Below are 53,978 nucleotides of genomic sequence, written 5' to 3'. Positions count from 1 at the left end.
CGCTGAGCCTCGCCGACCACCGGCTCACCGGGCGGCCGGAGCACGACTGAGTCAGGTCGTCGCGTCCATGCCGAGGTACTGCTCCGCGAAGGCGGTCGCGGCGGAGGGAGAGGTGAACAGGCGGCGCAGCCGGGCCAGGGCGGTGCCCGCGCGGTACGGGTCGCCCGAAGCGGTCCCGTGGTACACCTCGGACAGCCACTGCGAGAACTCCTGGTAGTCCCACACCCGGCCCAGGCTGTCCGCCGAGTAGCCGTGCAGCCCGCTCGCATCGCCCTCGGTGAGGTACGCGACGAGCGCGTCGCCGAGCAGGAAGGCGTCGTGGAGGGCGAGATTCATGCCCTTGGCGGCGATGGGCGCGGTGAGGTGGGCCGCGTCGCCGGCCAGGAACAGCCGGCCGTACGCCATCGGCTCGACGACGTAGTTGTGCATGTCGAGCACGCGCTTCTCGAGCAGCCGGCCTTCGGTGAGCGGTGGTGTGTCCGTCGCGCCGAGCCGCTCCTGGAGTTCGGCCCAGACGCGGTCCTCCGGCCAGTTCTCCGGGTCGTCGCCCGGCGGGCACTGCAGGTAGTAGCGGGTCACCTGAGGGCTGCGGGCCATGTGTCCGGCGAACCCGCGCGGGTGGATGCCGAACACCACACAGTCGGACGACGGCGGCGCCTCGGCGAGCAGTGCCAGCCAGCCGATGCCGTAGTCGTGCCGCGCCATGCGGACCCGCTCCGGCGGCAGCGCCGTCCGCGCCACGCCGCGCGCCCCGTCACAGCCGGCCACGACGTCGCAGTGGAGCACCTGACGTCGACCGGTCTCGGGGCAGGTGTACGACACCGAGGGCCGGTCGGTGTCCAGGTCGTGCAGTTGGACGTCCCGCACTCCGAACCGGATGTCCCCGGCGCGTATGTCGGCGTACTCGCGCACCAGGTCCGTCACCAGCAGCGGCTGCGGGTAGACGAAGTGGTGTTGCCCCGTCAGTTCGGCGTACGACAACCGGTGACGCTGCCCGCCGAAGCGGAACTCGCACTGGGTGTGCACCTGGGCGCGTTCCAGCAGGTTCCGGGCCAGGCCCCGCCGCTCGAGCCCGCGCACGGCCCACTCCTCGAGGACCCCGGCCCGCGGCCGTTGCTCGATGAACTCCCTGCTTTCCACCTCCAGCACCACACAGTCGACGGACGCGGCCCGCAGGATGTTGCCGAGCGTCAGCCCGGCCGGCCCGGCGCCGACGATGACGACCGGAAACCGTTGCGGGGCAAGGGAGTTGATGTGGGGGGAGGGGTTGGTCACCCGAGCATTATGGCCACGGCCGGCCCGGCCCGTCGGCCCTAGCCGAGAAGCGGTATCTCGATGGCCGGGCAGCGGTTCATCACCATGTCCAGGCCCGCGGCGCGGGTGCGGTCGTAGGCCGGCTCGTCGATGACGCCGAGCTGGAACCAGACCGCCTTGGCGCCCTTGGCGACCGCCTCGTCGGCGACCGCGCCGGCGAGGCCACTGTTGACGAAGACGTCGACGACGTCCACGTCGAAGGGGATCTCGGCGAGGGAGGCGTAGCCCTGCTCGCCGAGCACCGTCTCCGCCTTGGGGTGGACCGGCACGATCCGCTTGCCGAAGCGCTGGAGGACCCGGGCGACGCCGTACGCCGCGCGGTCCTGGTTCGACGACAGGCCCACCACCGCCCAGGTGTCTCCCAGCTCGGTGAGGATCTTGCGGACCGTCGCTTCGTCGCCGTACACCGTGGGCCTCCTTGGGCCTCGTCACCATGCTGGACACGCGGTACAACCGCTCTGTACTGCAACGGGCGGCCGCGTGCGGGGATTCCCTCGATCGGTCCCCGGGTGCATGCTGGAACCCCGCCACCTTGTCCGGAACCACACCAGATGCCTGCGTACGACCGCCCGCGCGCCTACGCTCGCCCCGTGCTGCGCATCATCGACGCCCGAACCGGCGAAACCGTCGACGCGTCCGCCACCCGCCGGGGACTGACCCGCGTCGAGGCCCACGCGCCCGGACTCGACGCCACGGCCCTGCGTGTGCTGCTGGTCGCGGACGTCCTGGTCCGCGCCCTGGAACTCGGGGGTACGCCGGTCCTGGGTCTGCTGTCCGGCGAGCGGGAGCGGGCGGAACTGCGCACGGCCGCGGCGGCCCTCGGCATCCGGCCCTTCGAGGACCGCAGCGACGTCGGCGCCGGGCCGGTCGAGCGGCAGGTCCTCCATGTGGTGAGGGAGGGCGGGGCGGCACCCGACGGAGTGCGCGTCGCGGTCGCGCCCGTGGACCGCGGGCCGGTCGACCTCGGACAGGCTCTCGCGGGCAGCGCCGATCCCGCCGTGTTGCGTCTGGCGCTGCTCGCCCCGCACAGAAGTCGTCCGGTGCGTCTCGACGCCGCCGCCCTGGACGAGGCCCGCGACACCCTCGCCCGCTGGCGCCGGGCCGTCGCCACCTGGGCGCGCCGCCCTTCGCGGCCCGTTCCCGAGGAGGTCCGCGAACAGCTGCGTACCGCATGGGAGGACGATCTGGACGTCCCGTCGGTCCTGCACGTCCTGCGCCGCGTGGAGACCGACCCGGACCTGCCGGAGGGCGCGCGGTTCGAGACGTACGCCTACACGGACCGGCTGCTCGGGCTCGACCTGGCCCGCGATCTGGGATCCCCGGCATGATCACGCGGGCGGGATCCGGCCCGCTGCGTCGTCTGGTCGTGCTCCGGCATGCCAAGTCCGCCTGGCCGCTCGACGTCGCCGATCACGAGCGCCCGCTCGCGCCCCGCGGCCGACGGGACGCGCCGGCCGCGGGGCGCGCGCTCGCCGAGGCCGACTGCCTGCCCGACCTCGCCCTGTGCTCCACCGCCGCCCGTGCCCGCCAGACCTGGGAACTCACCTCCGCCCAGTGGGGCACCCCGCCGCCCGTACGGCACGATTCGCGGCTGTACGGAGCCGACGTGCCGGACCTGCTGGCCGTCGTGCACGAGGTGCCGCCGGAGGTCGAGACGCTGCTCCTGATCGGGCACAACCCCGGTCTGGAGGAGCTGGTCCTGGCGCTCGCCGGGGACGGCCTCGACGACGCACTGGACCGGGTCCGGGTGAAGTTCCCCACCTCGGCGATCGCCGTCCTGGCCTGGTACGGCAGCGGCTGGCACACCCTCGCGCCGGGCAGGGCGCTGCTGACGGCGGTGATCGTGCCGCGAGGAAAGAAGAAGCCGAAGAAGCCGGGCAAGAAGTAGGGCGCCTCTCCCGGCCCGGCGCACGCGCGCGTACCGCATAGGCTGGCCCGATGCAGGACGAGTACCGCACGGTCGCCCGCGCGGGCGTGCACGAAACCGAGGTCAACCGCTCGCGCTTCCTGTGCGCCCTCGCCCCGGCCGCCACCGAGCAGGAGGCCCAGGACTTCATCGCCGCCGTGCGCAAGGAGCACGCCGACGCCACGCACAACTGCTGGGCGTACGTCATCGGCGCCGGCGCCTCGGTCCAGAAGGCGAGCGACGACGGCGAACCGGGCGGCACCGCCGGCGTCCCGATGCTCCAGATGCTGCTGCGCCGCGACATGCGGTACGTCGTCGCCGTCGTCACCCGCTACTACGGCGGGGTCAAGCTCGGTGCGGGCGGCCTCATCAGGGCGTACGGCTCAGCGGTCGGCGAGGCCCTGGACGCCCTCGGCACGCTCACCCGCCGCCGCTTCCGGCTGGCCACGGTGACCGTCGACCACCAGCGGGCCGGCAAGGTCCAGAACGACCTGCGCGCCACCGGCCGAGAGGTACGGGACGTGCGCTACGCGGAGGCGGTCACGATCGAGATCGGGCTCCCGGACGCCGACGTGGACGCCTTCCGGGCCTGGCTCGCGGATGTCACCGCCGGGACGGCCGGGTTCGAGCTGGGCGGGGAGGCGTACGGGGACGCGTAGCGAAGGGTGCTGTGCCCCACAAGGATGGGCGGGCAATCGGTGTCAAGTGGTCACAACAGATGTGCGCCGGGCTGGTCATGACGGGGCGATACAGGAGTAACCGCCCGGGGTGTCGGACCCGGCCGTTAGTCTCGGGGATCATGAGACTGCTGCACACTTCCGACTGGCATCTCGGCCGGGCGTTCCACCGGGTGAGCATGCTCGGCGCCCAGGCCGAGTTCATCGGCCACCTCGTCACGACCGTGCGGGAGCACGAGGTGGACGCGGTCGTCGTGTCGGGAGACGTGTACGACCGGGCCGTACCGCCGCTGGCCGCGGTGGAGCTGTTCGACGACGCCCTGCACCGGCTTGCCGACCTCGGCGTGCCGACGGTGATGATCTCCGGGAACCACGACTCCGCCCGCCGCCTCGGGGTCGGTGCCGGGCTGATCGGCCGGGCGGGGATTCATCTGCGCACCGAGCCGTCGGCGTGCGGCACGCCGGTGGTGCTTCGGGACGACTTCGGCGACGTTGCCTTCTATGGTCTGCCGTACCTCGAACCCGCCCTGGTGAAGGACGAGTTCGGGGTGGAGAAGCCGGGGCACGAGGCCGTGCTCGCCGCTGCCATGGACCGGGTCCGTGCCGACCTCGCCACGCGCGCCCCCGGCACGCGGTCCGTCGTCCTCGCGCACGCCTTCGTCACCGGCGGCGAGGCCAGCGACAGCGAGCGGGACATCACCGTCGGCGGTGTGGCGTCGGTGCCGGCGGCCGTCTTCGACGGCGTGGACTACGTGGCGCTCGGGCATCTGCACGGCTGCCAGACCCTCACCGAGCGCGTGCGCTACTCCGGCTCTCCGCTGGCGTACTCCTTCTCGGAGACCGCGCACCGCAAGAGCATGTGGCTCGTCGACCTCGACGCCGACGGCTCGGTCGCCGCCGAGCGCATCGACTGCCCGGTGGCGCGCCCGCTGGCCCGGATCCGGGGCCGGCTGGAAGAGCTGCTCGCCGATCCGGCGCTCGCGCCGCACCAGGAGGCCTGGGTCGAGGCGACGCTCACCGACCCGGTCCGCCCGGCCGACCCCATGGCCCGCCTCACCGAGCGGTTCCCCCACGCCCTCAGCCTCGTCTTCGACCCCGAGCGGGCCGCCGGCGAACCCGAGGTGTCCTACGCCCGCCGCCTCGCGGACCGCAGCGACCAGCAGATCGCCGAGGACTTCGTGGCCCATGTGCGCGGCGCGGGGCCCGACGCGGACGAACAGGTCGTTCTGCGCGACGCGTTCGACGCGGTGCGCGCGGACCAGGCCGTGCGGGAGGTGGCGCGGTGATGCCGTACACCGTGGTGGAGGGTTCCCGATGAGGCTGCACCGGCTGGACATCACCGCCTTCGGCCCCTTCGGCGGCACCCAGACCGTCGACTTCGGCGAACTGTCGGCCGCGGGACTCTTCCTGCTGCACGGACCGACCGGCGCCGGCAAGACGTCCGTCCTGGACGCCGTGTGCTACGCGCTCTACGGCTCCGTACCCGGCGCCCGGCAGAGCGGCCAGGGCACGACCCTGCGCAGCGACCACGCCGCCCCCGCCACGCGCACGTCGGTCACCCTCGAACTGACCGTCGCCGGGCGCCGGTTGGAGATCACCCGGCAGCCGCCGTGGGAGCGCCCCAAGAAGCGCGGCACGGGCACCACACTGGACAAGGCGCAGACCTGGCTGCGCGAGTACGACGCCACGGCCGGCAGCTGGAAGGACCTCAGCCGCTCCCACCAGGAGATCGGCGAGGAGATCATCCAGCTGCTCGGCATGAGCCGCGAGCAGTTCTGCCAGGTGGTCCTGCTGCCCCAGGGCGACTTCGCACGCTTTCTGCGCGCCGACGCCGAGGCCCGCGGGAGGCTGCTGGGCCGCCTCTTCGACACCCGCCGTTTCGCGGAGGTCGAGAAGCGGCTCGCCGAACGCCGGCGTGCCACCGAGGCCGGGGTGCGCGACGGGGACGCGGCGCTGCTGGCCGAGGCGCACCGCATGCAGCAGGCCGCGGCCGACTCCATGGAACTGCCCGAACTGGCGCCCGGCGATCCCGGCCTGGCCGAGGCCGTCCTGACCGCCGCCGCCGTCGCCCGCAGCACCGCCCGCGAACAGCTGACCGTCGCCCGGTGCGGCCTGGCCGCCGCCGAGGCCGCCCAGGCCGCCGCCGACCGCGCGCTCGACGGCGTACGCGAAGTGGACCGGTTGCAGAAGCGGTTCGCGCAGGCGCAGGAGCGGGCCCGGCTGCTGGAGGAGCGGAGCGAGGCCCACCGGGCGGACCGGCAGCGCATGGAGCGGGGCCGCAAGGCCGAGGCGGTGGCGCCCGCCCTGGAGCTGCGGGAGTCGGCCGGCGCCGAACACCGGCAGGCGGCGACGGCCGAGGCGCAGGCGCGTGCCGCGCTGCCGGACGGCTTCGCCGAAGCGGGTGCGGCCGGGCTCGCGGCCGCCGCGCGCCGGACCGCCGAGGAGCTGGGCGGCCTCGAATCCGCCCGCCGCGCCGAGCAGCGCCTGGCCGCACTCGGTGGGGAACGCGTCGACCTGGACCGCCAGGAGCGCGCCGACGAGGACGCCCTCCGGGAGGCGGAGGCCTGGCTGGCCGAGTGGGAGACGACCCGGGCCGGGCTGCAGGCGCGCATCGACTCCGCGCAGGAGGCCGTCTCCAGGGCAGAGCAGCTCGCCGTGCAGCGCGAGCCCGTGCAGCAGCGGCTCGGCGCCGCGCGGCTGCGCGACCAGCTGGCCGGGGACACGGAGCGGGCCCAGCAGCAGGCCCTTGCCTCGGGAGAGCGTGCGCTGCAGGCCCGGGCGCACTGGCTCGACCTGAAGGAACAGCGTCTCGACGGCATCGCCGCCGAACTCGCCGCGAACCTCGAGGACGGCGAGCCCTGCGCCGTCTGCGGTGCCACCGAACACCCCGCCCCCGCCCGGAAGATCGCCGGGCACGTGGACCGCGAGGCGGAGGAGCGGGCGCTGACCGCCTACCAGCGTGCGGAGGAAGCGCACACCGAGGACGAGCGGCGCCTCGCCCTCGTACGAGAGGCCCTCGCCGCCGCCACCGCCGAAGCGGGCGACGCCCCGACGGACCAACTCGCCGACGAAGCCGAGGAACTGGAGCGGCTCCTTGCACAGGCCCGCCGGGACGCGTCCGGGCTGCACGCCGCGCGCGAGGAACTGCGCCACGCCGAGCACGAACACGAGCGGCGGACCACCGCCCGGCGACAGGCCGAGCTGCGGGCTGCCTCCCGGCTGGCCCGCCGGGAGGCCCTGGACCGCGAAAGGACTTCCCTGAAAGGGGAGTTGGCGCAGGCGCGGGGCTCCTCGGGCAGTGTGGCCGCGCGCGCCGCGCAACTGGAGCTGCAGGTCGCCCGGCTCACCGAGGCGGCCGACGCGGCCCGCGCCGCCGAGGACACGGCCCAGCGGCTCAAGGACGCCGACGCCCGGCTCGCCGACGCCGCCTTCCGCGCCGGCTTCGACACCCCGCAGGCCGCGGCCGCCGCCCTGCTGGACGACACCGCACACCGTGAGCTGCAACGACGGCTGGAGGCGTGGCAGTCCGAGGAGGCCGCCGTACGCGCGGTCCTGGCCGAGGACGACACCGCGGCCGCCGCCCGGCAGCCGCGCGCCGACCTCGCCACGGCCGAGCGCACGTCAGCGGTGGCGGCCCAGCGGATGCGTGACGCGGCCTCCGCATGCGATGCCGCCGCCCGCCGCTGCAGCGAACTCGACCGGCTCTCCGCGCGGGCCGTCGCCGGGGTACGACGGCTGGGGCCGCTGCGCGAGGAGTACGACCGGGTGGCCCGGCTGGCCGGGCTCGCGGCCGGCACCTCCGCCGAGAACGAGCGCAGGATGCGCCTGGAGTCGTACGTCCTCGCGGCCCGCCTGGAACAGGTGGCCGCCGCCGCGACCGTACGACTGCACCGCATGTCCTCCGGCCGCTACACCCTGGTCCACTCCGACGACCGCACCGGCCGCGGCCGCAGCGGCCTCGGGCTGCACGTCGTCGACGCCTGGACCGGGCGGGAGCGGGACACGGCGACCCTGTCGGGCGGCGAGACGTTCTTCGCGTCGCTCGCGCTCGCCCTCGGTCTCGCGGACGTCGTCACCGACGAGGCGGGCGGGGTGCGGCTCGACACCCTGTTCATCGACGAGGGCTTCGGCAGCCTCGACGACCAGACGCTGGACGAGGTCCTGGACGTCCTCGACTCGCTGCGCGAGCGGGACCGCAGCGTCGGCATCGTCAGCCACGTCGCCGATCTGCGGCGGCGGATCCATGCGCAGCTGGAGGTGGTGAAGGGCCGCTCGGGGTCGGTGCTGCGGCAGCGGGGCGTCGGCTAGGGCCTGTCGTTTGGATCAGGCCGGCTGTGAGGCGCGGAGCCTTTCGGGCGACCCGAGCGGGGTCTGGTGCGTGCAGCTGCAAGGCGGAGGAGGGAGTCGACGCGGAGCGTCGGCGACCGACGACAACGCCGCAGATGTGCGTGCCAGACCCCGCGACGCCGGCATGATCCAAACGACAGGCCCTGGCTCACTGGCCCAACGGGCGGCGCGGCAGTGGGGACGAGTAGACCACGCTCGTGGTCACCGAGCCCAGTGCGCCGATCTTGCCGGACACCTCTTCCAGATGGCGCATCGAGCGCGCGGCGACCTTGATGACGAAGCAGTCGTCGCCCGTCACATGATGCGCCTCCAGGATCTCGGGGGTCGCGGCGACGAGATCGTGGAACGGCTTGTAGTTGCCGTTCGGATAGCGCAGTCGCACGAACGCCAGGACCGGCAGCCCCAGCCGCTCGGGGTCCACGACGGCCGCGTACCCCTGGATGACCCCCGCCTCCTCCAGACGCCGCACCCGCTCCGTGACCGCGCTCGCGGACATCGAGACGGCACGTGCCAGCTCGGCGAAACTGGCCCGGCCCTCCCGCTGCAGGACATCGAGGATGCGCCAGTCGGTGGCGTCCGGGGAAAACGCGGTCATCCCCGATGGATAGCAGGGAAAACCCCGGCTGATCAAGGGGAATGCCGTGGATCGCTCCTTAAGGAAGGGGATCACCCGGCGTAGATTTCCGGTCGACGAAGCCCGCAACGGAAGGCCAGAGATGAGCAGCAGCACGACCGCCGTCAACCCCGTCCTGCGGGTCGCCCCCGCCGCCCCGGCCGAGGCTGCCGCCTACTTCCGCGCAAGCCTCACCTTCCACGCCGATGTCTCCGACGTGGCCGCCGCGCTCGCGGCCGGCGGCGCCGGCTTCGTCGTCGTGGACTCCCGCTCCACCGCGTCCTGGGAGCAGGGCCATGTCCCGGGCGCCGTCCACCTGCCGACCGCCCTCATCCCGGAGCAGGCCGAGCAGCTCCTCGACCGGTCGGTGCCGGTCGTGACGTACTGCTGGGGCCCCGCCTGCAACGGCGCCACCCGTGCCGCCCTCGCCCTTGCCGAACTCGGCTACCAGGTCAAGGAGATGCTCGGCGGCTTCGAGTACTGGGTACGCGAGGGCTTCGAGTACGAGACCTGGCAGGGCCGCGAGCGACGCCCCGCCGACCCGCTGACGGCGCCGGCCGACGCGGAGGACTGCGGCTGCTGACGCCACACGCCCCGTGCGGACGTCCGGTGCGGAAATTCATGTGCGCCCCGCCCGCAGCTTCCCGATCATGTTCGGCATGCCGAAACTTCCGCACCCCGCCCCCGAAGAGCTGCGCCGCGACCCCCTGCCCCTGCGCGGCCGGACCGCGCTTGTCACCGGGGCGAGCCGGCGAGGCGGCATCGGGCATGCTGTGGCCCGGCGGCTGGCCGCGTACGGGGCAGGCGTCTATCTGCACCACCATGTGCCGCACGACGCCGCCATGCCCTGGGGTGCCGACCGGCCGGAGGACGTGCTCGCCTCCGTGCGCGGGGCGCTCGGCGACCCGGACGCCCGGGTCGTCGCCGGGCCGTGCGACCTCTCCGACCCCGACGCGCCCGCCGAGCTGATCGCCACCGCCGCCGCGGCACTCGGCGGACGGCTCGACATCCTCATCGCCAATCACGCCCTCAGCGGCTCCGACGGCACTCTCGACACGATCGACGCCACGATGCTCGACGCCCACTGGGCGGTCGACACCCGCTCGGTCCTGCTGCTGGTGCAGGAGTATGCGCGGCTGCGGGCCGGGCTGCCGCCGCGTACGCCGGGCGGGCGCGTGGTGATGATGACCTCGGGACAGGACATCGCGGGCGGGATGCCCGGTGAGATCGCCTACGCCCTCCAGAAGGGTGCCCTCGCCTCGATCACCCGCTCCCTGTCGACGACGCTCGCCGAGCACGCGGTCACGGTGAACACCGTCAACCCCGGTCCCGTGGACACGGACTACCTGACCGGCGAGGCCTACGCGGCCGTGGCCGAGCGGTTCCCCGCCGGACGGTGGGGCATGCCCGACGACCCGGCCCGCCTCATCGCCTGGCTGGCGACGGACGAGGCGGCGTGGATCACCGGTCAGGTCATCGACTCCGAGGGCGGATTCCGGCGCTGATCAGAGGGCGGACAGCTCGTCCACCAGGTCGTCCAGGCCCAGGGAGCCCTGGGAGAGGGCCGCCATGTGCCAGGCCTTGAGGTCGAAGGTGTCACCGTGCCGCTTGCGGGCGTTCTCGCGGCCCAGCAGCCAGGCGCGTTCACCGAGCTTGTAGCCGATCGCCTGGCCCGGAATCGTGAGATAGCGGGTCAGCTCGCTCTCCACGAAGTCCGCCGGCCGGCTGCTGTGCGCGCCGAAGAACTCCTGGGCCAGCTCGGGGGTCCAGCGCTCACCGGGGTGGAAGGGCGAGTCCGCCGGAATCTCCAGTTCCAGGTGCATACCGATGTCCACGATGACCCGCGCGGCCCGCATCATCTGCGCGTCGAGATAGCCGAGCCGCTGCTCCGCGTCGGTGAGGAAGCCCAGCTCGTCCATCAGGCGCTCCGCGTACAGCGCCCAGCCCTCGGCGTTGGCGCTGACCCCGCCGACCGTGGCCTGGTAGCGGGACAGGTTCCCGGCGACATGCGTCCACTGGGCCAGCTGGAGGTGATGGCCGGGGACGCCCTCGTGGTACCAGGTCGAGACCAGGTCGTACACCGGGAACCGGGTCTGGCCCATGGTCGGCAGCCAGGTGCGGCCCGGACGGGAGAAGTCCTCCGACGGGGGCGTGTAGTAGGGGGCCGCCGCACTGCCGGGCGGGGCGATGCACGACTCCACCTTCCGGACCTGCTCGGCGAGTTCGAAGTGCGTGCCGTCCAGCGCCTCGATCGCCTGGTCCATCAGGTCCTGCAGCCACTGCCGGACCTCGTCGACGCCCTCGATGTGCCGGCCGTGCTCGTCGAGGTGCGCGAGCGCCACCCACGGCGTCTTCGCGCCGGGCAGGATCTTCTCGGCCTCCTGCTTCATCTCCGCGAGGATGCGGTGGAACTCGGCCCAGCCGTACGCGTACGCCTCGTCCAGGTCGAGGTCGGTGCCGTTGAAGTAGCGCGACCAGCGGGCGTAGCGCTCCCGGCCCACGGTGTTCGGCGCGCCCTCGACTGTCGGTGCGTACACGTCACGCATCCAGTCCCGCAGTTCCACGACGGCCGCCGTCGCGGCGCGGGCGGCGTCGTCCAGCTCCGTGCGCAGCGACTCGGGGCCGGCCGAGGCGAAGTCCTCGAACCAGCCGCGGCCGGTGCCGTCGGTGTCCGACCACTCGGTGAGCTGCTCGACCAGGGTCGCCGTCGGCCGCGGACCCGCGTACAGCTTGCGTTCCAGACCGAGCGCGAGGGACTCGCGGTAGCCGGCCAGCGCGGTCGGCACCGCCCGCAGCCGCTCGGCGACGGCCGTCCAGTCCTCCTCCGTCTGCGTCGGTGTCACGGTGAACACCTCGCGCACCGAATGCACAGGCGTGCCCAGGTTGCCGACCCAGCGCAGCCCCTCGTCGGCCTCGTGCACGGCGAGCTCGGCGGTGAGCCGCTCGCGCAGCAGGCGTGCGCACCGGCGCTCGATGCCACTGTCCGCGCCGGGCCGGCCTTCGGCCTCGTCGAGCCGCGCGAGCGTCCTGCGCGCCAGCTCCGCGAGCGCCTCCTGGCCCGCGGGCGAGGTGTCGGGCAGGCGGCTCGAACTCTCCTGCACGCCGAGATAGGTACCGGTGATCGGATCGAGGGCGATGAGCTCGTCGACGTAGGCGTCGGCTACCTCACGGGGCAGCGGGCTGTTGGTCTGTGACATGCGGACCATCCTCATACGAGGTGCCGCCGCGCGTCACCCGGATTGAGCCGACGGCGAAGGCGGCAACAGCGGGCCGCAGTCCCACTGTTGGAAAATCAGCCGGGTCTCCACGCGGGCGACCTCGCGCTGCGACGTGAACTCGTCCAGGACCAGCCGCTGCAGATCCGCCATGTCCGCGACCGCGACATGGACGAGATAGTCGTCGGGACCGGTGAGGTGGAAGACGGTCAGCGACTCCGGCAGCGCCCGGATCCGCTCCACGAACGGTCCCACCAACTCCCGCCGATGCGGCCTGACCTGCACCGACAGCAGTGCCTGCAGCCCACGCCCCAGCTTGGCCGGATCCAGCCGCAGCTGATGGCCGAGGATCACGCCCGCCCGGCGCAGCCTGGTCACCCGGTCCAGGCAGGTCGACGGGGCGACCCCGACCTGGGCGGCGAGATCGCGGTAGGTCGTCCGGGCGTCGTTCTGCAACAGCCGCAGCAGATCGAGATCCACCGGATCAAGTACGACAGATTCGGCCATCTGTCGAACGTATCACGGCTTCTGCAGCCAGTGACCCGGTCAGTGTTCACCCTTCCCTCCATGGACACGCCTATCGCATCGAGAGCACTGGCCACCGAGGCCGTGCACGCCGGCCGCGACGACCTCGCCCGTCAGGGACTGCACGCCCCGCCGATCGACCTGTCCACCACCTATCCCTCGTACGACAGCCGCGGCGAGGCCGCCCGCATCGACGCCTTCGCCGCCACCGGCGCGGAACCGGACGGCGCCCCCGTCTACGCCCGGCTCGGCAACCCCACCGTCGCCCGCTTCGAGACCGCCCTGGCCCGCCTCGAAGGCACCGAGTCGGCCGTGGCGTTCGCCAGCGGCATGGCCGCGCTGAGCGCGGTCCTTCTCGTACGGGGGTCCATGGGGTTGCGCCACGTCGTGGCCGTACGTCCGCTGTACGGCTGCAGCGACCACCTGCTCACCGCCGGCCTCCTCGGCAGCGAGGTCACCTGGACCGACCCGGCCGGCATCGCGGACGCGCTGCGCCCCGACACGGGGCTGGTCATGGTGGAGTCCCCGGCGAACCCCACCCTCGCCGAACTCGACCTGCGGGCTGTCGCCCACGCCTGCGGTTCCGTCCCGCTGCTGGCCGACAACACCTTCGCCACGCCGGTGCTGCAGCGTCCCGCCGAGCAGGGTGCACGGCTGGTGCTGCACAGTGCCACCAAGTACCTCGGCGGGCACGGGGACGTCATGGCCGGTGTGGTCGCCTGCGACGAGGAGTTCGCCCGGCGGCTGCGGCAGGTGCGGTTCGCCACCGGCGGCGTGCTGCATCCGCTGGCCGGCTATCTGCTGCTGCGCGGCCTCTCGACCCTTCCGGTCCGGGTGCGGGCCGCGTCGGCGAACGCCGCCGAGCTCGCCCGGCGCCTTGCCGCCGACCCGCGTGTCGCCCGCGTCCACTATCCCCGCATCGGCGGCGCAATGATCGCCTTCGAGGTGCTCGGCGACCCGCACGCGGTCATCGGCGGTGTTCGGCTGATCACTCCCGCCGTGAGCCTCGGCAGCGTCGACACCCTCATCCAGCACCCGGCGTCCATCAGCCATCGCATCGTCGACGCGGAGGACCGTCGGGGCGCCGGAGTCAGCGACCGGCTGCTGCGGATGTCGGTGGGCCTGGAGGACGTGGACGACCTGTGGGCCGACCTGGACCGCGCCTTGGGGGAGCGTGTGTCGCCGCCGCAGCAGCAGCGAGCCGGGGCGGCGCGCGGCTGATCCGGGGCACGCGCAAACGGCCCGGCGTTCACCACCGGGCCGTTCCCTGCGGACGTCGAAGGGTCAGTCCCGCACGCTGGGCTGTCCCGCCTCTTCGTGGTCGTACGGCAGCCGCGAGCTGACCGGCGTCGCTTCCAGCCGGGCCGTGATCACCAGCGTGCCCTCCTCGATCTGGTAGTCGAGCGGCAGGCCCAGTCCGCGCATCGCGGCGACCATGCCGGTGTTGGACGACCGCGTCACGGCGTACACGCTCTCGCAGCCCGCCTCCACCGCCATCGTCACCAGGCGGCCGAGCAGCTCGCCGCCGATGCCGCGCCGCTGCCACTCGTCCTCGACGAGCAGCGCGACCTCCGTCTCGTCCCCGTCCCACAGCAGATGACCGAGCCCGACGATGTGGCCCGACGCGGTCTGCACGGCGAGCGTCCGGCCGAAGCGCGGGCTGAGCAGATGGTTGAGGTAGCGGTCCGCGTCACCGACCGGACCGTGGTACCGCATCGTGAGCGTCCTCTGCGAGCACCGCTCGTGCATCTCCTTCGCGGCCTCCAGGTCGCTCGGGTCGGCCCGGCGCACCGTGATGGCACTGCCCTGCGGCAGCGTCAGCACGTCCTGGCTGCGCGGGATGCGCGGGCCGAGCCGGGCGTCCAGCTCCACCAGCGCCCGCGCCCGGGCGAACTCGGTCGGTGTGAACGGCAGATACGGCCGTTCCACGGTGATCACTCCGCCTTCCGGTGCGCGCAGCCGCATCACGGTGTCCTCCAGGGCTCCCTCCACCGCAATGCCGTCCGTCCCACGGTCGCCGCCCCCTGCCGGGGCGGGCAGCGAACGGATGGTGCACCGGCCGAGCAACTGCCGTAGGGCGAGCGGCAGTTCGGCGTCGTCCAGCGCGGTGCGGGTGGCGAGGCCGAGGATCCGGGTCGGCGCGTCCACCAGGTCGTGGGCGTCGGCCCGCTCGATCCAGGTGTCCGTACCGCCCGCCCGCGAGACCGCCCGGGTGATCTCGGACGCCGCGAGCTCTGCGGGAGCCCGCAGCAGGAACTCGTCGACCGTGCCGTCACCCAGCGGATGCGTCTGCAGGCTCAGAATGTCGACCCGGTGCCCGGCGAGGGCCGTGCACAGTGCGGCCAGCGAGCCCGGTTCGTCCTTCACCGTCGTCCGCATCCGCCACAGCGTGCCCTCCCCGCCCTCGGACTCAGGGCTCGCGGACGGCCCGGCCTGCTGCTCCGGGGAGCGCGGCCGGGCGCCGGTATCGCTCTTCGGAGGAGCGTGACCGTGGCGCCGTGCCCACCAGGTGTGGAAGGCGGCCGTGGCGAGCAGGACGACCGCCGAGATCACCAGCAGCGCCGGACCGTCGGGTCCGTGCCCGATCAGGTTCGCCACGGCATCGGCCACCGCGACGGCGGTGAAGAGGGCGGCGAGTTCGACGACGTCCCGTCGCCAGTGGTGCACAGGACGCCCGTTTTTCGTACGCGTCACATCAGACATGTCTCGACTCATGCAGCCACTGTGAAGGAAAGGTGTTGCGTGATCACGAACGCTTTGTGACTGCTCGGTAAAGCATGGTTCTGTCTGTTTTGCGGTTATTTTTACGAGTGTGTTGCGTCAGAGGTGTCAACGAGGTGACACCGGCCCTGCCGACGGGCCCCTGCCTGCCGAGGGGCACGCACCGGGGGATGACACCGGTGCGCGCCCCTCGGCCGCGCGTACCGAATCTACTGGCCGACGCGGCCCGGCTGCAGCACCTGCGTGAACAGCACGGTGCCGTCCTGCTCGCGCAACCGCACCGTCATCTCCCCGCTGTGGCCGTCGATGTCCACCTCGCCGAAGAACTGATAGCCCCCGGCCGGTGAGACGTTGGCCGTGGCCGGCGCCTTCACGAACACCCGCTCCGGGCCGAAGGTGTTGTCGAGCGCGTTGGCGGGGAAGGCGCCCGCGTTGAGCGGGCCCGAGACGAACTCCCAGAACGGCTCGAAGTCGGTGAAGGCTGCCCGCGACGGCTGGTAGTGCTGCGCCGACGTGTAGTGCACATCGGCGGTCAGCCACACCGTGCCCGTGATCCGCCGGTGCTTGACGAACCGCAGCAGCTCGGCGATCTGCAGCTCACGGCCGAGCGGCGCCCCGGGGTCGCCCTGCGCGACCGCCTCGATGTTCGGTCTGCCGTCCCCGGTGTCCGGTACGACCAGGCCGAGCGGCATGTCGGAGGCGATCACCTTCCACACCGCTCGGGAACGGGACAGCTCCCGCTTGAGCCACTCCAGCTGCTCGCGGCCGAGGATGCCCTGCTGGTCGGTGGGCTGGTCGTCCGTGGAGTTCGCGTTGCGGTAGGTGCGCATGTCCAGGACGAAGACGTCGAGCAGCGGGCCGTGGTGCTGGACCCGGTGGACCCGGCCGTCGGGGCGGCGCAGCGTCGAGATCGGGAAGTACTCCGAGAACGCCTGCCGGGCGCGCGCGGCGAGCACGTCGACGTTCTTCTCGGTGTACCGGGTGTCGGTGAGGATCTCACCCGGGTACCAGTTGTTGGTGACTTCATGGTCGTCCCACTGGATGATGGACGGCACCTGGGCGTTGAAGGCGCGCAGGTTCTCGTCCAGCAGGTTGTAGCGGAAGTTGCCGCGGAACTCCGCCAGCGTCTCGGCGACCTTGGACTTCTCCTCGGTGGTGACGTTCCGCCAGGTCCGCCCGTCGGGCAGGGCCACGGTCTCGGTGATCGGACCGTCGGCGTAGACGTTGTCACCGCTGCAGATGAAGAAGTCCGGGTCGAGGGCGGCCATCGCGTCGTAGATCCGGTAACCGCCGAGCTCCGGGTTGATGCCCCAGCCCTGTCCGGCCAGATCGCCGGACCAGACGAACCGCACCCCGTCGCGCCGCCGGTCGGACGCCGTGCGGAAGGTGCCGGTGACCGGCTCGCCGGTGCGACGCGGGTCGTCCGGGTCGGCGAGCAGCACGCGGTAGTGGATCTGCTCGCCGGACGGCAGTCCGCGCAGCCGGGTCGTGCCGGTGAAGTCCGTGCCGGCGCCGAGCAGCGGGCCGTGCCATCTGCGCGGGTTGCGGAACGACTCGGTCGCGGACGTCTCGACGATCATCCGGGCCGGCCGGTCGGACCGTACCCACACCAGCCCGGAGTGCGCGGTCACGTCGCCCGTCTGTACGCCCCAGCTCGCCGAGGGGCGCCCCGACCGGGCGAGGGCCGGCGCCGCGCCGAGGCCGACGGGCAGGGTCAGGGCCGCCGACGCGGCGAGGGAGCCGCGCAGGACGCTGCGGCGGCCGGGGAAGGGACGGTGTGACATGGGCGCCTCCAGGACGGGACGGTTCCGGCCAGTTGCGATGCCACAACTACTGGTGCGTCGCAGCGCACACGGAAACCACAAGTGAACAACTGACCGTGGGCGCACGGGAAAGCGGCGGCTACCGGGCAAGAACAGAAGAGCCTCCTGACGGACCGTCTTCGCTCAGCGGCTGCCGTCGAGCAGGACCCGCGCGACCAGCGCCGGGTCGTCGTTCATCGGGACGTGACCGCAGCCGGGCAGCCGGACCAGCCGGGCCCGGGGAATGACGTACTTGGCGCGGACGCCCTGCCGGGGCACGAGCAGCCGGTCCCGGCTGCCCCAGGCCACGGTGACCGGAATTCCCGGGACGTCATCGGTGAACTGCACGTCCCTGCCGGTCCGCAGGGTCTCCGAGAAGCCTTCCGCACGCGCCAGCGCGAGCGTCTCCGCGACCACGGCCTCGGGGGCACGGCGGGCCGGGCGGGCGTAGATGGCGCTCGTCAGGAGCGTACGGCCGAGCGCCGGGCGGGCGAGCCGCTCGACCACGGGCACCGGCATCCGCTGCGCGATCTGCCGCATCGTCATCAGGACACCGAAGGCGTAGCGCCGCTCGACCGCCGACCAGAACCCGGCCGGGGACAGCGCCGTGACCGACCGGACGAGCCGGTCGCGACCGAGCTGCAACGCCAGCAGACCGCCCAGCGAATTGCCCGCCACATGCGGCCGTTCGACATCCAGCGCCTCGCACAGAGCGGTGAGTACGGCGGTCATCGACGGCAGGTCGTGCGCCAGCCCGGCCGGGAGTGCCGGGGACTGACCGCAGCCCGGCAGATCCACGGCGATCACATCGCGCTCGGGCGCCAGGGCGGGGATCACAGGGTCCCACACCTGCCGGTGGTGACCTATGCCGTGCAGCAGGAGCAGCGGTGCACCGGTGCCCGCGCGCGCGTAGGAGACGGTGACGCTCCGCGGGCCGTGCGGGGTGGGGACCTTGAAGGAGACGGTGGCGGACATACAGCTCCTTGGCGAGGACTCGTGCGCCGGACGTGGTGTAGACACCTTGTCAGCAATAGCTACCGCCGGGTAGCCCCCGGTTGTCGTCAACCACTCAGCCGTACGGACCGCGAAGTCCCGCCCACGGAATCGCCTGGACACGACCGGACGCGTCGGATGGGATGAGGGCGTGACCACCGACACCGCCACCGAGGTCTTCGAAGAGCACCGCGCCGTCCTCCTGGGCGTCGCCTACCGCATGCTCGGCCGCGTGGCCGACGCGGAGGACGTGGTCCAGGAGGCCTGGCTGCGCTGGTCCGGCGCCGACCGGTCCGAAGTGCGCGCACCGCGCGCGTTCCTGGTGCGTGTCACCACCCGCCTCGCCGTCGACCGGCTGCGCCAGATCAAGGCGCGCAACGAGGCGTACGTCGGTCCCTGGCTGCCCGAGCCGTATGTCACCGAGTTCGGCGGCGCCGTCCCGGACGCGGCGGAGCGGGCGATGCTGGCCGACTCCGTGTCCCTCGCGGTACTCGTCGTCCTGGAGTCGCTGTCGCCGCTGGAGCGGGCCGTGTTCGTCCTGCGGGAGGCCTTCGGATACCCGTACGCGGACATCGCCGCCATGCTCGACCGGGCCGAGCCGGCCGTACGGCAGCTGGCGGGCCGCGCCCGCAAGCACGTCGACGAGCGCCGGCCGCGCTACGACGTCGACCCCGTCCAGCGCCGTGATCTCACCGAGCGGTTCCTCGCCGCCGCGGCGGACGGGGACCTCGAGGGCCTCATGTCGCTGCTCGCCCCCGACGTCCGGCTCGTCGGCGACAGCGGCGGCAAGGCGAAGGCGCCCCTGCGGGTCCTTCGGAGCGCCGACAACGTGGGCCGCTTCCTCGTCGGCACCGCCCGCAAGGGCGTTGCGGCGGCGTCCTTCCGGTTCCTGGAACTCAACGGCGGCCCCGCGGTGCTGGTCCTGTCCGGGGACGAGCCCGACTCCGTGTTCCAGCTGGACGTCCTCGACGGGCGCATCCGTTCGGTCTACGTCATCCGCAACCCGGACAAGCTGCGGAGGCTGGCCGGCGAGTAGCCGCCGTTGCCGCTATGTCACCTATGCGGTGTTTTGTGAACGCCCCGTGAACGCTTCACGTCGGTCCGCCCGTACGGCGCCCAAGGGATCGAGGATTGGTCTTGACCAAGGGTGAGGGCCGTCCTATGGTCGCAGACAAGTGCAACAACCTTTAATAAACAAGGGCGCTAAAACGCCGCCGGATCACGGCGATTGCGGAGGACAGGGTGGGGACCACGCAGCTGGAATCGGTGCCGGAACCGAAGTACTGGCACCTCAAGACCGTGCTCACGGAGGCACTGGACTCCGAGTTCTCCGTGGGCGAGATCCTGCCCAACGAGCGCGACCTCGCCGCCCGCTTCGGCGTCGCCCGCGCCACGCTGCGTCAGGCCCTGGAACAGCTCGAACTGGAAGGCCGGCTGCAACGCCGCCGCGGCGTCGGTACGACCGTCGCGCCGCCGCGCGTGGGAGTGGCCGTCGGCACCGAACAGCACGCCTGGCCGGGCACGCCCGGCGATGCCTGGCAGGCCGTCGACTGCACGACGACGGCGCCGTCGGCGGCGGTCGCCGACGCCCTGGAGGCCGGCCGCGACGAACCCGTGCACACCGTGCGCCGCACCCGGATGACACACGGCCAGCCGGTCGCCGCCGAGCTGCTGTACATCCCCGAGTCGTCCGTGCCCGAGCTGTCCGCCATCGACGCCCCGGCAGGACCGGCACGCGCGCGTGCGTTGCTGCGGGAGCTGCAGCGCATGGAGCTGGAGGGCCAGGACAGCGCCGTGGAGCTGGGCTCGGCCCGGGCCGACGACGCGAAGGAACTCGACCGGCTGCCGGGCGCGCCCGTGCTCGTCGTCACCACCCGCTACTTCGCCGAGGGCCGCACCGCCGCGCTCTCCGTCGCCACCTACCGCGCGGACACCTGCAGGCTGACCTTCGGGGACTCGGGCGGCGTGGAGATCCACCAGGACGCACAGCGCCGGGCATCCTGACCGGCGGTCCCGACGTCTCGCGCTCGGACGGTGCCCGGGGGTACGCGAGGTTTTCCGGGCCCGTCGGCGGGCGCTTCAGTGGCGTGCCGTCACTGTGCTCTCGACCGCGAAGAGCTGCTCCTCCACATGGTCCAGGGCCAGTCGCAGTGCCCCTGTCGCCACCGCGGCCTCGCCGAGCAGTGACAGGGTCACCTTCGGCGGCCGCAGGCAGTAGCGCGCCAGCTCGCGCCGCAGCGGCTCCAGTACGCCGTCCAGTCCCGCCGCCCAGCCACCGATGACGACCAGCTCCGGGTCGAGGGCCAGCACGAGCGCGGCGACATCGTGCACCAGCCGCTGGATGAACCGGTCGACGGCAGCCCGGGCCCGCTGATCGCCCTGGCGGGCCTGGGCGAAGACCTGGGCGACCGCCTGCTCGTCCAGCGGATGCAGCGGCTCGTCCGTCGTGGACAGCAGCGTCTCCGGGGTGACGTCCCGGCCCAGCAGATGCAGCGCGCCGATCTCACCGGCGGCCCCGCCGAAACCGCGGTGCAGCCGCCCGCCGATCAGCGAACCGGCGCCGGGGCTCAACCCCGCCAGTACGAACACGACGTCGTCGGACTCGGTGGCGGAACCCTTCCAGTGCTCGGCAACGGCCGCCGCGTTGGCGTCGTTCTCCACCAGGACCGGACACTTGAAGGAGCGGCCCAGCCGTTCCCCCAGACGCAGCCCGGTCCACCCCGGCAGTGCCGTACCCAGCCGTACCGTGCCGTCCGCCTCGACGATCCCGGGCGTGGCCACCCCCACCGCCCGCAACGATCCGCGCGCCACCCCGGCCCGCCGCAGCAGCTCGGCGACCGCGGTGCGCAGCCGCTCCAGGCGCTCGTCCGCGTGCGCCGTCTCGTCGACGTCCTTCGCCTGCGCGCCGATCACCCGCCCGTCCAGGTCGGCGAGGAGCGCGGCAACGCGATGCGCCCCGATCTCCAGCCCCAGCAGATGACCGGCCTCGGCCCGGAACCGGAACCTCCGCGCCGGCCGCCCCTGACGCCGCGCGGCACCCTCCTCGGCTGCCTTCTCCACCACGAGACCGGCCTCGATGAGCCCTTCGACGACGCCCTCGACGGTGGGCCGGGACAGCCCGGTCACCCGGGTGACCTCCGTCAGCGTCGCGCAGTCCGTGGCACGCAGCGCGTGCAGCACCACCGCGGAATTGATCCTTCGCAACAGCGAGGGATCCCCGCCGGTCAGCCGCCCCACCGTCCGTCCTCCCAGCTCGTGCGCGTGTTGGCCGGATGGTACTCGGCGCAGGACAGCCGGGCGAGAGGCGGACGCCTGCGGTCCGGTGCGACGACCGCGGTCAGCCCGGCGACACGAACCCCGACTCGTACGCCGTGATGACCGCCTGTGTGCGATCCCGCGCCCCCAGCTTCGCCAGCACCGCGCTGACATGCGACTTCACCGTCTCCGTGCCGACGACCAACTGCCCGGCGATCTCCGCGTTGGACAGCCCGCGCGTCATCAACCGCAGCACCTCCGCCTCCCGTTCGGTCAGCTGGGCCCGCTCCAGCACCGCCCGCGCCGCACGATTCCCGCCGTCCTCGCCGTACTCCGCCGCCAGCTGCCGTACCGACGCCGGGAACAGCAGCGACTCGCCCTCGGCCACGAGCCGTACCGCGTGCACGATCTCGGCCGGCCGGGCCCGCTTCAGCAGGAACCCGTCGGCGCCGGCCCGTAGCGCCCCATAGACGTACTCGTCGTTCTCGAACGTCGTCACCACCAGGATCTTCGGCGGTTCGTCGATCGTCCGCAGCACCGCGCGCGTGGCCTCGATGCCGTCCAGCAGCGGCATCCGTACGTCCATGGCGACCACGTCGGGCCGCAGGCGCCGCACCAGCGGAATCACCGCGGCCCCGTCGGCCGCCTCCCCGACGACCTCGATGTCGGGCTGCGCCTCCAGCACGGCCCGCAGGCCCGCCCGTACGAGGGGCTCGTCGTCGACGAGGAGAACGGTGACCGGCATCCGGCCAGCGTAGATCAGCCGAGCGGCAGCTCCACACGCACCTGCCAGTCGCCCTCGTCGGGCCCCGTCCGCGCGCGGCCGCCCAGCAGGGCAGCGCGCTCCCGTATGCCGCGCAGACCGCTGCCCCGACCGGGCCCTGGTATGCCGGCGGTGAGCGGGTTGCGCACCTCGAGGGTGAGCGTGCCGCCCGCGACGGCGATGCGGACCCGGACGGCGACGGACCCCGCGTGCCGCAGCACGTTGGTCAGGGACTCCTGGAGGATGCGGTAGCCCTCCCTGGAGACCGGGCCGGGCACGGTCTCCAGGGGCCCGGTCATCTCGGCCTCCACCTTTGCACCGGAGGCACGCGCGGACTCCAGCAGACGGTCTGCGTCCGTCAGCGTCGGCCGGCTGCTGACCGGCCGCTCCGACTCACGCAGGATGCCGAGGACACGATCCAGGTCCTCCAGGGCCGCCCGGCCGGTCTCCTCGATGGCATCCAGGGCCCGGTCGGTGAAGGCGGGATCGCCTGCCGCGCGCGCGGCACCCGCCTGCACCACCGCCACGGTCAGGGCGTGGCCGATGGAGTCGTGGAGTTCGCGAGCGATGCGGGTGCGTTCCAGAAGCTGCTCGGTGCGTTCCTCCATGGCGGCGAGGCGCTCGGCAGGGGAGGGGCCCAGGAGACGGTGGGCGAGTGCGGTGATGAGGTGGCCCGAGGCGACCACGGTCGCCGCCAGCGTGACCAGCGCCGGCGGCACGAGCAGGACGTGCCACCACTCGTGGCCGTCGAGGAGCAGCAGTACGCCCTCCTCGACGTCACGGCCGAACGCCGCCGACACCAAGTCCACTGCGGCAAGGGCCAGTTGAACGGTGAACAGCGAGGTCGCGCAGCCGAGCAGCAGCCGCGTCTCCAGCCACACGACGAGCCGCCCCCGGTCTCTCCAGGAGGCGGACGGCGCGACGACGATGCCGGTGCCCTCACTGTCGTGCCGGTGACCGGTCAGCAGCAGCCTGGCCTGCATCCCCTCCGCGGTGCGCATCGCGGGCACCAGACCGACGGGGGCGAGCACCGCGGCCGCCACCAGCCAGGTCCACCAGGCTTCCTTGACGAACAGCCACATGGACGGCCACACGATGGCGATGAACAGATGCAGCAATCGTGTGTACGTCACCGCCCTGCCGAACGGGCGCAGCCAGCGGACCATTCCGTCATCGTGCCAGCCGCCACTGACAACGAGCCTCCCCCGCACGGGGGAGACGATCTCCACCCGCGGGGGAGGAACCGCCTGCGCCCCGGCGGCCAGGCTGTCGGCATGACCAGCATCGAAGTCCAGGCCCTCACCAAGGAGTACGGCACCCGGCGAGCCGTGGACGACCTCACCTTCACCGTCCTCCCCGGCCGCGTCACCGGCTTCCTCGGCCCCAACGGCGCCGGCAAGTCGACCACCATGCGGCTCGTGCTCGGCCTCGACCGGCCGGCCTCCGGCACCGCCACCATCGGCGGCCGCGCCTACGCAACCCTGCGCGAACCCCTGCGTCACGTGGGCGCGTTGCTCGACGCCCAGGCTGCGCACGGCTCCCGCACCGGCCGCGACCATCTGCGCGTCCTGGCGGCCAGCAACCGCATCCCGGACCGGCGCGTCGACGAGATGCTGGAGGAGACGGGGCTCGCGTCGGTGGCGCGCCGCAGGGTGAAGACGTACTCCTTGGGCATGCGCCAGCGGCTCGGCATCGCCGCAGCCCTCCTCGGCGACCCCGAGGTGGTCATGCTCGACGAGCCCTCCAACGGCCTCGACCCCGAAGGCATCATCTGGATCCGGGAGTTGATGCGCCGGCTCGCCGGGGAGGGGCGCACGGTCCTGGTCTCCAGCCACCTCATGAACGAGACGGCGTCCTTCGCCGACCACCTCGTCGTCCTGGGCCGTGGCCGCCTGCTGGCCGACACCCCGATGCGGGAGTTCATCCACGCGCGCGTGCAGCCGCGCGTGCGGATCCGCACGACGGACCCTGCGGCCCTCAAGAACGCCCTCGCCCGGCACGGCCACGACGCCGTGGAGCACGAGGACGGGATCTGGACCGTGTCCCTCGCGCGCGTGGACGACATCGGGCGCATCGCCTCGGCCGCGGGCGTGCCGATCCTCGAACTGGCCGCGGAGGAGGGCACGTTGGAGCAGGCCTATCTCGACCTGACAGCGGCCGAGACCGAGTTCACCGCACAGCCCCAGGAGGCCTGACCATGGAATTCACGCCCGTGCTCCGCGCCGAGTGGATCAAGATCCGCACGCTGCGGTCGCTCCTCGGCGCCCTGTGCGCCGTCCTGCTCGTCACCACCCTGTTCTCGGCACTCGGCGGACTGGACACCGGCGGCGCGGACTTCGACCCTCTGTTCGCGACGTTCTTCGGCGTCAGTTTCGGGCAGATCGCCGCGATCGCCTTCGGCACGACGGCCGTCTCCTCGGAGTTCCAGGGCGGTGCCCTGCGCGTCACGTTCGCCGCGGTGCCGCGGCGCGGGCGGTGGTTCGCGGCCAAGGCGGTGGCGATCGCCGTACCCGTCCTCGCGGCCGGCCTCGTCACGGGTGCGGCGAGCCTGGCCGTCGGCAGAGCCGTGCTGGGGGACGAGGCGGACGGTCTCTCCTGGAGCGAGGGGCTGCGCGGGGTCGTCGGCTGTGCCGTCTACCTCACGCTGATGGCGCTGTTCGCGGCCGGACTCACCGCCCTGCTGCGCAGCGGCGTGGCCACGCTGAGCGTGCTGATCCCGTTCCTGCTCATCGTGTCCTTCGTGATCGGCGACATGTCCGGCACCGTCGCCGACCTCCTGCCCGACAAGGCCGGCCAGGTGGTGTTCCACGAGACTCCGGAGGGCACCCTCGGCCCGTGGACCGGTCTCACCGTGACCGCCCTGTGGACGGCGGCGGCCCTGGTGGCGGGCGCGTGGAGCGTGCGGCACCGGGACGCCTGACGCGGCGGCAACTGCCAGTGGCCCCGGGTTTACCGGGGCATGGACATCGTGCGGTGCCTGGAGACGACCGACCCGCCGTGACGAACACGACCGGGACCCTCAGGCCTCCGCCGCCGCCCGCAACCGAGCGAACTCCTCCGCCATCGTCGCCGTAGTCCAATGCGCGTTCAGCCCGGAGGGATTCGGCAGTACCCACACCCGCGTGTTCCCGATCGTCCTGGCCTGCGGCCCCACCTGGGCAGTGCGGTCGTCGAACGCGGCCCGGTAGGCGGTGACGCCCACCACCGCCAGCCAGCGCGGTCGCAACCGTGCCACCTTCAGCGACAGCAGGCGCCCGCCCTCGCGATACTCCTCGGCGCTCAGCTCGTCGGCCCGAGCCGTCGCCCGCGCGACCACATTGGTGATCCCGAGCCCGTACGTCAGCAACTCGTCCTGCTCCGACGGCTTCAGCAGCCGGGGCGTGAACCCGGACAGATGCAGCACCGGCCAGAAGCGGTTGCCCGGGCGGGCGAAGTGGTGGCCCGTCGCCGCGGTCATCAGGCCCGGGTTGATGCCGCAGAACAGCACGCGGAGGCCGTCCGCGACCACGTCGGGTACCAGGCGGTCGCGAGCGGCCTCCAACTCCTGTGCGGTGAAGCGTGTCAGAGGATCGCTCCCGGCGTGTAGCCCGCGGCCTCCGGGTGCTGCTTCACGAGCTCCTCGATCCGGCCGACGACGGTGCCGACCTGGTCGGCCGCGGCGCCCGTGAAGGACAGCTTGTCGGCCATCAGCTCGTCCAGCTGCGCACGTTCGAGGGGGATGCGCGAGTCGTCCGCGAGCCTGCCCAGCAGCTCGTTGCGTTCGGCGCCCTGCTCGCGCATGGCCAGAGCACACGCCACCGCGTTCTCCTTGATCGCCTCGTGCGCGACCTCACGGCCGACCCCCGCGCGCACCGAGGCCATCAGCACCTTCGTCGTCGCCAGGAACGGCAGGTAGCGGTCCAGCTCGCGCGCCACGACCGACGGGAACGCGCCGAACTCGTCGAGCACCGTCAGGAACGTCTCCAGCAGCCCGTCCAGCGCGAAGAAAGCGTCCGGCAGCGCGACCCGGCGCACCACCGAGCAGGACACGTCACCCTCGTTCCACTGGTCGCCCGCCAGCTCGCCGGTCATCGAGGCATAACCGCGCAGGATCACCATCAGGCCGTTGACGCGCTCGCAGGAGCGGGTGTTCATCTTGTGCGGCATGGCGGAGGAGCCGACCTGGCCCGGCTTGAAGCCCTCGGTGACCAACTCGTGCCCGGCCATCAGCCGGATCGTCTTCGCCAGCGAGGACGGCGCCGCCGCCAGCTGCACCAGTGCGGTGACGACCTCGTAGTCGAGCGAGCGCGGGTAGACCTGGCCGACCGACGTGAAGGCCGTGGAGAAGCCCAGGTGATCGGCGATCCGCTGCTCCAGCTCCGCGAGCTTCGACGCGTCCCCGCCCAGCAGGTCCAGCATGTCCTGCGCCGTACCGACCGGGCCCTTGATGCCGCGCAGCGGATAGCGGCCCAGCAGCTCCTCCACCCGCCCGTAGGCGACGAGCAGCTCGTCGGCCGCGGTCGCGAACCGCTTGCCGAGGGTCGTGGCCTGCGCGGCGACGTTGTGCGAGCGGCCGGCCATGACCAGCTCACCGTACTCACCCGCCAGCTTGCCCAGGCGCGCCAGGACGGCCACCGTGCGGTCGCGCATCAGCTCCAGCGAGAGCCGGATCTGCAGCTGCTCGACGTTCTCGGTCAGGTCGCGGGAGGTCATGCCCTTGTGCACCTGCTCGTGCCCGGCGAGGTCGTTGAACTCCTCGATCCGCGCCTTCACATCGTGGCGCGTGATTTTCTCGCGCTCGGCGATGGAAGCCAGGTCGACCTGGTCGAGGACGCGCTCGTAGTCGGCGATCGCCGCGTCCGGCACCTCGATCCCGAGGTCCTTCTGGGCCCGCAGCACGGCGAGCCAGAGCTGACGCTCCAGCCTCACCTTCTGCTCGGGCGACCAGAGCGTGGCGAGCTCGGCGGAGGCGTAGCGTCCGGCGAGGACGTTCGGGATGCGGGGCTTGGCGGGCGCAGAAGTCACGTAAACGGATTCTACTGGCGGTTTGTGCAGGCCAGCGCCACGGATGTGTTTGGTGGAACCTACGAGAGCTGGGTCACCCCCGGGAGTTGGCGGGAAGGTCTTCGCCCCGCCGCCCCCACCCGTCCCATCCCCAGGGGCTCCGCCCCTGGACCCCGGGGCGAGAGGGCCGGATGGAAGGCAAGGTGGTGGGGGAGGTCGCTGGGGGTTGCCGCCCCCGCACCTCGCTTCGGCACGCATCCCCGCGCGGAGCTACGCCACCGGGCCCTCGTACGGCAGAAGCTCCGGCCGCTTCGGCGGGAGCCCGTCCCCGGACGACCGGCCCGTCAGGCGGCGGGCGATCCACGGCAGCAGGTGCTGGCGGGCGAATCGCACGTCAGCGACCCGGCGCGCTGCCCAGCCCGGCGGCACGGTCGCCGGGATCGGCGTGTGCCAGTCCGGGTCCTCGGGGTCGTGTCCGAGCGTCTGCCACACCGCCTCCGCGACCCGCCGGTGCCCCTCGGCGGTCAGGTGCAGCCGGTCCACGTCCCACAGCCGGGGGTCGCCGAGCGAGGGCGCCCCGTACAGGTCGACCACCACCGCGCCGTGCCGCGCGGCCAGCTCGTCGACGCAGGCGAAGAGCTCCTCCATGCGCGGCCGGAACCGCTCCAGGACCGGGCCCTGCCGTCCCGGGCTCCGCATCAGGACGAGCTGCTTGCACGACGGAGCCAGCCGTTCCACGGCCTCCTCCAGGAGCCCGCGCACCCGGCCCATGTCGCACTTGGGGCGCAGGGTGTCGTTGAGCCCGCCGACGAGCGTGATGACATCGGCGCCCATCGCGGCCGCCACATCCACCTGCTCGTCGACGATCTGCCCGATCAGTTTGCCGCGCACGGCCAGGTTGCCGTACCGGAAGCCGGGAGTGCGGGCGGCCATCCGTGCCGCAAGGAGGTCGGCCCAGCCCCGGTAGGTGCCGTCGGGCAGCAGGTCCGACATGCCCTCGGTGAAGGAGTCGCCCACCGCGACCAGGCTGGTGTACTGGGGAGAGGAATTCGTCTGCATGGCGTACGAGATGGTATCCCGAGGCGCATACCCGACGGTCGGTCGGGCCGCCGTTGCCTGCTAGGCCCGCTGCCCGAACAGCTCCCGCAGCACGTCCTCCATGGTCACCAGCCCTGCCAGCCGCCCGTCCGAGCCGAGCACGGCCGCCAGGTGCGTACGGCTGCCGCGCATCGCGGTGAGCACGTCGTCCAGCGGTGTCGACTCCCGTACGCGCGCGATGGACCGCATGTCGCGCAGCCGGAACGGCACATCCCGCGGCGAGGCGTCCAGCGCGTCCTTCACATGCAGGTAGCCGACGATCCGGCGCCCCTCGTCCACGACGGGGAAGCGGGAGAAGCCGGACTCGGCCGACAGCCGCTCCAGTTCCTCCGGCGTGACGCCCACGCGCGCGTAGAAAACGCGTTCCAGCGGGAGCACGACGTCCCGCACGGGCCGGCGGCCCAGTTCCAGGGCGTCGTGCAGCCGCTCCTGCGCGCGGACGTCGATGAGCCCGGCCGCACCGGAGTCCTTGACCAGGCGGGCCAGCTCGGCGTCGGAGAAGGCGGCCGTGACCTCGTCCCTGGTCTCGATCCGCAGCAGTTTCAGCAGCCCGTTCGCGAAGGCGTTGATCGTGAAGATCACCGGTCGCAGCGCCTGGGAGAGCGCCACCAGCGGCGGCCCGAGCAGCAGTGCGCTGCGCACCGGCTCCGCGAGCGCGACGTTCTTCGGCACCATCTCGCCGAGCAGCATGTGCAGATACGTCGCCAGGGTCAGCGCGATCACGAAGGACACCGCGTGTCCCGCGCCGCTCGGCACACCCATCGCGTGGAACACCGGCTCGAGCAGATGCGCGATCGCCGGTTCCGCGACCACACCGAGCACCAGCGTGCACAGGGTGATGCCCAGCTGTGCCGCCGCCATCAGCGCCGACACGTGCTGCAGTCCCCACAGCACGCTCCTGGCCCGCCGGTCGCCCTGGTCGGCGTACGGTTCGATCTGGGAGCGGCGTACGGAGATCAGCGCGAACTCGGCGCCCACGAAGAAGGCGTTGACGACCAGCGTCGCGAAACCGATCAGCAGCTGTACGGCGGTCATGCCTGCGCCCCCGTCTCGTCGTCGAGCGGGGCGTGCAGCAGCAGCCGTGCCGCCCTGCGCCCCGCGGCGTCCAGCACTTCCAGGCGCCAGCCGGCCACCTGGACCGCGTCACCGGCGGCGGGTATCCGGCCCAGCTCGGTCGCGACGAGGCCGGCCAGCGTCTCGTAGGGACCCTCGGGCGGCCGCAGGCCCACGCGCGCGAGCTGGTCCATGCGGGCGGCACCGTCGGCGGAGTACAGGGCGTGGCCGTCCTCGTCCGTGCCGGCGGGGGCGAGGTCGGGCGTCTCGTGCGGGTCGTGCTCGTCGCGCACCTCGCCGACGACCTCCTCGACGATGTCCTCCAGCGTCGCGACGCCCGCCGTGCCGCCGTACTCGTCGATGACCACGGCCATCGTCCGCTTGCCGGACAGCCGGTCCAGGAGCCGGTCCACGGTGAGGGATTCCGGGACGAGGAGCGGCTCGCGCATCAGCTCGGAGACGGGCACGCGGGGCCGGCGTTCGGCGGGCACCGCCAGGACGTCCTTGACGTGCGCGGTGCCCACGACCGAGTCGAGGTTGCCGCGGTAGACCGGGAACCGCGACAGCCCGGTGGCCCGGGTCGCGTTCGCCACGTCCTCGCAGGTCGCCTGCGCGTCGAGGGCCACGACCTGCACGCGCGGCGTCATCACGTTCTCCGCGGTCAGGTCGGCGAGGTTCAGGGTGCGTACGAACAGCTCGGCGGTGTCCGGTTCCAGGGCGCCCTCGCGGGCGGAGTGCCGGGCGAGGGCGGCCAGTTCCTGCGGACCGCGCGCGGAGGCGAGCTCCTCGGCGGGTTCGAGGCCCAGGCGGCGCACCATGCGGTTGGCGGTGTTGTTGAGGTGGGTGATGAACGGGCGGAACAACGCGCTGAACCAGCGCTGGGCGTTGCCCACCCGCTTGGCCACGGCCAGCGGTGAGGAGATCGCCCAGTTCTTGGGCACCAGCTCGCCCACCACCATCAGGAAGACCGTCGACAGGGCCGTGCCCAGCACGAGGGCGATCGAGGAGGCCGTGGAGCGGGAGATGCCCAGTGACTCCAGCGGGCCCGCGATCAGCCGGGCGATGGACGGCTCGGCGAGCATGCCGACCACCAGGTTGGTGACGGTGATGCCGAGCTGCGCACCGGAGAGCTGGAAGGTGAGTTTCCGTACGGCCTTCAGAGCGCCGGCCGCGCCGCGCTCGCCGCGCTCGACGGCACGCTCCAGGGCGCTGCGCTCGACCGTGGTCAGCGAGAACTCCGCGGCGACGAAGGCGCCACAGGCGAGGGAGAGCAGGATCGCCACGAGCAGGAGGAGCACTTCGGTCATCGGGTCACCCCCGTCCCATGGTCCGGCAGGGCAGGGAGGAACGCGCGATGGCTGGTACTGGGAGGCTCGCCCATGGGCGGACGCTCACACCTTTCATGGAGGACCGAGTGGTCCTCCAAGAGTAAAGGACCGGCAAAGGGTGTCAGAACTCGGCCAGGGGCTTCACCCAGCGCCGCCAGTGCTCCTCGGACGCGTACCCGGCCGCGCGCCAGGCGTGGTGCGCCCTCTCGTTGCGGGTCGGCACCATCGCGTCCCCGCGGCGCCGGCCGTCGAATCCTGGCTGCTCACACACATCTACAGCGGTTTGATCCAGCGTCGCCAGTGGTCCTCGCGATGGTAGCCAGTGGCGGCCCACGTGTGGTGGGCCTGTTCGTTGGCTTCCAGGACCATGGCGTCGACCCGTCGCCCGCCCAGGGAGGCGAATCGTTGTTCGGCTGCTTCCAGCAGGGCGGTGGCGATGCCTCGCCGACGGTGGTCGGGGTGTACGGCCAGTCGGTAGGCGGAGCATCGCCATCCGTCGAAGCCGGCTATGACGGTTCCTGTGAGGGCGCCGTCGCGCTCTGCGAGGAGCAGGGCTTCGGGGTCTCGTGTGATGAGTCGGGCCACTCCGTCGTGGTCGTCGCTGATGCTCGTTCCTTCCGCGGCCTCGCGCCAGAACTGCAGCACGGTGTCGATGTCCGAGAGGGTGGCGTGGCGGATGTGGAGATCGCTCATGGGGCGAGCCAAGCAGAGCGCCGGCCTGTCTGGCGAGCGGTTTCCGTGTCGGAACTCGCCGGCCGGGTGCTGCCCCCGACCGCTCAAGGTTGCTTCTCGACGTCCTTCACCGAGCTCGGCCCCAACTGCTTGGCGCTGGCGTACTCCGGCATCGTCATGGGCTGGTCGAACAGGAAGAACGACTGGTTCGTGCCGACCGTGAACTCCATGTACGCGCCCGTCGTGGCGTCGAAACCGTAGTAGGCACCGCAGGTGGAACCCGACGTGTACACGCCGTCCATGCCGGGCTGTGCGAGGACCGCGACGCCGTTGGAGGAGGACTCCACCTTCTCCGTCGGAGTGAGCATCTTGCAGCGCGGCACCGGCAGGCCCTTCATGATGAAGTACCCGTACTCGCCTTTGGCGTTCTGGATGTAGACGTATGAGAGTTTGCCCCGCTTCCCCCACGTCCTGATCCACTGGTTGATCGCTTCGCGGGTCGGCGAGTACTCCATGCGGCCCGCCGGCTGCTGGGCCACGAGGTGGTCGTAGTTCTCCTGTTTGGTCTTGTTCTCCTTGTCCTGGCTGGAGTCGGTGCAGGACGTCAGGGCAAGGCCCACAACGAGCGCGACGACGGTGGCCAGGGCCATGCGTGCGAACTTCTTCATGCGGTGCTGCCCTCTTCCCGGGATGAGATGGGGATCAGTTGGTGCACGTCGTGCGCTCGGCGGTGGCATCCAGCCGGTACGGCAGATCCTTGTCACGGAAGGGCGCGCGGTGCTCCTGGGCGGCCTTCGAGTTGTAGTCGTTGACCGACTCGATCCGCGTGGCCTTCAGCGCGGTGATCGACTGGTCGATCTGCGTCGTACGAGTCTCCGAAGCGGTCTTCCGCTCCTCCTGGAGCGCCTGGATCGTCCCTTCGGCGTTCTGCACGGCCTCGCACAGATCGAAGAACTCCTCGTACGTGGTCTGACGGAACTCGCCCGAGCCGACGGTGTTCTCGCGCTTGTCCGCCTCACCGCGGAACGGGGCGGTGATCCACCCCGCGCCGCCGAAGGCGAACACCCCGATCACGTACAACGCCGCCAGGCCGATGATCCCGCCGACGGCCCAAGCCCCCAACCGTGCCCCCTCGCGCACCTGCCCCATGGCCATCCCCCTTCACAGGTGTTCCGCGGCGTGGAACCACCCTCCGCGAAGAAGGACACGGCACCCGGTGAAACGGTTCCGCCGGCACGAGCGTCAGGAAGGGGGTACCTATGCGGTCGAGCCACTGACGGCACAGGGTCCAGTGGATGCGCGCGCTGCCCGGCGTTGACCCACAGCCGCTCAGCTTGGTGTTTGACCTCGGCCGTTCACCTGACCCGCTGATCCTGGTTCGTTCCCGGGACAGCAGGGCGGCCCGGCGTACCTCCGCGTCACTCGTGCGCTATCGCCGCCAGTACGTTCATCCGCGAGGCCCGCAGGGCAGGCAGCAGCGCCGCCACGACGCCTACCACCGCCGAGCCGATCACCACCGCGACGATCGTGCCCCACGGGATCGCCAGCGCCGTCATGCCCTGCAACGCCAGCACCTGCTGGGTGCACACTCCCCACGCCAGGCCCAGCCCGAGGCCCAGGACCGCGCCGAAAACCGCGATCACCACCGACTCCAGCCGGATCATCCGGCGCAGCTGCCGCCGGGCCAGCCCGATGGCGCGCAGCAGCCCGATCTCCCGGGTGCGCTCCACGACCGACAGGGTGAGGGTGTTCACCACGCCGAGCACGGCGATGGTGATCGCGAGCCCCAGGAGGGCGTACACGAGGTAGAGCAGCACGGAGATCTGGTCGCGCACCAGCTGCTTGTAGTCGGCCAGGTCCCGGACCTGCAGCTGCGGATACACGTCGAGCGTCCGCTCCAGGTTCCTGCGCAGGTCGTCGTCGCTCGTGCCCGGGGCGGCGTTGACGTACAGCACGGAGTCCTGCCCGCCCGGCACGTACCGCTCCAGGGTGGCGAGGCCGAAGTAGATCCCGCCCTGCAGTCCGAAGCCCTCGGCGGACTCCTGGTCGGTGAGAGCGCCGACGGTCAGTTCGGCGGTGCGTCCGCCCTGGAACTCGACGGGGACGGTGCTGCCGAGCCGTATGCCGTGGTCCTGCGCGAAGTCCAGGTCCATCGCCAGGTGACCGGCGGCGAGCGCGGCGGCGCTGTCGCCCCCGGCGTAGGTGATGTTGGCGACCTCGTCGAGCCGCCGGTCGTAGCCGGCGGCGGTCGTCTCGACGCGGGCGCCGTCGGGCAGGAGGACCGCGATCGGCGTGAACCGCGAGCGCACCACGAGCCCCACGCCCTCGGTGTCGCGCACATGGGCGGTGACCTCCGGCGGGAAGGGCACGAAGTTGTTCTGGATCACGAAGTCGGCGCCGAGCGTCCGGTCGATCTGCCGGTCGAACGACTTCGTGATCGAGGCGCTCGCCACCGACAGCCCGCCGACCAGCGCGAGGCCCACCATGAGCGCGGCCGCCGTGGCGCCGGTACGGCGGGGGTTGCGCAGGGCGTTGCGCTGGCTCATCCGGCCGATGGAACCGAACAGCGCCGGGAAGGCCCCGCCCAGCACCCGGATCACCGGCCGGACCAGGAGAGGTCCCGCGACCACGGTGGCGATGAGGGTCAGGAGCACCCCGAGGCCCAGCAGGGATGCCGCCGCTCCCGTCTCGGACGACCCCACGCAGCCCGCCAGTGCCGCCGCGCCCGCCGCTCCCACGACTGCGCCCACCACCGCACGCACCTTGAGCGGCCGGCCCACCGCGGCGACCTCGGCGTCGGAGAGCGCCGCCATCGGCGAGACGCCCGCCGCACGCCGGGCCGGGAGGTACGCGGCGACGAAGGTGACGCCGACACCGACGACGTACGCCGCGAGGGGTGTCACCCAGCCGACGACCATCTCGGTGGACTTGATGTTCATGCCGAGCAGGCCCATCAGTTCGAAGAGGCCGACGGCGAGCCCGATGCCGGCGGCCAGACCCAGCGTGGAGCCGACCAGGCCGAGCAGCAGCGCCTCGGTGAGCACCGACCGGCGCACCTGGCGCCGGTCGGCGCCCAGCGCGCGCAGCAGGCCCAGCTCGCGGGTGCGCTGCGCGATCAGCATCGAGAAGGTGTTGACGATCAGGAACACGCCCACGAGGACGGCGACCCCGGCGAAGCCGAGCATCACGTACTTGATGACGTCGAGGAAGCCGCCGAGCTGTTCGACGTCCGACTCGGCCTGCTCGTCGGCGGTCCGGAAGTGGTAGCGGTCGGCGCCGAGGGCGGCCGCGACGCGCTGCTTGAGCGTGGTGTCGCTCACGCCGTCCGCCGCGTCCACGGTGATGCTCGTGGCGGCTCCCTCGACGCCCAGCAGCTTCGTCTGGGCGGTCGGCGTGTCGACGAACACCAGTGCGGCACCGGGATTGGTGGTCGTGAACGTGACGATGCCGACGACCTCGACCCGGAAGGAGCCGGGTGCGGCGATCACCGTCACGACGTCCCCGATCCGTACGTTCCTGCGGTCGGCGGTCTCGGAGTCGATCAGCGCCTCGGTGGGCCCGTGCGGGGCGTGGCCGGAGGTCAGCTCGACGGGGCTGCGGTCGCTCGGGTTCCAGTTGGTGCCGATCGTGGGGGCGCCGGTCGTCGGGCCGACCGATTCGTTGTCGGCGTCGACGACCGTGATGTTCGTGGCCTCGGCCTCCGCGCGGGCGGCGGCCACGCCGTCGACCCGGGCGACCCGGTCGGCGAGCGCGGCGGGCAGCGTGGCCGTCGCACCGGACGGCACCACCTCGTCGAGGGTCTCCTTGGGGGTCACGGTGACGTTCGCCGCGGTCGACGCGAAGAGCCGGTTGAAGGTGCGGCTGACGGTGTCCGAGAAGATCAGGCTGCCCGTGACGAACGCCACGGACAGCAGGACGGCCAGCGCCGAGAGCAGCAGTCGCCCCTTGTGGGCGACGAAACTCCGGAGTGTTGCCCTGAGCACGGGTTTCAGTCCCTCTGGACGGGGGTGGCGTCGTCGGTCCGGCGGCGGATCACGTCGAACCGCTTCATACGCTCCAGCACGGCCTCGGCCGTCGGCCGCTCCAGCTCGTCGACGATCCGCCCGTCGCCGAGGAAGAGCGCCAGGTCGGAGTGGGCGGCGGCGCCAGGGTCGTGGGTGACCATGACGACGGTCTGCCCGAGGTCGTCGACGGCCCCGCGCAGGAAGCCGAGGACCTCCAGACCGGCCCGCGAGTCGAGGTTGCCGGTCGGCTCGTCCGCGAAGATCAGCTCGGGGCGGGAGGCCAGCGCGCGGGCGCAGGCGACGCGCTGCTGCTGGCCGCCGGACAGCTGCGAGGGCCGGTGCCCCAGCCGGTCCCGCAGGCCGAGCGTGTCGATGACCTGGTCCAGCCACTCCCGGTCGGGCTTCTGGCCCGCGATGTCCATGGGCAGGGTGATGTTCTCGAGCGCGTTCAGCGTCGGGATGAGGTTGAACGACTGGAACATGAACCCGATCCGGTCCCGCCGCAGCCTGGTCAGCTCGCGCTCCTTCAGCCCCGTGATCTCGGTGTCGCCGAGCCACACCTGTCCGGCCGAGACGGTGTCGAGCCCGGCCAGACAGTGCATCAGCGTGGACTTCCCGGAGCCCGACGGGCCCATGACGGCGGTGAAGCGGCGGCGCGCGACGTCCACGTCCACCGAGTCGAGGGCGAGCACCGTCGTCTCGCCCGAGCCGTATGCCTTGGTGAGACCGCGGGCGCGGGCCGCGACCCCGTCGGCCGGTGCGAGCCCCGGGGTGTGCTCCGCAGCAGGTGTGGACAAGGCTGCCTCCTTGATCGCGCCTCGCTCGTGGCGTCACGAGTTCCGTGTCTGTGCCGAGGGCGATGTGATACGCACCACAAACGGTATCCCGCCGAGGTTGTGGACGGTCTCCCTCCCAGGTCGGGCCCCGAATGTGGTTGTAAGGGGCACTCACTGCCCCTCGTGCGACGCCCTTGCCGCTGCTAGCGTTCCGGCGCTAGCTTCGAGGTATGGCCAAGACCCAGCTGAACGTCCGCGTCGACGAGGACACCGCCCGCGCGGCCCGCGAACGCGCCCTGGCGCGCGGCATGAGCGTCAACCGCTACATCGAAGAGCTCGTGCGGCAGGACACCGGAGAGGTCGGCCACACCTTCGTGGAGGCCGCCGCCGACTTCATGAAGCAGTACGAGTCCGTCTTCGCCGAGGAGTTCGACGGGGGTGCCCCTGCTCATGGGGGTCTCCCCGCGCGAGCGAAGCCGAGCGTGGGGGAGAAGCCGAGCGTGGGGGAGAAGCCGAGCGTGGGGGAGAAGCCGAGCCTCGGGGAGGACCGTCAAGGCCGCACGAGCGAAGGTCGCCACTGATCCGTTGAGCGACCTCACCATCGACCTTGCCTGGCTCCTGATGCTCGCCGAACAGAAGACGCCGGGAGATCCCCAGGTCACCGACTGGGGAGCTCTCGTCGCCGCGGTCGCGCGCCACCAGGCCGAGATCTTCGACGTTCCCGTCTACGACACCCCGCACGCGCGCGCTGCGGCCCTGCTCCAACTGCTGATCCATGTCCCCGCGCTGGAGCGCTCCAACGCCCTGTTCGCCTCCGCGGTCGCGTACGCCTATCTGGTCGCCAGCGGCGTCAAGGTCGTCACCTCGCCCGTGCAGGTGCGTGACCTGGCCCGGCTGGTGAAAAGCGGTGAGGCGTCGGTGCACGACATCGCGCGCGAACTGCAGCAGTGGAGCCTGTGACGCCCGGCCCTACTCCTCGGGGCGCCACGCGGTGCCCAGCACACAGAACGAGGTGGGCAGTACGGGCCCCTTCTCCGGCATCAGCATCCGCCGGTACGGGCCCAGTTCGAACCCGGCGTCCCTGAGCGCGGCGACCGGATCCCGGGACAGATGGCAGCCGCCGTTCAACGGCGGCCACACCGTGCGGTCCAGCGCACGCTGGGTGAACGTCATCGCCCGGCCGCCGCCCCGCCCGTGCTCGAAGAACCGCACCTGACCGCCGGGCCGCAGCACCCTGCGCACCTCGCCCAGGGCGCGCGGCACATCCCGCACGCTGCACAGCACCAGCGACAGCACCACCGCGTCGAAGGCCTCGCTCTTGACCGGCAGCGCCTCCGCCGCCCCCGGCACCACGTCGACGGGCATCTGGGCGCGCAGCGCGGCCTCCACCGCCAACTGCCGCAGACTGCGCTCGGGTTCGATCGCCACGACCTCCGGGACCGTACGGGGATAGTGCGCGAAGTTCAGTCCGTTGCCCGCGCCGATCTCGAGCACGCGTCCGGACAGCCCGGCGAGCAGCCGGTCGCGCACCCCGGCCATGCCCAGCCGGCTCTCGGCGGCCACGCTGACGCGGGCGTAGTAGCGGGCGAACAACGGGTGGTACACAGGATCCCGCGCCACCCTGCGGGCGCCGGCGGACCGTAGCGGCATGAGGACCTCCCTCGCAGGACGGGCCGTACGGCGATTGTCCACCCGTACGGCCCCTCACTCCACGGTGCAGACACCGCTGTCCCGGTAAGGGCCTGTCCGGCCGGTACACCTGGCAGCGCTCACCACCGGAACGTCGGTGGCGCCTGACGCACCCGGAACGCCTCCGCGTCCCACGTCCCGTCCAGCCGCGGCGCGAGCCAGTCCGGTGCCGCCGCGCGGAAGGCCGCCGGAGCCAGCGCCCCGGCCCCCGCGGGCACGGCGCCCAGGAGCGGGGCTCCGGCCACCTCCGGCAGATCCGCGAGGTTGCACCGGGCGGCGAGGTCGGGCTCGCCGGGCCAGCTGCCGATGACGACCCCGGCCAGGTCGAGCCGCCGGGACCGTACTTCACGTGCCGTCAGCTCGGTGGTGTTCAGCGTGCCCAGCCCCGCGGACACCGCGACCAGCACCGGCGCGGCGAGCAGCCCGGCCGCGTCGGCGAGGGTCCCGCCCGCCGCATCGAACCGTACGAGCAGCCCGCCGGCACCCTCGACCAGCACCAGATCGTGCTCGGTGGCCAGCTTGGCCGCCGCTTCGGCGATCTCCTGCGGGTGCACCGGCGCCCGCCCGGCCCGCCGTGCGGCGGTGCCCGGCGCCAACGGCTCGGGATACCGGGCGAGTTCGGCCGCCGTGACGGCACCGGCGAGCCGCGCGACCTCGTCGGCGTCCCCGCGCTCGTCCGGCCGTACGCCCGTCTGCGCGGCCTTGAGCACGGCCACCGAACGCCCGGCGGCCAGTGCGGCGGCGGCGACCGCGGCCGTCGTGACCGTCTTGCCGACCTCCGTGCCCGTACCCGTGATCACCAGAACCGGCATGTCATCCCTCCCGCGCCGCGGCGCACACCGCGCGCCCGATCCGCGCCACGTCCGCGTCGTTCGTGACGTACGGCGGCATCGTGTACACCAGATCGCGGAACGGCCGCAGCCACACGCCCTCACGCACCGCCGCCCTCGTCGCCGCGGCCATGTCGATCGCGTGGTCGAGCTGGACGACGCCGATGGCGCCGAGGACCCGGACGTCCCGCACACCCCGAAGGTCCGCGGCCGGAGCCAGCCCCTCCCACAGCCCCGTCTCGATCCGCTTGACCTCCGCCGACCAGTCCTGGCCGAGCAGCAGCTCGATGGAGGCGCAGGCCACGGCCGCGGCCAGCGGATTGCCCATGAACGTCGGCCCGTGCGCGAGCACCGGCACCTCACCCCGCGAGATGCCGTCGGCCACCCGCGAGGAGCACAGCGTCGCCGCCATCGTCAGGTAGCCGCCGGTCAGCGCCTTGCCCACGCACATCACGTCCGGCGCGAGAGCCGCGTGCTCCGCCGCGAACAGCGTGCCCGTACGTCCGAACCCGGTCGCGATCTCGTCGAACACCAGCAGCACGTCGTGCGCGTCGCACGCCTCGCGCAGCACCCGCAGGTACGCGGGGGAGTGGAAACGCATCCCGCCCGCGCCCTGCACCACCGGCTCGACGATCACCGCGGCCAGTTCGTCGGCGTGCCGTTCGATCATCGCGCGCAGATGGTCCGCGTACGACTCCTCGTACTCCGTCGGGGGCGCGTCCGCGAACACCTGACGGGGCAGCACCCCGGTCCACAGCTCGTGCATCCCGCCCTCGGGATCGCACACCGACATCGGCTGCCAGGTGTCGCCGTGGTAGCCGCCGCGCCAGGTCAGCAGGCGCTGCTTGCCCGGGCGGCCGAGCGAACGCCAGTACTGCAGACACATCTTGACGGCGACCTCGACCGACACCGAGCCGGAGTCGGCGAGGAAGACATGCTCCAGACCGTCAGGCGACATGTCGACAAGGAGCTTTGCCAGGCGTACGGCGGGCTCGTGCGTGAGCCCGCCGAACATCACATGGCTCATCCGGCCGAGCTGTTCACGCGCGGCCTCGTCGAGCACCGGGTGGCGGTAGCCGTGGATCGCCGACCACCAGGACGACATGCCGTCGACCAGCTCACCCGAGCCGTCCGCCAACCTCAGCCGCACCCCGCTCGCCGCCTCGACGACGAGCGGTTCCTGCCGGCCCGGCATCGGCCCGTACGGATGCCAGACGTGCCGCCGGTCGAGGTCCAGCAGCTCGGGCACGGTCAGCTCAGGCATTGGGCGCGAGGTCCGTTCCGGCTCCTCTGCGGCGCACGGCCACCAGGTCGGTGCGCGCCTCGGGGGCCGTCTCGGCCGCCGGCACCGACGCCGAGCCGCACGTCGAGGCGCAGCCGCCGGCCGCCCGGTGCTCCGGCAGCGTCACCTCGTCCGTGCCCTCCACCTCGAACCCGGCATCCGCGATCATCTCCAGGTCGGCCTTGCCGGCCTGGCCCTCGCTGGTGAGGTAGTCGCCGAGGAAGACGGAGTTGGCCAGATGCAGGGCCAGTGGCTGCATGGTGCGCAGGTGCACCTCGCGGCCACCGGCGATGCGCACCTCGACGTCCGGGCAGACGAACCGGACCATCGCCAGGATGCGCAGGCACCGTTGCGGGGTGAGGTGCCACTCCTTGGCGAGCGGAGTGCCCTCGAACGGGATCAGGAAGTTGACCGGCACCGAGTCCGGGTCCAGCTCGCGCAGCGAGAACACCACGTCGACCAGGTCCGCGTCGCTCTCGCCCATTCCGGCGATGAGACCGGAACAGGCCGACAGCCCGGCCGCGTGCGCCTTCTGGACCGTGTCCACCCGGTCGGCGTACGTGTGCGTCGTCGTGATGTCCGCGTACGTTCCCTCGGAGGTGTTGAGGTTGTGGTTGTACGCGTCCGCGCCGGCCGCGCGCAGCCGCTCGGCCTGGCCGTCGGAGAGCAGACCGAGGCAGGCGCACACCTCGACGTCCTCGTTCTGGTCCTTGATCGCCTTGATGGTCTCGGAGACCCGGTCGACGTCACGGTCGGTCGGGCCCCGTCCGCTGGCCACCAGACAGACTCGCTTGGCACCCCCGGCGAGCCCCGCGGCCGCGGCCTGCGAGGCCTCGTCAGGCTTGAGCCAGGTGTACTTGAGGATGCCGGCCTTCGATCCGAGCCGCTGGGAGCAGTAGGAGCAGTCCTCGGGGCACAGGCCCGACTTGAGGTTGACGAGGTAGTTGAGTTTCACCCGTCGGCCGAACCAGTGCCGGCGCACCTTGCCGGCCGCGGCCACCACATCGAGCAGGTCGTCGTCGGAAGTGGCGAGGACGGCCAGTGCTTCCTCGCGGGTCGGCAGCTCGCGCCGAAGCCCCTTGTCCACGAGCGTGTTCAGCAGGTCCATGAGAGCCGATCCTGTCCTAAGGCACCACCTCCGGCCAAGGAGAGTTCGCACAGCTCTGGCAGTTCGTCGTGTGGGTATTGCCACACACTGAGCTGCGTTGCGTCCCGCTAGGGTCTGTGCATTACCTACAAAAGTCCCGGAGGGGTCATGGCGTTCGGCTGGATCGACGAGCAGGCGGAGCTGCGCCGCCGCGCCGGACTCGTACGGACCCTGCGCCCCCGCTCCGCCGACACGCCGCTGCTGGACCTGGCGAGCAACGACTACCTGGGGCTGGCCCGCCACCCCGAGGTCACCGAGGGCGCCGCGCGGGCCGCGCGCACCTGGGGCGGCGGCGCCACCGGCTCCCGGCTCGTCACCGGCACCACCGAGCTGCACGGCGAACTCGAACGGGAGCTGGCCGACTTCTGCGGCGTCGAGGCGGCCCTGGTCTTCTCCTCCGGGTACGCGGCCAACCTCGCCGCGGTCACCGCACTCGCGCCGCACGGCTCCCTGATCGTCTCCGACGCCGGCAACCACGCCTCGCTGATCGACGGCTGTCGGCTGGCCCGCGGTACGACACAGGTCGTCGCGCACGCCGAGCCGGACGCGGTGCGCAAGGCGCTGCAGACCCACGAGGGGCCGGCCGTCGCCGTGTCCGACACGGTCTTCTCGGTCGACGGCGACGCCGCACCGCTCGCCGCACTGGCCGAGGCGTGCCGCGCGCACGGCGCCGGACTGGTCGTCGACGACGCCCACGGCCTCGGTGTGCTCGGTGCGGGCGGCCGGGGCGCCCCGTACGCGGCCGGGCTCGCGGGCGCCGACGATGTCGTCGTGACGGTGACACTGTCCAAGTCGCTCGGCAGTCAGGGCGGCGCCGTGCTCGGCCCCGCCCGGGTGATCGACCACCTGGTCAACGCGGCCAGGACCTTCATCTTCGACACCGGCCTCGCCCCCGCGGCCACGGGAGCGGCCCTGGCGGCACTGAGACTGCTGCGCCGCGAACCCGAGCGGGCGGCGCGGGCGCGCGCGGTGGCGGGCGAACTGCACGCCCGGCTGACGGGCATGGGTCTGGAGGCGGTACGCCCGGACGCCGCGGTCGTCTCCGTGCGCGCGCCGTCCCCGGAGGGGGCCGTGCGCTGGGCGGCCGACTGCCGCGCCGCGGGGCTCGCCGTGGGCTGCTTCAGGCCCCCTTCCGTGCCCGACGGCATCTCCCGGCTGCGGCTGACGGCCCGCGCGGACCTCTCCGGGGACCAGATCGAACGCGCTGTACGGGTGATCGGTGAAACGCGACCATGAGTCGGCGTACCACGGCCGTGTATCACGCGATACGGACCTGATCAGATCCGATCAGGAAGTGACACTGGTCAGGGGTGGTCAGGGGTCGGTTCGCCGCACCGGAACGAGGCCGTGAATCCCGCCCAGCTCTCGGGGGAGAAGAGCAGCGCGGGTCCGGCCGGGTCCTTGGAGTCGCGCACGGCGAGCAGTCCGGCGCCTGGGCCGTGGTCCGGCCGGGCCGTCTCCACACAGTTGTTCGCCCCGGTGCTGTAGCTGCTGCGCAGCCAGTGCACACCGAGCAGTCGAGTGCTGGAAGGTACGTTCCGAGGCAGTGCGGTCATGGTGCCTCCTTACGCGCCGTCACCTATCCCGGCGATGTAGTCCAACGAGTCCTCGGGCGAAAGGGCATGGAACTGAAGGACGTTGAAGGCCTCGGTGTAGGCCTCTACGTCTTCTTTCCGTTCGAGATAGAGGCTACTCGTCAAGTGGTCGAGAACAACCACATCCAGATCAGAAGTGCTCGGAAATGAGAAGACAACGAAAGGCCCGGTGATGCCGATGTGGGCTCCGGCCGCGAACGGCAACACCTGGAGCCGCACCTGGGGCAGCCGGGCCGCCTCCACCAGCCGCGTCAGCTGCCGGGCCATGACATCCGGTCCGCCGACCTCGCGGCGCAGCACCGCCTCGTCCAGTACGGCGCTCAGCACCAGGGGCGGCTGCGAACGCAGCACGTCCTGCCGGGCCAGGCGTACCTCCACCAGGGCGTCGAGCCGGTCCTCGTCCAGTCCCTCCACCGCGGCCCGGGTCACCGCACGCGCGTACTCGGGCGTCTGGAGCAGCCCGGGAACGACGGAGGTCTCCAGTGTGCGCATCGCGCTCGCCTGGGACTCCAGGCTGATGAAGTCCCGGTAGGTGGGCGGCAGCACCCCGCGGTAGGCGTGCCACCAGTGGTCCCGGCCGTGGCCGCCCGAGTCCGCCAACGTCAGGAGCACTTCGCGGAGTTGGGAGTCCGTCACCCGGTAGGTATCCAGGAGTAACCGCACATCGGCCGGTTTCACCCCGCTCGCGCCGGTCTCGATCCGGCTCACCTTCGACTGATGCCAGCCCACGAGCCGGGCCGCCTCGCCGCTCGTGAGGCCGGCGCGGCCGCGCAGCGTGCGCAATTCGGCGCCCAGTTTCCGACGGCGCACTGCGGGACCGTGCTGCATGGGCAACTCCTTACTCCTTCTGGGCCGCCCAAATACGGTCTGCCGTCGCAGAGTTCACCGCTTCGAGCGACAGATATATGCATATCTAGGTGGATCGCCACCGTGACCGGCGCGGTAGTGGCAGTCTGGCGACGAAGCACCAGTCCGGGACCGTACTCGAACCATCCGCTCCGTGTCGGACTGCGGTCCCGTGGGAAAGGGACGACCTCGCCATGGCAGACCATCTGGAAGCATCCGTCACTCTGCCGAGCGATCCAGCCTCGGTCTCCGCGGCTCGCGGCTATGTGGTCAGCACCCTCGTGGAGTGGGGCCTGGCGCCGGACAGCGAGGTGGCTGACACCATCCGGCTCATCGTCTCCGAACTCACCACCAACGCCGTACAGCACACCTTCGGCCAGTCACCCACCTTCACGGTGGACATCGAACTCGACCGCGACGAACAGCTGCGCATCGGCGTGACCGACAGCCACCCGCGCTTCCCCAAGCGGCTGCCGGCCGCCGTCCAGCAGGACAACGGCCGCGGCATGGTCATCATCCGCTGGCTGACCAACGAGTGCGGGGGCCGGCTGCGGGTGCGTCCCACCCGCGAGGGCGGCAAGACGGTCTCCATCGAACTGCCGTGGACCGTCCCCTCGCGGCCGGTGCCGGCGGCGGGGCCGCAGGAGCCGTAGGACGCGTCCACCGGACAGCGCAGTGCGCCGCCCGTGCCCGGAGGGCGTCATGGGCGGCGCAGGCGGCTCCCGGCCCTGCTCCGGGTGCAGGGCGGGCCGGGGCGCACGGGCGGGGCGGTGGCGGTGCGTCAGGGCGCTGCCGCCACCGCGCCCCAGGGGTCAGGAGACCCGGCCGTACCAGACGCTCCTCGTCCAGATCTTCTGCAGCCTGACCACGTCCCCGGTCTTCGGGGCGTGCCAGATCTTCCCCTTTCCGGCGTAGATACCGACGTGGTAGACGCTGGACCCCGAGTGGAAGAACACGAGGTCGCCGGCCTTGCGGTTCTTGGCCGAGATGTGGCGGGTCTTGTTGTACTGCTGGGCGGCCGTACGAGGCAGCTTCTTGCCGGCCTTCTTGTACGAGTACAGCGTGAGCCCGGAGCAGTCGAACCTGCGCGGCCCGGTGGCGCCCCACGCGTACGGGGAGCCCTTCTTCGACGCCGCGATCTGCAGCGCCTTGTGCGCCGGCGAGGCGGCAGCGGCCTCGGAGGCGGCACCCGGAACCACGACGGAGCCGCCCACCGCGGCCAGAGTGAGGGCCGAGGCCGTGCCGGCCCGGGCCATGAGCGACGGGACACGATTGAGCGCTGTCATGCGCAACCCTTCGTCAGCCGCCTGTGAAGGATGACCTGTCGGATTCGGGCTGGCGAAGTGGCCCGGCCGCGTCATCGCGGCTTCACCCCAAGGGCTGCTCGGAACATGCGCTCCGGCAACCCGTCGTACCTGGGTCCTCCACTCCTGCCGATCCACTCCTGTCGACCCGTCATCCGGGCGGCGGCAGGACTCGGCGTCCGCCCGGATCGCCCCGCCGCTGCGACGGGGTCTTGTCGTCAGTCACGGATCTTGACTCACGAATGTCCGAAAATCCCAACGGAACCGGGGGTTTGTGTTGTTACTCACCACTCACCCGTTCGGGTGGACAGCCTGCTGTTCGAGCGGCTGTCAAGGGTGCCGCGAACTCCCGGACCAGCACTGGAATGCTCTATTCCGCCCCGGAGGTATGTCTGTTGCGCAAGTGCAGCGGCTCCAAAAAAGTATGCTCGGATACTCCGGGCGGGGGTACGCCTTTTGGTCCGTTTCAACTCCGGCCCGGACAGGGCGCCGTGAGGGTTGACGAGCCGGTCCGACTGGCGGTGCGTCAACTGTCGGAGCGCGGTGGAACGATGACCCGCGCCGTGCGGCGTTCACCGTCCAGGACGCGCAGCGCCCGCGCGAGTGTCGGGGCGTGCAGCTCGCTCTCGCCCCGCTGGTGCATCAGTGCGAGTGCGTCGCGCAGTTCGGCGGCCTTGCGCACCAGCGCCTGGGCGGCGCGCAGTCCACGGTAGGTGTCCCCCTCGTGGGCCGGATTGATCCGGCCGAGCAGGTCCACCACGTCCAGGTAACGGTCGATCACCTCGCCCTCGGCGCGGGTCAGGGCGGGCAGCGGCGGGAGTTCCGGCGGCAGCATCCGCGGCTCACCGTGCGCCGGGGGTGGTGCGCGAGGCCTTGCGGCTGGGGATGATCCGGTCGATCAGGCCGTACTCCACCGCCTCCTGGGCGGTGAGGATCTTGTCCCGCTCGATGTCCGCGCCGACCTGCTCCGGAGTCCGCCCCGTGTGCCGTACGAGCATCTCCTCCAGGCGGGCTCGGACGCGGGTCAACTCCTCGGCCTGGATGGCGAGATCGCTGGCCTGTCCCTCGATCGGCTCGGGCAGGGCCGGCTGACGGAGTACCACCCGGGCGCCGGGCAGCGCGTATCGCTTGCCCGGGGTGCCGGCGGCCAGCAGGACCGCGGCGGACGATTCGGCCTGCCCGAGGCAGATCGTCTCCACGTCGCAGCCGACGTAGCGCATCGTGTCGTACAGGGCCGACATGGCGCTGAACGAGCCGCCGGGGGAGTTGATGTACAGCGAGATGTCCCGGTCCGGGGCCTGGTACTCGAGGTGCATGAACTGCGCCATCACGTCGTTCGCCGACGTGTCGTCGATCGGCGTCCCGAGGAAGACGATCCGTTCCTCCAGCAGCTTCGAGTACGGATCCATCGTCTTGTGCCCATAGCTCGTACGTTCGGTGAACTCGGGCAGGACGTGACGGGCGGACGGTCGGGTCATGGCGAACCCCCTCCTCGCGGCGGAAACCGGCTCCGGCGGAGCCGTCTGTAAAAAATGTACAGGATGTACGTGACGTTAGAATGGGGGCATGGCCTATGAGATTCCGGTGACGCAAGCCAGGGCTGAGCTCGCCGACCTGATCAACCGGGTGGTGTACGGCGGTGAGCGCGTCGTCGTCACACGGCACGGCAAGCCCCTCGTCGCCCTCGTCTCCGCCGCCGACCTGGAACGACTCGATGCGCTCGACGCCCCGGCCGACGAGCAGGTGATCAGCTCGGTCTCCGCGGTCCGCGAGGCCGGCTCCGCTCCCCGCGAACGGCAGCGGTTCGGGATCGCGGCGGAGCACCGGGGGGCGGACCCCTCGTAACCGGGGCCGAACCCCTCCTGGGGGGCCGCCTCACTCCTCCTCGGGGCCGGCTCGCGCCCCGAGGCACGAAAAGGACCGTGCACCTCCGCTGCAGCGGAGGTGCACGGTCGGCTGGTCAGTCGGTTGTTCAGCCGGTCGTCCGGTCGGCGGGTCGGCCGGCGAGCGCGGGCTCCCGGTCGGCCGCCGGCTCGGCGCTCCCGGCGCGCGCCTTCATCGCGTTGCCCAGCAGCACCGCCCCGAGGCCCAGCGCGGCCCACCAGGTGAGGGTCAGGGCCGGACCGGTCACCGCCGCGCCGTCGAAGAACGACACCGAGCGCAGCAGCGTCGTCCCGGCGCCGGGCGGCAGCCACTGGCCGATCGCGCCGACCGGCTCGGGCAGCATCTGCGGCGCCGACGCCGCCCCCGAGAAGGGGTTGCCCAGGAACATCACGACGAACGCCATCAGGCCCATGCCCGCCGGTCCGATCAGCGCTGCGGCCCCGGCCACGGCCGCGCTCACCGCCAGCGTGGACAGACCGAGCGTCGCGGCCTCCGCCCACCAGTCACCGGTGAGCACCCCGAGCCAGCTGTGCGCGAGCGCCGCCGCGACCAGGCCCACCAGGGCGGCAGCGCCGACCAGGGCCAGCGCGGCACGGATCCCCCGCAGGCCGAGCAGGGTCACCACCGCGCCCGCGACGATGCCGGCCAGGGCCAGCGGCAGCGCGCTCGCGTTGAGGGCCGCACCGCGCGGGTCCTTCGCGGGCGCGGCGACGACGTCCACCGTCCGCACCTGGGCGCCACTGGCGGCGGCCTGTTGCGCCACCGCCTGCTGCAACAGCTGGGCGACGGCCGGGCTCGCGGCCGAGGCGGTCAGCAGTTCGGGGCCCTGGGGCGTGACGACCACGGCGCCGTACACGCTCCGGTCCTCGATCGCGTCCCGGGCGGCGGCCTCGTCGTCGTAGCGGTGGATCTCGAAGGCGCCGTCGTGCTGCTGGAGCTGCTTCTCCACCTGTGCGGTCGCGGCGGCCGGTCCGGCCACCCCGAGCGGCAGGTCGCGGGGCGCGGTGCGGGCGGCGGGCCAGGCGAAGGCCCACAGGGCGAGTGCCGTGAGGACCGGGACGAGGACGAGGGCCGCGATCACACGCCGGGCGGGGGCCCTGGTGGAGGGAGCGGGAGCGGTGGACATGGTGTCTCCTCTGGGCTCTGGTCCGGGGGTCTGGACGACCCGTTAAAAAGAAGGATCGTTCGTTTTTGGTACGTCGCCACCGTGCGGCCGTTCGGTGTCACTTGTCAAGAAGGAACGTTCGTTTTAGTTTGGGGACCATGGCACGCGTATCCCAGGCCCACCTCGACGCCCGCCGCCGGCAGATCCTCGACGCCGCCGCGCTCTGCTTCGCCCGTAACGGCTTCCACGCCACCTCGATGCAGGACGTGCTGAAGGAGGCCGACCTGTCGGCCGGGGCGGTCTACCGCTACTTCAGCGGAAAGGAGGAGCTGATCGCCGCGATCGTCTCGGAGGTGCTGGGCGAGGTCCACGCGGCCTTCGAGGTGGCGGCCGACCAGAGCCCGCCCCCGCCGCCCGACCACGTCGTGGCCCTCGTTCTCAGCCGGACCCTCGGCCTGCGCGCGAACCTCACCCTCGACGGCCTCCCCGCCTTCCCGCGCCTGGTCGTCCAGGTGTGGTCGGAGATCCCGCGCAACGAGGAACTCGCGGCCGTCCTGCGCGAGGGATACGGGAACGTGCGCGGGGCCTGGGGCCGGATCGTGGAGGTCTACCAGGAGACCGGGAGGATGCGTTCGGACATCCCGCCGGACCATGTGGCCCGCATGATGGTTGCCGCCGTCCTCGGCTTCATCGCCCAGCAGGCGCTGTTCGGGCCCGCCCCGGTGGAGGTCCTGCGGGACGGGCTGCGCGGGTTGATGAGCATGACGGACGCCGAGCCGAAAGCCTGAGGATCACAGCTCGGTTAACTTGCTCGAAATGCGGTCCAACTAGCCTGCCCCTCCACGCCACCAGGGACTTTGCCCCGTGGCCGCGGCAACCGGGCCCCGCACGGCCCGGAGCGAGGAGGTGAGGTGGGACGTGCAACTGACCCCCCACGAGCAGGAGAGGCTGCTCATCCACGTGGCGGCCGACGTCGCCGAGAAGCGCCGGGCCCGCGGCCTCAGGCTCAACCACCCCGAGGCCGTGGCCGTCATCACGGCGCACATCCTCGAAGGCGCGCGGGACGGCCGTACCGTCGCCGAGCTGATGTCCTCCGGCCGCAAGCTGCTCACCCGCGACGACGTCATGGACGGCATCCCCGAGATGATCCACGACGTCCAGGTCGAGGCCACCTTCCCGGACGGCACCAAGCTCGTCACCGTCCACGACCCGATCGTCTGAGAGGGATCCCGATGATTCCCGGAGAGATCCTGTTCGGCGAGGGCCCGATCGTCTACAACGAGGGCCGCGAGGTCACCCGGCTCACCGCCCTCAACACCGCCGACCGGCCCGTGCAGGTCGGCTCCCACTACCACTTCGCCGAGGCCAACCCCGGCCTGGAGTTCGACCGCGCCGCCGCCCGCGGCAAGCGGCTCAACGTCGCCGCCGGCACCGCGGTGCGCTTCGAGCCCGGGATCCCCGTCGAGGTGGAACTCGTACCGCTCACCGGCGCCCGCGTGGTGCCCGGGCTGCGCGGGGAGACCGGAGGTGCCCTCGATGCCTGAGATCTCGCGTGCCGCGTACGCCGACCTGTTCGGCCCGACCACGGGCGACCGCATCCGGCTCGCCGACACCGACCTGGTCGTCGAGATCGAGGAGGACCGGTCCGGTGGGCCGGGACTCGCCGGTGACGAGGCGGTGTTCGGCGGCGGCAAGGTCATCCGGGAGTCCATGGGCCAGTCGCGTGCCACGCGCGCGGAGGGCACTCCCGACACGGTGATCACAGGCGTCGTGATCATCGACCACTGGGGGATCGTCAAGGCCGACGTCGGCATCCGCGACGGCCGGATCACCGGCATCGGCAAGGCGGGCAACCCCGACACCATGGACGGGGTGCACCCGGACCTGGTGATCGGCCCGGAGACCGAGGTCATCGCCGGCAACGGACGGATCCTCACCGCCGGTGCCATCGATGCGCACGTCCACTTCATCTGCCCGCAGATCGCCGACGAGGCGCTGTCCTCGGGCATCACCACCCTCGTCGGCGGCGGCACCGGACCGGCCGAGGGCTCCAAGGCGACCACCGTGACTCCCGGCCCCTGGCACCTGGCCCGGATGCTGGAGGCGATGGAGCAGTACCCGCTCAACATCGGCTTCCTCGGCAAGGGCAACACCGTCTCGCACGAGGCGATGCTGTCCCAGATCCGCGGCGGCGCGCTGGGCCTGAAGCTGCACGAGGACTGGGGCTCCACCCCCGCCGTCATCGACGCCTCGCTGACCGTCGCCGAGCAGACCGGCATCCAGGTCGCCATCCACACCGACACCCTCAACGAGGCCGGATTCGTCGGCGACACCCTTGCCGCGATCGCCGGCCGGGGGATTCACGCGTACCACACGGAGGGCGCGGGCGGCGGGCACGCACCGGACATCATGACGGTCGTCTCCGAGCCGCATGTGCTGCCGAGCTCGACGAACCCCACGCGGCCCTACACCGTCAACACCGCCGAGGAACACCTCGACATGCTGATGGTGTGCCACCACCTGAACCCGGCGGTGCCGGAGGACCTCGCCTTCGCCGAGTCCCGTATCCGGCCGTCGACCATCGGCGCCGAGGACATCCTGCACGACCTGGGCGCCATCTCGATCATCTCCTCCGACTCCCAGGCCATGGGCCGGGTCGGCGAGGTGATCCTGCGGACCTGGCAGACGGCGCATGTGATGAAGCGGCGGCGGGGCGCGCTGCCCGGGGACGGCCGCGCCGACAACCACCGCGTACGCCGTTACGTCGCCAAGTACACGATCAACCCGGCGCTCGCCCAGGGCCTCGCCCACGAGGTCGGCTCCGTGGAGACCGGCAAGCTCGCCGACCTGGTGCTGTGGGAGCCGGCGTTCTTCGGCGTCAGGCCCCAGCTGGTCATCAAGGGCGGGCAGATCGCGTACGCGCAGATGGGCGACGCCAACGCCTCCATCCCGACACCGCAGCCGATTCTGCCGCGGCCGATGTACGGGGCGATCGGACGGGCACCGGCCTCGAACTCGTTCAACTTCGTGGCGCCGCTCGCCCTCGAGGCCGGACTGCCCGACCGGCTCGGGCTCGGGAAGCGGTTCGTGGCCATCGAGTCCACCCGCGGGGTGACCAAGGCCGACATGCGCGAGAACGATGCGCGGCCCGAGGTGCGTGTCGACCCCGACAGCTTCGCCGTGCACATCGACGGAGAGCTTGTCGAGGCCACTCCGGCCGCCGAACTGCCCATGGCTCAGCGGTACTTCCTCTTCTGATGTCCAGGGCAGCGCTACTCGTTCTGGCCGACGGCCGGTTTCCCGCCGGAGGGCATGCGCACTCCGGTGGGGCCGAGGCCGCGGTGAAGGCCGGGCGGATCACGGGCGCCGCGAGCCTGGAGGACTTCTGCCGGGGGCGGTTGCACACGGCGGGGCTGGTGTCGGCCGGCCTCGCCGCGGCGGCCGCGCTCGGTGTCGATCCGGTGGAGCTGGACACGGCGGCGGATGCGCGGACGCCGTCGCCGGCGCTTCGGCTCGCCGCTCGGAAGCTGGGACGGCAGCTCATGCGGGCCGCGCGGGCGACCTGGCCGTCGGGTGAACTCGACGCCCTTGCTGCGGAGTTTCCCAAGGGGGCGCATCAGCCGGTGGTGCTGGGGCTGGCGGCGCGGGCGGCCGGGTTGGAGGCTGTCGATGCGGCGTACTGCTCGGCGTACGAGAGTGTGAGTGGGCCCGCTTCGGCGACGGTGCGGTTGTTGAGTCTTGATCCGTTCGACGCCACGGGGGTGCTGGCTCGGTTGGCGCCCGAGATGGACCGGGTGGTGGATCGGGCGGTGGAGGCGGCCCGGGGGGTGGTCGACGACGGGGTCGATGCGCTGCCTGCGGGGTCGGCTCCGCTGTTGGAGATCGGGGCGGAGGTGCATGCGGCTTGGGCTGTACGGCTGTTCGCGTCGTAGGGGTTCTTCGCCCCCGCCGCCCCTGCCCGTCCCTTCCCTGGGGGCTCGGCCCCCAGACCCCCGTATCGGCCTGAACGGCCTCGTCCTCAAACGCCGGACGGGCTGAATGATGCCGACCTGCGCTGAACTGGAGCCGTAGTCATGCACCTCGACCACACCCACCACGACACCCCCGCCATCAGCGCCGACGCCCACCGCCCCGACGGCAGTCGTCGTGCCCTGCGGATCGGGCTCGGGGGACCCGTCGGGTCCGGTAAGACCGCTACCGTCGCCGCCCTCTGCCGTGCCCTGCGGGACGAGTTGTCGCTCGCCGTCGTCACCAATGACATCTACACGCGCGAGGACGCCGAGTTCCTGCTGCGCGAAGCCGTGCTGCCGCCCGAGCGGATCACCGCCGTGGAGACGGGTGCCTGCCCGCACACCGCGATCCGCGACGACATCTCCGCCAACCTCGAAGCGGTCGAGGACCTGGAGGACGAGGTCGGGCCGCTGGATCTGATCCTTGTCGAGTCCGGTGGGGACAATCTCACCGCCACCTTCTCCAAAGGGCTCGTCGACGCGCAGATCTTCGTGATCGACGTGGCCGGCGGTGACGACATTCCGCGCAAGGGCGGACCCGGGGTGACCACGGCCGACCTGCTCGTCGTCAACAAGACCGACCTCGCGCCGTACGTCGGCTCCGACCTCGGGCGGATGGCGGCGGACGCCAAGGCGCAGCGGGCCGAACTGCCGGTCGTCCTCCAGTCGCTGAGGACCGAGGCCGGAGTGGGGGACGTCGCCGGCTGGGTGCGGGCGCAGCTCGCCTCATGGAAGGCGTGACCGTGACCGGTGTGCGGGCCACCGCGAGGATCAGCGCCCGCGAGGACGGCCGCGGCGGTACGGCCCTGCCCGTGCTGGCCGGCGAGGGTCCGCTGGCGCTGCGGCGTACGCGGGGGAGCGGCCCGGAAGCGTACGTCATGCTCGTCGGCGCGATGAGCGGGCCGCTCGGCGGTGACCACTTCACCGTGGCGGCCGACGTCGCGGGCGGGGCCCGGCTGCGGGTCGGGTCGGCCGCCGCCACCATCGCGCTGCCCGGACAGGCCAAGGGCGAGGCCCGGTACGACGTGCGGCTCAGCGTGGCGGACGGCGGCGAACTGCACTGGCTGCCCGAGCAGTTGATCTCCGCGCGCGGCAGCGACCTGTATGTGCGCACCCGCGTCGAACTCGGGTCGGCCGCTTCGCTGGTCCTGCGTGAGGAACAAGTGCTCGGGCGGGCGGGTGAGGAACCCGGGCGGCTCACCAGCCGTCTCTCCCTGCGGATCGCCGGGCGGATCGTCCTCGACCAGGAGCTGGCCTGCGGGCCGGGCGCACCGGGTGGCTGGGACGGTCCCGCCGGACTCGGAGGCCACCACGCCGTCGGGCAACTCGTCGTAGCCCGGCCGGAGTTCGAGCAGCAGCCGGTGCCGGCCCGGGTGCTGGGCGACGGGGCAGCGGTCGTACCCCTCGCCGGGCCGGCCGCACTGGTGACCGCCGTCGCGCCGGACGCGCTGCGGCTGCGCCGACTGCTGGACGAGGCGTTGGCCTCCCTGGAGTAGTTCTCCGTTCAGCGGGACGCCGCACTCCGGTTATCGGATTGGCAAAGAACCGCAGTCGCCTCTGTTCTCGGCAACCTCACAGCGGACAGGATCACCCGTACTCATCCAAACGGCGTACGGGAGGCCCCACTTGAGGGACAAGAGACCGAAGAGGCGGACGGCGGCGCTCGGTTCGGCCGGAGTGCTCGTCGCGGCGACCCTGATAGCCGGTGCCGTCGCCGCGCCCACGGCCAGTGCGAGCGCCGAAAGCCGGCACGGTCAGGACCCCGAGGCCAGGGGCGTCACGATCGCCGCCGCCCGCGCCGCGCAGACCGGGGTGAACTGGCAGGACTGCCCCTCCGACTGGGGGCTGGAGAAGCCCATCCAGTGCGGCTGGGTCACGGTGCCGCTCGACTACGCCAAGCCGTACGGCAAGCAGATCAGGATCGCCGTCGACCGGGTCGGCAACACGGGCACGGAGGAGGAGCGCCAGGGCGCCCTCGTCTACAACCCGGGCGGACCCGGAGGCTCCGGCCTGCGCTTCCCGCGCCGGGTGACCACGAACAGCCCCCTGTGGGCGAAGACGGCCAAGGCATACGACTTCGTGGGCTTCGACCCGCGCGGCGTCGGCAAGTCGGCGCCCATCTCCTGCGTCGACCCGCAGGAGTTCGTCAAGGCGCCCAAGCCGGACCCGGTGCCCGACTCGGAGGCCGACAAGCTCGCCCAGCGCAAGCTGGCCCGCGAGTACGCCGAGGGCTGCCAGGAG

57 protein-coding genes, 1 pseudogene and 1 riboswitch (2 of these 59 only partly in view) are annotated in these 53,978 nt (G+C 72.0%); of the genes and pseudogenes, 26 read left to right on the top strand and 32 right to left on the bottom strand.

Annotated features, from left to right (window positions below):
• On the top strand, nt 1–50 hold the 3' portion of the coding sequence (locus ACFV7R_RS25140) for a metalloregulator ArsR/SmtB family transcription factor (protein WP_224735406.1). It extends 310 nt beyond the left edge of the window; the window shows 50 of its 360 coding nt (coding positions 311–360); its start codon lies beyond the left edge, outside the window; it ends in the stop codon at nt 48–50.
• Between the two features lies 1 nt (nt 51).
• On the opposite strand, the gene ACFV7R_RS25135 is transcribed toward ACFV7R_RS25140, so the two are convergent.
• On the bottom strand, nt 52–1,275 hold the full coding sequence (locus tag ACFV7R_RS25135; protein WP_385267157.1) for a 4-hydroxybenzoate 3-monooxygenase: 1,224 nt from the start codon (nt 1,273–1,275) through the stop codon (nt 52–54).
• Between the two features lie 38 nt (nt 1,276–1,313).
• A complete protein-coding gene (locus tag ACFV7R_RS25130; protein ID WP_385267155.1) occupies nt 1,314–1,721 on the bottom strand; it encodes a CoA-binding protein in 408 nt (135 codons plus the stop codon).
• A gap of 144 nt (nt 1,722–1,865) precedes the next feature.
• On the opposite strand from ACFV7R_RS25130, the gene ACFV7R_RS25125 reads away from it, so the two are divergent.
• From ACFV7R_RS25125 to ACFV7R_RS25105, 5 genes are all read left to right on the top strand, one after another.
• Nucleotides 1,866–2,642 carry a hypothetical protein gene (locus ACFV7R_RS25125; RefSeq protein ID WP_385267152.1) on the top strand — a complete coding sequence of 259 codons (777 nt, stop codon included), beginning with the start codon at nt 1,866–1,868 and terminating at the stop codon, nt 2,640–2,642.
• The gene (locus tag ACFV7R_RS25120; RefSeq protein ID WP_385267150.1) at nt 2,639–3,202 is read left to right on the top strand and encodes a SixA phosphatase family protein; all 564 of its coding nucleotides are present in this window, start codon (nt 2,639–2,641) and stop codon (nt 3,200–3,202) included. The genes ACFV7R_RS25125 and ACFV7R_RS25120 overlap by 4 nt, the downstream gene beginning before the upstream one ends.
• A 50-nt stretch (nt 3,203–3,252) precedes the next feature.
• Nucleotides 3,253–3,879 carry a YigZ family protein gene (locus tag ACFV7R_RS25115; RefSeq protein ID WP_385267147.1) on the top strand — a complete coding sequence of 209 codons (627 nt, stop codon included), beginning with the start codon at nt 3,253–3,255 and terminating at the stop codon, nt 3,877–3,879.
• Between the two features lie 140 nt (nt 3,880–4,019).
• Nucleotides 4,020–5,183 carry an exonuclease SbcCD subunit D gene (locus ACFV7R_RS25110; RefSeq protein ID WP_385267145.1) on the top strand — a complete coding sequence of 388 codons (1,164 nt, stop codon included), beginning with the start codon at nt 4,020–4,022 and terminating at the stop codon, nt 5,181–5,183.
• Nucleotides 5,184–5,211: 28 nt separating this feature from the next.
• The gene (locus tag ACFV7R_RS25105; RefSeq protein ID WP_385267143.1) at nt 5,212–8,205 is read left to right on the top strand and encodes an AAA family ATPase; all 2,994 of its coding nucleotides are present in this window, start codon (nt 5,212–5,214) and stop codon (nt 8,203–8,205) included.
• A gap of 187 nt (nt 8,206–8,392) precedes the next feature.
• Here the strand turns inward: ACFV7R_RS25105 and ACFV7R_RS25100 are convergent, their stop codons facing one another.
• Nucleotides 8,393–8,839, bottom strand: coding sequence for an Lrp/AsnC family transcriptional regulator (locus ACFV7R_RS25100; RefSeq protein WP_385267141.1), 447 nt, complete (start codon nt 8,837–8,839; stop codon nt 8,393–8,395).
• A 121-nt stretch (nt 8,840–8,960) separates the two neighbouring features.
• Here ACFV7R_RS25100 and ACFV7R_RS25095 point away from each other — a divergent pair, with 121 nt between their 5' ends.
• Both ACFV7R_RS25095 and ACFV7R_RS25090 read left to right on the top strand, forming a co-directional pair.
• A complete protein-coding gene (locus ACFV7R_RS25095; protein WP_385267138.1) occupies nt 8,961–9,440 on the top strand; it encodes a rhodanese-like domain-containing protein in 480 nt (159 codons plus the stop codon).
• 76 nt (nt 9,441–9,516) lie between these two features.
• Nucleotides 9,517–10,362, top strand: a complete 846-nt coding sequence (locus tag ACFV7R_RS25090; RefSeq protein ID WP_385267136.1) for an SDR family oxidoreductase — start codon at nt 9,517–9,519, stop codon at nt 10,360–10,362.
• Here ACFV7R_RS25090 and ACFV7R_RS25085 read toward each other — a convergent pair whose 3' ends face one another.
• A complete protein-coding gene (locus ACFV7R_RS25085) occupies nt 10,363–12,054 on the bottom strand; it encodes a DUF885 domain-containing protein (protein WP_385267134.1) in 1,692 nt (563 codons plus the stop codon). It lies immediately after the preceding gene.
• Nucleotides 12,055–12,087: 33 nt separating this feature from the next.
• On the bottom strand, nt 12,088–12,579 hold the full coding sequence (locus ACFV7R_RS25080; RefSeq protein WP_385267132.1) for an Lrp/AsnC family transcriptional regulator: 492 nt from the start codon (nt 12,577–12,579) through the stop codon (nt 12,088–12,090).
• 60 nt (nt 12,580–12,639) lie between these two features.
• On the opposite strand from ACFV7R_RS25080, the gene ACFV7R_RS25075 reads away from it, so the two are divergent.
• A complete protein-coding gene (locus ACFV7R_RS25075) occupies nt 12,640–13,818 on the top strand; it encodes a trans-sulfuration enzyme family protein (RefSeq protein ID WP_385267129.1) in 1,179 nt (392 codons plus the stop codon).
• 63 nt (nt 13,819–13,881) lie between these two features.
• Here the strand turns inward: ACFV7R_RS25075 and ACFV7R_RS25070 are convergent, their stop codons facing one another.
• The 3 genes from ACFV7R_RS25070 to ACFV7R_RS25060 all read right to left on the bottom strand — a co-directional run bounded on the left by ACFV7R_RS25070 (nt 13,882) and on the right by ACFV7R_RS25060 (nt 18,095).
• Nucleotides 13,882–15,300, bottom strand: a complete 1,419-nt coding sequence (locus tag ACFV7R_RS25070) for a GNAT family N-acetyltransferase (RefSeq protein WP_385267126.1) — start codon at nt 15,298–15,300, stop codon at nt 13,882–13,884.
• A gap of 227 nt (nt 15,301–15,527) precedes the next feature.
• Nucleotides 15,528–17,102: an alkaline phosphatase D family protein gene (locus ACFV7R_RS25065; RefSeq protein ID WP_385267123.1), complete on the bottom strand. Its 1,575-nt coding sequence runs from the start codon at nt 17,100–17,102 to the stop codon at nt 15,528–15,530.
• A 162-nt stretch (nt 17,103–17,264) separates the two neighbouring features.
• Complete coding sequence (locus tag ACFV7R_RS25060; RefSeq protein WP_385267120.1) at nt 17,265–18,095, bottom strand: alpha/beta fold hydrolase; 831 nt, start codon at nt 18,093–18,095, stop codon at nt 17,265–17,267.
• Between the two features lie 169 nt (nt 18,096–18,264).
• Here ACFV7R_RS25060 and ACFV7R_RS25055 point away from each other — a divergent pair, with 169 nt between their 5' ends.
• Nucleotides 18,265–19,149 (top strand): RNA polymerase sigma-70 factor, encoded by an 885-nt coding sequence (locus tag ACFV7R_RS25055; RefSeq protein WP_385267118.1) that lies wholly within the window; start codon nt 18,265–18,267, stop codon nt 19,147–19,149.
• A 206-nt stretch (nt 19,150–19,355) separates the two neighbouring features.
• Nucleotides 19,356–20,117: a GntR family transcriptional regulator gene (locus ACFV7R_RS25050; protein WP_385267116.1), complete on the top strand. Its 762-nt coding sequence runs from the start codon at nt 19,356–19,358 to the stop codon at nt 20,115–20,117.
• Nucleotides 20,118–20,192: 75 nt separating this feature from the next.
• On the opposite strand, the gene ACFV7R_RS25045 is transcribed toward ACFV7R_RS25050, so the two are convergent.
• From ACFV7R_RS25045 to ACFV7R_RS25035, 3 genes are all read right to left on the bottom strand, one after another.
• On the bottom strand, nt 20,193–21,350 hold the full coding sequence (locus ACFV7R_RS25045) for an ROK family transcriptional regulator (protein ID WP_385267114.1): 1,158 nt from the start codon (nt 21,348–21,350) through the stop codon (nt 20,193–20,195).
• A gap of 100 nt (nt 21,351–21,450) precedes the next feature.
• Nucleotides 21,451–22,113, bottom strand: a complete 663-nt coding sequence (locus ACFV7R_RS25040; RefSeq protein WP_129796648.1) for a response regulator transcription factor — start codon at nt 22,111–22,113, stop codon at nt 21,451–21,453.
• Nucleotides 22,114–22,127: 14 nt separating this feature from the next.
• The gene (locus ACFV7R_RS25035) at nt 22,128–23,297 is read right to left on the bottom strand and encodes a sensor histidine kinase (protein WP_385267110.1); all 1,170 of its coding nucleotides are present in this window, start codon (nt 23,295–23,297) and stop codon (nt 22,128–22,130) included.
• Nucleotides 23,298–23,405: 108 nt separating this feature from the next.
• Here ACFV7R_RS25035 and ACFV7R_RS25030 point away from each other — a divergent pair, with 108 nt between their 5' ends.
• Both ACFV7R_RS25030 and ACFV7R_RS25025 read left to right on the top strand, forming a co-directional pair.
• A complete protein-coding gene (locus ACFV7R_RS25030; RefSeq protein ID WP_385267107.1) occupies nt 23,406–24,326 on the top strand; it encodes an ABC transporter ATP-binding protein in 921 nt (306 codons plus the stop codon).
• Nucleotides 24,327–24,328: 2 nt separating this feature from the next.
• Nucleotides 24,329–25,051, top strand: coding sequence for an ABC transporter permease (locus ACFV7R_RS25025; RefSeq protein WP_385267104.1), 723 nt, complete (start codon nt 24,329–24,331; stop codon nt 25,049–25,051).
• 99 nt (nt 25,052–25,150) lie between these two features.
• On the opposite strand, the gene mug is transcribed toward ACFV7R_RS25025, so the two are convergent.
• From mug to ACFV7R_RS24970, 11 genes are all read right to left on the bottom strand, one after another.
• Nucleotides 25,151–25,696: a G/U mismatch-specific DNA glycosylase gene (mug, locus tag ACFV7R_RS25020; RefSeq protein WP_385267341.1), complete on the bottom strand. Its 546-nt coding sequence runs from the start codon at nt 25,694–25,696 to the stop codon at nt 25,151–25,153.
• Nucleotides 25,693–27,135 (bottom strand): adenylosuccinate lyase, encoded by a 1,443-nt coding sequence (gene purB / locus ACFV7R_RS25015; RefSeq protein ID WP_385267101.1) that lies wholly within the window; start codon nt 27,133–27,135, stop codon nt 25,693–25,695. Before purB ends, mug begins: the two co-directional genes overlap by 4 nt.
• A 249-nt stretch (nt 27,136–27,384) precedes the next feature.
• Nucleotides 27,385–28,173 (bottom strand): SGNH/GDSL hydrolase family protein, encoded by a 789-nt coding sequence (locus tag ACFV7R_RS25010; protein ID WP_385267098.1) that lies wholly within the window; start codon nt 28,171–28,173, stop codon nt 27,385–27,387.
• A gap of 60 nt (nt 28,174–28,233) precedes the next feature.
• A complete protein-coding gene (locus tag ACFV7R_RS25005) occupies nt 28,234–29,247 on the bottom strand; it encodes a hemolysin family protein (protein ID WP_385267096.1) in 1,014 nt (337 codons plus the stop codon).
• Nucleotides 29,244–30,572, bottom strand: coding sequence for a hemolysin family protein (locus tag ACFV7R_RS25000; RefSeq protein ID WP_385267094.1), 1,329 nt, complete (start codon nt 30,570–30,572; stop codon nt 29,244–29,246). Before ACFV7R_RS25000 ends, ACFV7R_RS25005 begins: the two co-directional genes overlap by 4 nt.
• Before the next feature lie 142 nt (nt 30,573–30,714).
• Nucleotides 30,715–30,864: a hypothetical protein gene (locus ACFV7R_RS24995; RefSeq protein WP_385267092.1), complete on the bottom strand. Its 150-nt coding sequence runs from the start codon at nt 30,862–30,864 to the stop codon at nt 30,715–30,717.
• A 2-nt stretch (nt 30,865–30,866) separates the two neighbouring features.
• Nucleotides 30,867–31,286 (bottom strand): GNAT family N-acetyltransferase, encoded by a 420-nt coding sequence (locus tag ACFV7R_RS24990; RefSeq protein ID WP_385267089.1) that lies wholly within the window; start codon nt 31,284–31,286, stop codon nt 30,867–30,869.
• Nucleotides 31,287–31,369: 83 nt separating this feature from the next.
• Entirely contained in the window at nt 31,370–31,933 is a 564-nt protein-coding gene (locus ACFV7R_RS24985) for a hypothetical protein (RefSeq protein WP_385267087.1), read from the bottom strand.
• Between the two features lie 34 nt (nt 31,934–31,967).
• The gene (locus ACFV7R_RS24980) at nt 31,968–32,420 is read right to left on the bottom strand and encodes a hypothetical protein (RefSeq protein WP_385267084.1); all 453 of its coding nucleotides are present in this window, start codon (nt 32,418–32,420) and stop codon (nt 31,968–31,970) included.
• A gap of 263 nt (nt 32,421–32,683) precedes the next feature.
• The gene (locus ACFV7R_RS24975; protein ID WP_385267082.1) at nt 32,684–35,248 is read right to left on the bottom strand and encodes an FtsX-like permease family protein; all 2,565 of its coding nucleotides are present in this window, start codon (nt 35,246–35,248) and stop codon (nt 32,684–32,686) included.
• A 5-nt stretch (nt 35,249–35,253) separates the two neighbouring features.
• Nucleotides 35,254–36,066 carry an ABC transporter ATP-binding protein gene (locus ACFV7R_RS24970; RefSeq protein ID WP_385267079.1) on the bottom strand — a complete coding sequence of 271 codons (813 nt, stop codon included), beginning with the start codon at nt 36,064–36,066 and terminating at the stop codon, nt 35,254–35,256.
• A gap of 209 nt (nt 36,067–36,275) precedes the next feature.
• Between ACFV7R_RS24970 and ACFV7R_RS24965 the strand changes: the two are divergent.
• Both ACFV7R_RS24965 and ACFV7R_RS24960 read left to right on the top strand, forming a co-directional pair.
• Nucleotides 36,276–36,476 (top strand): annotated as a pseudogene (locus ACFV7R_RS24965) (antitoxin); the annotation flags it as partial.
• A gap of 154 nt (nt 36,477–36,630) precedes the next feature.
• Nucleotides 36,631–37,005: a fic family toxin-antitoxin system, toxin component gene (locus ACFV7R_RS24960; protein ID WP_129796634.1), complete on the top strand. Its 375-nt coding sequence runs from the start codon at nt 36,631–36,633 to the stop codon at nt 37,003–37,005.
• A 9-nt stretch (nt 37,006–37,014) separates the two neighbouring features.
• Here ACFV7R_RS24960 and ACFV7R_RS24955 read toward each other — a convergent pair whose 3' ends face one another.
• The 4 genes from ACFV7R_RS24955 to bioB all read right to left on the bottom strand — a co-directional run bounded on the left by ACFV7R_RS24955 (nt 37,015) and on the right by bioB (nt 40,954).
• A complete protein-coding gene (locus ACFV7R_RS24955; protein ID WP_385267075.1) occupies nt 37,015–37,695 on the bottom strand; it encodes a class I SAM-dependent methyltransferase in 681 nt (226 codons plus the stop codon).
• Nucleotides 37,696–37,814: 119 nt separating this feature from the next.
• The gene (gene bioD / locus ACFV7R_RS24950; protein WP_385267073.1) at nt 37,815–38,546 is read right to left on the bottom strand and encodes a dethiobiotin synthase; all 732 of its coding nucleotides are present in this window, start codon (nt 38,544–38,546) and stop codon (nt 37,815–37,817) included.
• Between the two features lies 1 nt (nt 38,547).
• A complete protein-coding gene (locus ACFV7R_RS24945) occupies nt 38,548–39,828 on the bottom strand; it encodes an adenosylmethionine--8-amino-7-oxononanoate transaminase (RefSeq protein WP_385267070.1) in 1,281 nt (426 codons plus the stop codon).
• Nucleotides 39,821–40,954, bottom strand: a complete 1,134-nt coding sequence (bioB, locus tag ACFV7R_RS24940) for a biotin synthase BioB (RefSeq protein ID WP_385267067.1) — start codon at nt 40,952–40,954, stop codon at nt 39,821–39,823. The genes ACFV7R_RS24945 and bioB overlap by 8 nt, the downstream gene beginning before the upstream one ends.
• A gap of 147 nt (nt 40,955–41,101) precedes the next feature.
• On the opposite strand from bioB, the gene ACFV7R_RS24935 reads away from it, so the two are divergent.
• Nucleotides 41,102–42,229 (top strand): 8-amino-7-oxononanoate synthase, encoded by a 1,128-nt coding sequence (locus ACFV7R_RS24935; RefSeq protein WP_385267065.1) that lies wholly within the window; start codon nt 41,102–41,104, stop codon nt 42,227–42,229.
• Between the two features lie 68 nt (nt 42,230–42,297).
• Here the strand turns inward: ACFV7R_RS24935 and ACFV7R_RS24930 are convergent, their stop codons facing one another.
• Nucleotides 42,298–42,549: a DUF397 domain-containing protein gene (locus tag ACFV7R_RS24930; RefSeq protein WP_385267063.1), complete on the bottom strand. Its 252-nt coding sequence runs from the start codon at nt 42,547–42,549 to the stop codon at nt 42,298–42,300.
• A gap of 9 nt (nt 42,550–42,558) precedes the next feature.
• The gene (locus tag ACFV7R_RS24925; RefSeq protein WP_385267060.1) at nt 42,559–43,416 is read right to left on the bottom strand and encodes a helix-turn-helix domain-containing protein; all 858 of its coding nucleotides are present in this window, start codon (nt 43,414–43,416) and stop codon (nt 42,559–42,561) included.
• A gap of 212 nt (nt 43,417–43,628) precedes the next feature.
• On the opposite strand from ACFV7R_RS24925, the gene ACFV7R_RS24920 reads away from it, so the two are divergent.
• Nucleotides 43,629–44,087 carry an ATP-binding protein gene (locus tag ACFV7R_RS24920; protein ID WP_385267058.1) on the top strand — a complete coding sequence of 153 codons (459 nt, stop codon included), beginning with the start codon at nt 43,629–43,631 and terminating at the stop codon, nt 44,085–44,087.
• A gap of 159 nt (nt 44,088–44,246) precedes the next feature.
• Here ACFV7R_RS24920 and ACFV7R_RS24915 read toward each other — a convergent pair whose 3' ends face one another.
• From ACFV7R_RS24915 to ACFV7R_RS24905, 3 genes are all read right to left on the bottom strand, one after another.
• Nucleotides 44,247–44,720 carry a C40 family peptidase gene (locus ACFV7R_RS24915; RefSeq protein WP_385267056.1) on the bottom strand — a complete coding sequence of 158 codons (474 nt, stop codon included), beginning with the start codon at nt 44,718–44,720 and terminating at the stop codon, nt 44,247–44,249.
• 3 nt (nt 44,721–44,723) lie between these two features.
• A riboswitch (cyclic di-AMP (ydaO/yuaA leader) is annotated at nt 44,724–44,926 on the bottom strand.
• Nucleotides 44,927–45,264: 338 nt separating this feature from the next.
• Nucleotides 45,265–45,573 carry a hypothetical protein gene (locus ACFV7R_RS24910; RefSeq protein ID WP_385267054.1) on the bottom strand — a complete coding sequence of 103 codons (309 nt, stop codon included), beginning with the start codon at nt 45,571–45,573 and terminating at the stop codon, nt 45,265–45,267.
• Between the two features lie 7 nt (nt 45,574–45,580).
• Complete coding sequence (locus ACFV7R_RS24905; protein ID WP_385267052.1) at nt 45,581–46,216, bottom strand: ATP-dependent Clp protease proteolytic subunit; 636 nt, start codon at nt 46,214–46,216, stop codon at nt 45,581–45,583.
• Nucleotides 46,217–46,304: 88 nt separating this feature from the next.
• Here ACFV7R_RS24905 and ACFV7R_RS24900 point away from each other — a divergent pair, with 88 nt between their 5' ends.
• A complete protein-coding gene (locus ACFV7R_RS24900; RefSeq protein ID WP_385267049.1) occupies nt 46,305–46,583 on the top strand; it encodes a type II toxin-antitoxin system Phd/YefM family antitoxin in 279 nt (92 codons plus the stop codon).
• Between the two features lie 127 nt (nt 46,584–46,710).
• Here the strand turns inward: ACFV7R_RS24900 and ACFV7R_RS24895 are convergent, their stop codons facing one another.
• On the bottom strand, nt 46,711–47,748 hold the full coding sequence (locus ACFV7R_RS24895) for an ABC transporter permease (protein ID WP_385267046.1): 1,038 nt from the start codon (nt 47,746–47,748) through the stop codon (nt 46,711–46,713).
• A 137-nt stretch (nt 47,749–47,885) separates the two neighbouring features.
• Between ACFV7R_RS24895 and ACFV7R_RS24890 the strand changes: the two genes are divergently transcribed.
• The 8 genes from ACFV7R_RS24890 to ACFV7R_RS24855 all read left to right on the top strand — a co-directional run.
• On the top strand, nt 47,886–48,515 hold the full coding sequence (locus ACFV7R_RS24890) for a TetR/AcrR family transcriptional regulator (protein WP_385267044.1): 630 nt from the start codon (nt 47,886–47,888) through the stop codon (nt 48,513–48,515).
• A 130-nt stretch (nt 48,516–48,645) separates the two neighbouring features.
• A complete protein-coding gene (locus ACFV7R_RS24885) occupies nt 48,646–48,948 on the top strand; it encodes an urease subunit gamma (protein WP_129796619.1) in 303 nt (100 codons plus the stop codon).
• Between the two features lie 11 nt (nt 48,949–48,959).
• A complete protein-coding gene (locus ACFV7R_RS24880; RefSeq protein WP_385267041.1) occupies nt 48,960–49,271 on the top strand; it encodes an urease subunit beta in 312 nt (103 codons plus the stop codon).
• Nucleotides 49,264–50,985: an urease subunit alpha gene (locus tag ACFV7R_RS24875; RefSeq protein WP_385267038.1), complete on the top strand. Its 1,722-nt coding sequence runs from the start codon at nt 49,264–49,266 to the stop codon at nt 50,983–50,985. Before ACFV7R_RS24880 ends, ACFV7R_RS24875 begins: the two co-directional genes overlap by 8 nt.
• A complete protein-coding gene (locus ACFV7R_RS24870; protein ID WP_385267036.1) occupies nt 50,985–51,659 on the top strand; it encodes an urease accessory protein UreF in 675 nt (224 codons plus the stop codon). The genes ACFV7R_RS24875 and ACFV7R_RS24870 overlap by 1 nt, the downstream gene beginning before the upstream one ends.
• A 141-nt stretch (nt 51,660–51,800) precedes the next feature.
• Nucleotides 51,801–52,478 (top strand): urease accessory protein UreG, encoded by a 678-nt coding sequence (gene ureG / locus ACFV7R_RS24865; protein ID WP_385267033.1) that lies wholly within the window; start codon nt 51,801–51,803, stop codon nt 52,476–52,478.
• On the top strand, nt 52,466–53,233 hold the full coding sequence (locus ACFV7R_RS24860; RefSeq protein ID WP_385267031.1) for an urease accessory protein UreD: 768 nt from the start codon (nt 52,466–52,468) through the stop codon (nt 53,231–53,233). The genes ureG and ACFV7R_RS24860 overlap by 13 nt, the downstream gene beginning before the upstream one ends.
• Before the next feature lie 130 nt (nt 53,234–53,363).
• Nucleotides 53,364–53,978: the beginning of an alpha/beta hydrolase gene (locus ACFV7R_RS24855; RefSeq protein ID WP_385267029.1), read on the top strand. The gene runs 987 nt beyond the window's last position; only the first 615 of its 1,602 coding nucleotides appear in the window; it begins with the start codon at nt 53,364–53,366; its stop codon lies beyond the right edge, outside the window.

The organism is Streptomyces sp. NPDC059866 (genome assembly GCF_042731325.1).
Classification (GTDB): domain Bacteria; phylum Actinomycetota; class Actinomycetes; order Streptomycetales; family Streptomycetaceae; genus Streptomyces; species Streptomyces flavusporus.
This window is presented reverse-complemented; position numbering and strand designations above follow the sequence as displayed.

Excerpts from the sequence above, each read along its gene's own strand:
- ACFV7R_RS24985 (WP_385267087.1), bottom strand. The coding sequence starts at position 31,933 with ATGAAGAAGTTCGCACGCATGGCCCTGGCCACCGTCGTCGCGCTCGTT.
- ACFV7R_RS24925 (WP_385267060.1), bottom strand. The coding sequence starts at position 43,416 with ATGCAGCACGGTCCCGCAGTGCGCCGTCGGAAACTGGGCGCCGAATTG.
- ACFV7R_RS24900 (WP_385267049.1), top strand. The coding sequence starts at position 46,305 with ATGGCCTATGAGATTCCGGTGACGCAAGCCAGGGCTGAGCTCGCCGAC.
- ACFV7R_RS25005 (WP_385267096.1), bottom strand. The coding sequence starts at position 29,247 with ATGACCGCCGTACAGCTGCTGATCGGTTTCGCGACGCTGGTCGTCAAC.
- ACFV7R_RS24935 (WP_385267065.1), top strand. The coding sequence starts at position 41,102 with ATGGCGTTCGGCTGGATCGACGAGCAGGCGGAGCTGCGCCGCCGCGCC.
- ACFV7R_RS24860 (WP_385267031.1), top strand. The coding sequence starts at position 52,466 with ATGGAAGGCGTGACCGTGACCGGTGTGCGGGCCACCGCGAGGATCAGC.
- ACFV7R_RS24875 (WP_385267038.1), top strand. The coding sequence starts at position 49,264 with ATGCCTGAGATCTCGCGTGCCGCGTACGCCGACCTGTTCGGCCCGACC.
- ACFV7R_RS25115 (WP_385267147.1), top strand. The coding sequence starts at position 3,253 with ATGCAGGACGAGTACCGCACGGTCGCCCGCGCGGGCGTGCACGAAACC.
- ACFV7R_RS24910 (WP_385267054.1), bottom strand. The coding sequence starts at position 45,573 with ATGCTGCCGCCGGAACTCCCGCCGCTGCCCGCCCTGACCCGCGCCGAG.
- ACFV7R_RS25080 (WP_385267132.1), bottom strand. The coding sequence starts at position 12,579 with ATGGCCGAATCTGTCGTACTTGATCCGGTGGATCTCGATCTGCTGCGG.
- ACFV7R_RS25090 (WP_385267136.1), top strand. The coding sequence starts at position 9,517 with ATGCCGAAACTTCCGCACCCCGCCCCCGAAGAGCTGCGCCGCGACCCC.
- ACFV7R_RS25000 (WP_385267094.1), bottom strand. The coding sequence starts at position 30,572 with ATGACCGAAGTGCTCCTCCTGCTCGTGGCGATCCTGCTCTCCCTCGCC.
- ACFV7R_RS25030 (WP_385267107.1), top strand. The coding sequence starts at position 23,406 with ATGACCAGCATCGAAGTCCAGGCCCTCACCAAGGAGTACGGCACCCGG.
- ACFV7R_RS25025 (WP_385267104.1), top strand. The coding sequence starts at position 24,329 with ATGGAATTCACGCCCGTGCTCCGCGCCGAGTGGATCAAGATCCGCACG.
- ACFV7R_RS25070 (WP_385267126.1), bottom strand. The coding sequence starts at position 15,300 with ATGTCTGATGTGACGCGTACGAAAAACGGGCGTCCTGTGCACCACTGG.
- ACFV7R_RS24915 (WP_385267056.1), bottom strand. The coding sequence starts at position 44,720 with ATGACAGCGCTCAATCGTGTCCCGTCGCTCATGGCCCGGGCCGGCACG.
- ACFV7R_RS25075 (WP_385267129.1), top strand. The coding sequence starts at position 12,640 with ATGGACACGCCTATCGCATCGAGAGCACTGGCCACCGAGGCCGTGCAC.
- ACFV7R_RS25110 (WP_385267145.1), top strand. The coding sequence starts at position 4,020 with ATGAGACTGCTGCACACTTCCGACTGGCATCTCGGCCGGGCGTTCCAC.
- ACFV7R_RS24890 (WP_385267044.1), top strand. The coding sequence starts at position 47,886 with ATGGCACGCGTATCCCAGGCCCACCTCGACGCCCGCCGCCGGCAGATC.
- ACFV7R_RS24880 (WP_385267041.1), top strand. The coding sequence starts at position 48,960 with ATGATTCCCGGAGAGATCCTGTTCGGCGAGGGCCCGATCGTCTACAAC.
- ACFV7R_RS24930 (WP_385267063.1), bottom strand. The coding sequence starts at position 42,549 with ATGACCGCACTGCCTCGGAACGTACCTTCCAGCACTCGACTGCTCGGT.
- ACFV7R_RS25095 (WP_385267138.1), top strand. The coding sequence starts at position 8,961 with ATGAGCAGCAGCACGACCGCCGTCAACCCCGTCCTGCGGGTCGCCCCC.
- ACFV7R_RS24905 (WP_385267052.1), bottom strand. The coding sequence starts at position 46,216 with ATGACCCGACCGTCCGCCCGTCACGTCCTGCCCGAGTTCACCGAACGT.
- ACFV7R_RS25065 (WP_385267123.1), bottom strand. The coding sequence starts at position 17,102 with ATGTCACACCGTCCCTTCCCCGGCCGCCGCAGCGTCCTGCGCGGCTCC.
- ACFV7R_RS25010 (WP_385267098.1), bottom strand. The coding sequence starts at position 28,173 with ATGCAGACGAATTCCTCTCCCCAGTACACCAGCCTGGTCGCGGTGGGC.
- ACFV7R_RS25125 (WP_385267152.1), top strand. The coding sequence starts at position 1,866 with ATGCCTGCGTACGACCGCCCGCGCGCCTACGCTCGCCCCGTGCTGCGC.
- ACFV7R_RS25120 (WP_385267150.1), top strand. The coding sequence starts at position 2,639 with ATGATCACGCGGGCGGGATCCGGCCCGCTGCGTCGTCTGGTCGTGCTC.
- ACFV7R_RS24920 (WP_385267058.1), top strand. The coding sequence starts at position 43,629 with ATGGCAGACCATCTGGAAGCATCCGTCACTCTGCCGAGCGATCCAGCC.
- ACFV7R_RS24990 (WP_385267089.1), bottom strand. The coding sequence starts at position 31,286 with ATGAGCGATCTCCACATCCGCCACGCCACCCTCTCGGACATCGACACC.
- ACFV7R_RS24945 (WP_385267070.1), bottom strand. The coding sequence starts at position 39,828 with ATGCCTGAGCTGACCGTGCCCGAGCTGCTGGACCTCGACCGGCGGCAC.
- ureG (WP_385267033.1), top strand. The coding sequence starts at position 51,801 with ATGCACCTCGACCACACCCACCACGACACCCCCGCCATCAGCGCCGAC.
- ACFV7R_RS24955 (WP_385267075.1), bottom strand. The coding sequence starts at position 37,695 with ATGCCGCTACGGTCCGCCGGCGCCCGCAGGGTGGCGCGGGATCCTGTG.
- ACFV7R_RS24895 (WP_385267046.1), bottom strand. The coding sequence starts at position 47,748 with ATGTCCACCGCTCCCGCTCCCTCCACCAGGGCCCCCGCCCGGCGTGTG.
- ACFV7R_RS25100 (WP_385267141.1), bottom strand. The coding sequence starts at position 8,839 with ATGACCGCGTTTTCCCCGGACGCCACCGACTGGCGCATCCTCGATGTC.
- ACFV7R_RS25040 (WP_129796648.1), bottom strand. The coding sequence starts at position 22,113 with ATGCCGGTCACCGTTCTCCTCGTCGACGACGAGCCCCTCGTACGGGCG.
- ACFV7R_RS25060 (WP_385267120.1), bottom strand. The coding sequence starts at position 18,095 with ATGTCCGCCACCGTCTCCTTCAAGGTCCCCACCCCGCACGGCCCGCGG.
- bioB (WP_385267067.1), bottom strand. The coding sequence starts at position 40,954 with ATGGACCTGCTGAACACGCTCGTGGACAAGGGGCTTCGGCGCGAGCTG.
- ACFV7R_RS24980 (WP_385267084.1), bottom strand. The coding sequence starts at position 32,420 with ATGGCCATGGGGCAGGTGCGCGAGGGGGCACGGTTGGGGGCTTGGGCC.
- ACFV7R_RS25105 (WP_385267143.1), top strand. The coding sequence starts at position 5,212 with ATGAGGCTGCACCGGCTGGACATCACCGCCTTCGGCCCCTTCGGCGGC.
- ACFV7R_RS25035 (WP_385267110.1), bottom strand. The coding sequence starts at position 23,297 with ATGGTCCGCTGGCTGCGCCCGTTCGGCAGGGCGGTGACGTACACACGA.
- ACFV7R_RS25085 (WP_385267134.1), bottom strand. The coding sequence starts at position 12,054 with ATGTCACAGACCAACAGCCCGCTGCCCCGTGAGGTAGCCGACGCCTAC.
- bioD (WP_385267073.1), bottom strand. The coding sequence starts at position 38,546 with ATGCCGGTTCTGGTGATCACGGGTACGGGCACGGAGGTCGGCAAGACG.
- ACFV7R_RS24870 (WP_385267036.1), top strand. The coding sequence starts at position 50,985 with ATGTCCAGGGCAGCGCTACTCGTTCTGGCCGACGGCCGGTTTCCCGCC.